Below are 57,671 nucleotides of genomic sequence, written 5' to 3' on the forward strand. Positions count from 1 at the left end.
TTTTTCCATCGTGCATATACACGATCCAATCCGCAACTTCTTTTGCAAAATCCATTTCATGGGTGACAATAACCATTGTCATTCCTTCATCTGCCAATTCTTTCATGGTGGTTAAAACCTCTCCCACAAGCTCTGGATCGAGTGCCGAAGTTGGCTCATCAAAAAGCATAATTTCAGGTTCCATCGCAAGTGCCCTAGCAATCGCCACCCGTTGCTTTTGACCGCCTGATAGTTTATTAGGATAGACATCTAACTTATCCTCCAAACCTACTTTACTCAGTAATTGTTTTGCTTTGGAGATAGCCTCCTCTTTCGCAACACCCTTTACCATGATAGGAGCTTCAATAATATTTTCCAAAACAGTTTTGTGTGGGAATAAGTTGAAATGCTGAAACACCATTCCTACCTTTTCTCTAATTTTATTGAGGTTATCGGTACTTGGGTCGACTTCTTTTCCTTTAATGATAATGTCGCCGTTATCCTTTTTTTCTAGAAAGTTCAAACAGCGAAGGAGCGTACTTTTCCCCGAGCCGCTCGCTCCTATTAAACAGACAACATCGCTCTCGTAAACGGTCATATCGATCCCTTTTAATACATGCAAGTCTCCAAATGATTTATTCAATTGATTTATTTTAATCATTTCTTTTGTGTCCAATGATTTCATCTCCTATCTGTCACTTACTGCTAATTTCGATTCAAATCGGTTCACTACGAATGTCAACAACGCCACTAGTACTAAATAGTAGATTGCTACAATGAGTAAATAAGTCATTTCGTCAAAATTATTGGATCCTAGTGTTGTCGCAACATTGAAAAGCTCATTCATGGAGATAAATGCGGCTAACGAAGAATCTTTTAACCCGATGATAAATTGGTTGCCTAGAGGCGGCAACGCTCGACGGAATGCCTGCGGAAGAATAATCCTTCTTAATGTCAGTACTTTTGTCATTCCCAACGAGCGGCCTGCCTCCATCTGTCCTTTATCGACGGCCTGAATCGATCCTCGAAGGATTTCCGAAATATATGCTCCATTATGTAAAGCCAAAGCTAAGGATGCGGCCCAGAAATCAGGGAGAAGGAAAATCCCACTAATTCCGAAGTAAAGGATAAATATTTGAACAATCAGAGGTGTCCCACGGACTAAATAGACATATGCATCTGAAATGAATTCTAATACTTTTATTTTAGAAATCTTTAATAAAGCAAAGAAAAGTCCAATAACTATCCCGATTAAGATAGAAACTACAGTCAGCTCTATTGTTAGAAGCATGGCTTTTAGGAATACACTTTTTGTTTCTATGAGTGTTTGTATAAAATGAGAAAAACTTGGCAATGTAGCTACTTCCTTTCTTTCCATAGTGATAGATTATTCCGGTTTTTTGGTAATGTCCTCACCAAAATATTTGATGCTAATCTCAGTTAGTGTTCCATTTTCTCGGAGTTTCTCCAGCGTTTCGTTTATTCGCTTCAATAGTTGTGGGTTATCCTGGGGCAGCACGATCGCTTGTTCACTACGCTCAATTAACTGCTGTCCTTTAATCTCAAACCCTTCTTTTGCAGCATTTTTTCCGGTAACAAAATCTGTGATTACCGCATCATGACGTCCGGTGTTTAACGCTTGTAAAGCTGTAATATCACTGTCATATGTTTTTATAACGTCTGTATACTTAGCCGCAGTATCGGCATAAGTCGAACCTTTTGCTACAGCCACTTCTTTTCCTGCTAAATCCTCGACAGTCTTAATTTGGCTGTCCGGTCTGGTAAAAATTTGCGGTCCAGAATAATAATAGGGAGTCGTGAAGGAAACATGTTTGCTCCGCTGCGGATTAATCGTGTGGCTCGCAACAGCTGCATCCGCACGACCTGTTTTTACCCCTTCTACAATTCCTTTGAATTTAATACGCTTCTGAACTGGCTTAAGACCCATTTCTTTTGCAATGGCTTCGCCAACTTCCACATCAAAACCTGACATGGTGAGATCATCATTCATATAACTAAATGGCTTAAACTCACCAGAAGCAGCAAAAACAAATTGATCATTATGTATCAGTTTGGATCCATCGGCAAGCTTTTCCTTCTCCGCACAAGCAGATAAAAAGCAGACCGCGATCAAACTAAAAACCAATATTAACTTTTTATTTACCCACATGCTGGCTATCAATCCCTTTCACTCTTATTTATTTCTACAATACTATTGCTAACTAAGTAGCTAACTTATATATGGTAAATACCCAATTACTCCCCGATTAAACAAAAGAGTATTAGGCACCTTTAATGGTGCCTAACACTCTTTGTATAACACCTATCATACATATTTGATTTATGTGAAAATGAAAAGGGACCCCATGATGGGATCCCTATACATCGATTTTATTTATTTTTAGTTGTTTACATTTGCGTTAACAGGCGATCCTTTTGACCAAGAAAATATGCCATCAGTTTCTTACATTGAGGAATAGAAAATCCTAAAATTGGCCCTAATCCAAACGCAATAAACACTGTTCCAATTCCAACTGGCCCCCCTAACATCCAACCAAGAAGAAAAACGAGTACTTCTATTCCATTTCTAACCAACGGAATACTCCAGCCCGTTCTTTCAATGATTAAAAACATAAAGCTATCTCTAGGACCTGCTCCAAAATCAGCGGAAACATATAATCCAATTCCGTACCCAATTAAAACAACACCTATGATAAAGGCAATCGTTGCTTCTGCTAAACTATCAGTGCTAGGTAAAATTGAATTAAAAAGATCAATAAATAATCCTAATAACAACATATTCAAAAAAGCCCCTATTTTTGGCCATGCCTTATTGAAAAGTGAACTGATCAGCAAAAGTAAAAATCCACTTATTATCGACCAAGTTCCAATAGTAAAGCCAAATTTAGTGAATAAACCATAATGAAAAACATCCCATGGTCCAATACCTAAATGCTTCCCTTCAATTGTTAAAGAAATCCCAAATGCTAACACCATTAATCCAAAAATAAAAAAAGACCAGCGTAGAATCCATTTCTTTTTCATAACCGCTCCTCTATCATATAAAATACTTTTTTATTAATATAACATTAAATTTGGACAGAATTTATAATCTATATTTTCCGAAATGTCCTCCACAATCATATTTTTATTCTCTTATTAAGAGAATCGCGGAGTCTTATTCGTTTTAATAATAGAGAAGCTGACGAAGGCAAAAAGAGGAGCATTTTTACTACCTGACCCATTACTTCCAACTTCCCATGAATTTCTGTTAGAATTAATATCTACTGGTAATAATAAAATATAGAAAAAATAGGATGATGCAAATGATTGGAATGGGATATCGGACAATTAAAACGGCAATAGGAGCAGGGTTAGCAATTTGGCTTACGAGTTTATTCGACTTGGAGTTTGGATCATTTGCCGCCATAATTGTAATAATGTGTATTGAGAAGACAAAGAGAAAGACATTACATTCTATCCAGAAAAAGTTTTTCGCATCTCTGTTATCGTTAATTCTTGGTTCCATATTTTTTGAAGTATTGGGATATCACCCAGTTGTCTTAACTCTATTTATCCTATTGTTTGTCCCAATCCTTATGAAGGTACGTATTCAAGAAGGTTTAGTTACAAGCATAGTTATCATTTTACATATTTATACAGTAAGGGAAGCCAACTTAGAAAACTTATTGAATGAACTCTATATTATTTTCATTGGAATAGGTATCGCCATACTCGTAAATAGTATTATGCCAAGCTTTAAGAAAGAAATTGAAAAATATAAAACGGAAATCGAAAATAAATTCAGCGTTATTCTGTACCAATTCTCTATTCTTTTAAAAGATAATGATCAAAAGTGGGACAGAAAAGAGTTAGTCGAAGTAGAAAATATTCTTAATCAAGCTAAAAATATTACTATTCAAGATGTAGAAAATCATCTGTTAAGAAAAGAAAACAAAGATTATTACTATCTCGAAATGCGAGAGGATCAACTGGAAATCCTAAAACAGATGGTAGACACCCTAAGCATAGTTTCTTCATCAGAATTAGATGTCAAACAAAAAGGAATGCTTGCGAATATCTTTCAGTACATCAGTGAACATGTGGATTCAGGAGATACCACCATCGCATTAGAGCTATTAGAGGAATACGAAGAATCAATTCGTGAAACAGAATTACCGAAGACAAGGGAAGAGTTTGAAATCAGAGCAAATCTATTTTATTTAAATTTCGAGATAAAGAATTACTTAATTATTAAACAGGATATATATAATAGAAGTAAACTTTAGATCCAGAGGCTAGCCATCATCTTTACAATGTCGTTATTTTAGAAGTAGATACCGAAGAAGAAGCAGTTGAACTGGTGAATAATGACCTTGCTGTAAAAGAAGGAATAATGGAAGCACACTATTTCCATACCGAGTTGCTTAATATGAAAAAAATCCTATTCAAGAAAAATTATTGAATAGGATTTTTATATTCAACTCTTTACAAGTGCTCTACCACCGGCGATACCAGGATGTGTCATTTCAAATGGATCTAATATTATATCTAATTGTTCTGCTGTTAAAACTCCGGATTGTAAACACAGTTCACGTACAGAAGCTCCAGTAGCGATAGCTTCTTTTGCAATTTGAGCTGCAAGTTCGTATCCGATATGAGGATTTACTGCAGTGATAATTCCTACACTTTTTTCAACGTATTCTCTTAATCGTTCTTTATTCGCAGTAATGCCTACTAAACATTTTTCAGTAAATGTTGTAAATACATTATTCATGATCGAAATGGATTGAATTAAATTATAAAATAAAACCGGTTCCATGACATTTAGTTCAAATTGGCCAGCTTCAGAAGCTGCCGAAATAGTTAAATCATTCCCCATAACTTGGAAAGCTACTTGGTTCACGACTTCAGCCATTACAGGATTTACTTTTCCAGGCATGATCGATGACCCTGGTTGACGAGCAGGTAATTGGATTTCAAATAAACCATCACGTGGTCCAGAAGCCATTAAGCGTAAGTCATTTGCGATTTTTGACATATTAATCATACAAACTTTTAAATTTGCAGATACTTCGGTATAACAATCTGTATTTTGAGTAGCGTCCACTAAATGTTCGGCACATTTTAATGGTAAGCCACTAATTTCACTAAGATTTCGTACGACTAATTCGATATATAAGGGATCCGCATTTAATCCTGTACCAACGGCAGTTGCACCCATATTGATGTCATATAAGTGTTGTCTGGAAAGTGAAATACGATCAATGTCACGTGAAATAACACGACTATATGATTCAAATTCTTGACTCAGTAAGATTGGCACGGCATCTTGAAGATGAGTACGCCCCATTTTAATAATACCTTCAAATTCTTTTGCTTTGGTAACAAATGCTTTTTGCATTGTCTTAGTAGCTTCGAGTAATTGATCCATTAAGCACAACACTGCAATATGTGTAGCCGTTGGAAAGGCATCATTTGTAGATTGAGACATATTAATATGACTATTTGGGCTAATGAGTGTATAATTCCCTTTTTCTTCTCCCATTAACTCAAGAGCACGATTAGCTATGACTTCGTTTGCATTCATATTAATAGATGTTCCTGCGCCACCTTGAATAGGATCGACTATAAATTGGCCATTCCATTTTCCAGCAATGACTTCATCACACGCTTGAATAATCGATTGTCCAATTTCCTTCTCCAACATACCAACTTCCATATTTGCTAATGCTGCAGCTTTTTTCACAATACCTAAAGATTTTATAAGTTCTGGGTGAATTCGATATCCCGTAATCGGAAAGTTTTCTACTGCTCTCATAGTTTGAACACCATAATAGGCATCTTTCGGAATTTCTTTTTCCCCTAAAAAATCTTTTTCCATACGAAACTCTGTGGTAACCATTATCATAATCTCCATTTCTAAGAAAACGTTTATTTCGAAATATTCTTCATCAGTTAATAGGTTAACACATCTAAAAAATAATACTATTATATTATTCATTAATCGACACAAAATCCTACTAAAAAGTTAAATTGTCGGCTATTTAGTAGGATTCTCTTTTCACATTTAATTCTCTTTTCTCACTAATAACATAAAAATCACCAAAGCAATACCACTACAAAAAACAATGATCATTCCCATCGGCCAAGCTGTTTGATCACCTGCTATTCCAACGAGCGGAGAAACAGTCGCTCCACCGATGAAAGGAAGTAAACCAAGGAACGCCGAAGCACTTCCTGCCGATTTACCTTGTCTTTGCATCCCTAGTGAAAATGCGGAAGTAGAAACCATACCCACACTGGATACGACTAAGAATAATGCAAGAGACATGAAGAACAAAGGCAATTTATAAATAATCACTATCAAAAGCAAAAGACTGCCTATAAATGATAAAAGGACGCCACTGAAAAGTAATCTCACTTCCCCAATGGTACTTGATAGTCTTCCTGTTACTTGCGCTGCGATTATAATTCCAATTCCGTTCAATGCAAACAACATAGAAAATTGTTGCGGAGTTACATTGTAGATGTTTTGCAAGACAAACGGAGATCCCGCGATATACGCAAACATACTCGCCATAATAAGTGCTTGTGTACATGCAATCCCCATAAAGAGACGATCCTTCAATAAAATTCGAAATGTCTTAACAACCGCCAACATACTACCTTCCGACCTTTTTTCTCTAGGTAATGTCTCCGGTAGAAAAAGGAGTACACCTAAAAACATGACCAGACCAATAATTCCTAAAATAATAAACACAGCATTCCATGAGGTAAAGTTTAATACCAACCCACCCGCGATTGGTGCTAGAATTGGTGCAGCACCATTTACAAGTGCAAGTAATGCGATAAATTTCGTTAAATCTTTACCCGAATACAAATCTCGAGCTGAGGCACGGGCAATAACGATTCCTGCCGCGCCTGTCACCCCTTGCACAAAACGCAAAACAATAAAGACCCAAATATGCGTACTAAGGGCACATAGTACAGAGGCAATTACGTAAACAATAAGTGTATACACAAGCGGTCTACGTCTTCCCCGAATATCACTTAAGGGGCCAAATATGAGCTGACCAACTGCAAGTCCTAACAAGCAAGCGGTAATACTTAATTGCGCAAGAGATGTTGTCGTTTCTAAGTCAATAGCAACAATCGGTAGTGCCGGCAGATACATATCCATCGATAATGGCCCGAATGCAGTGAGTGAACCTAATAGCAGGACAAGCCAAACTTTGGATGTGGATTTTGTAGCTTCCTTGTCATTTTCTAATCTATTCATAAATTAATATAATTCCTTTCAATAATAACTTATTATTTATCTGAGATAACTTTTGCAGTTTCATTCCAAAGTTGTATCATCGGTATTTCTAGCAGAAAAAATCGTCCCTGTAATAGAAATAATTCTACACTATTCTAAGATTTAAAAATACATATCTATTGAAGACGATAAAGAACCATTTCTGTTTTATTACCTACATAGGGGCTGAATTGAAAAAATTGTAAACACTTGAAACGCCAATATTTCACTTGTATATTAATGGTAATATTTAAATGCAATAAAAAGACCGCCTGATGTTCCTGCATCAAACGGTTAATAATAGCGGTTCCCCTCAAGTGGATTGGCTGGGTGATAGGATTAACCTATCTGAGCGCTAACTCAAGGATGGGGTATTTTTGGAGGTTAAATGGCAGAATCACTATGACTAATGTTGCAAATGCTACTGCGAATATCAATGCTTCGAATACAACCGGCATCACCCTCTTTCTTATGGGAGTGATCCAACCACCCTTGAGATAAAGTCCTCTAATTTGTAAAAATTTATTTTTTCAAATCAAAAATTTACTAATTAAAGTAGATAAATACAGTAATATGGACCCGAAACATCACTTTTTATGACAAAAATATTATAAATCAACAAAATTGTTTGACCTACATTAGATAAATGTATAGAATCTTTATATGTTTCTAAAAAGAATGGGTGTAAAGTATGAAAAGTGGATTATTTAGGAAAAAAGATGTCAAAGAATTATTAATAAAAAATGGTGATGTTCAACTCAAGCAATCATTAGGAGCATTTGATTTAGTGCTTCTTGGGGTAGGTGCCATTGTTGGAACAGGTATATTCATTCTCCCTGGGACAGTAGCAGCGGAACATTCTGGACCTGCTATTGTTTTTTCATTTATTATTGCTGCTATTGTTTGTGCGCTTGCAGGTCTCTGTTATTCAGAATTTTCTTCCTCTGTCCCTGTAACCGGTAGTGCATATACGTATGGATACATCGTGTTTGGAGAATTAGTTGCTTGGTTAGTAGGATGGGCTTTACTGTTAGAATACGGTTTAGCTGTTGCAGCAGTTGCAACTGGATGGTCTTCTTATTTCAGTTCTTTGCTAGAGGGATTTAATATTACCATACCAAAAGTGATCTCCGGTTCTTTTAATCCGACAGAGGGAACATATGTAAATGTTCCAGCCATAGCTATTATATTTATCATTGCATTTTTATTATCTCTTGGAATAAAAGAGTCTACGAAGTTTAATACAATTATGGTATTTATCAAGGTCAGTGTTATTCTTTTATTTATCGGAGTTGGTATTTTTTATGTGGAGCCTGCCAATTGGCAACCATTTATGCCGTTTGGAATGGAAGGCGTTTTGAGCGGAGCAGCACTTGTTTTCTTTGCTTATCTAGGGTTTGATGCAGTTTCTTCTGCAGCAGAAGAAGTAAAGAATCCACAACGTAACATGCCAATAGGAATTATTGGTTCGTTATTTCTTTGTACAATTCTTTATGTAGCTGTATCACTTGTTTTGACTGGCATTGTTTCCTATACAAATCTTAATGTAAGTGACCCTGTTAGCTTTGTTATGCAGATTGTTAACCAAGATTGGGTGGCTGGTGTTATTTCACTTGGTGCGGTTGTTGGGATGATGACAGTTATACTTGTTATGTTATATGGTGGAACAAGACTTCTTTACGCGCTTGGCCGTGATGGGTTGCTACCAAAAAGTATGTACGAGCTTAACAAAAAGTATCAAACACCAATTAAGAACACATGGGTATTTGCAACACTGGTAGCCTTTTGTGCAGGAGTCATTCCTTTGTCTAAGCTAGCAGAGCTAGTGAATATGGGTACATTAATTGCATTTACTGTAGTTTCTATCGGAGTTATTTACTTAAGAAAAAATAAGAACATACCATCCGGTGGTTTTAAAGTACCTTTCTTTCCAATTATACCGATATTATCATTTCTACTTTGCTTATTTTTAATTACTCAGCTTTCTGCTTTTACATGGATTGCCTGCGGTATTTGGTTCATCTTTGGATTGATCATTTATTTTACTTACGGTAGAAAGCACAGCTTATTGAATAGAGAATAAATGATACAAAAGTGAGCTTACGTCATTACTTAGACAATGTAAGTTCACTTTTCTTTTATGTTCTTCCTCTCCTCACCTGCTCGTAACAACTTCCTATGTCTTTAAATATTTGATAGATTACCATATGAACAATCTCTTAATGTTCTGATACAATTGGGTTAATATACGACTCTACCCTGTACTTATTAGGAGGACCATAATGGAAAAACTACAGTTTTTATATCAACTAAAACTCATTCCTGCTCTGTTAGACCAAACAAGTTGGACATATAAAGAAAATTCGATTGTCCAACATCATTTTGAGGTATTACAAAAATTGCAAGAAGAAGGAAAACTCCTTTTAGCGGGTAGGACTTTAAACACAGATCCAATGGGAATCGTTATTTTAGAAGTAGATACGGAGGAAGAAGCAGTTGAACTGATGAATAATAATCCAGCAGTAAAAGAAGGTATCATGGAAGCGCAACTATTTCCTTACCGCGTTGCTTTATACAAAAAGTAAGGCGGAGCTAAGCAAATATAAGCAGCCGAAGATATGAATTCGGCTGCGTTGTTAAAATAAGCGTTTAATTAATCGATTCCATTGAAATATAATTCACTAATAAATACTAAGTTCACACATAGTTTCCTTAACTGGAATAGTGTGAAGATCACTTTTATTTCAGAGCTATATAAGTATTCTAAAGATTATAGCATGACATGGAAGATTTACACTTCAAATTCTTTAATTTTAGCATTCGGGCCCAAGATTTCTTCTGGCTTAAACACTGCTAATGGTTCTCCATTTTTTACTTCGTTAACCCATTCATTGGATTTAAAGAAACTCTTCTGTTTTCGACCAATACATAACTTAAATTTACATTTCCAAATTCATTTAAAAATCACAAAGAACTAATCATCTTGAATAAGTCCATCTCTCCTGAGCACATTAAGTTTTAGGAGGTGACGATACCATGACAAAGAAAAACAAACCAAACTTTAAAAAGAAAGAACCTAATTCAAGAAAAGATACACGTGAAGAATTTGCTGAAGAACATAATTTAAATCAAGCGAAACGAAACGACAAACAACCAAATGAACAGCAGAATCGATAATTCAAGTATGCAAAAAACACGAAGGCTAAATTTTTGCCTCCGTGTTTTTACTAAACATTTTAATTACTACTATTAATAATTAATACTGGGACATAATCTACAGATTCACCGCCATAGAATTCGATAAAATTAGCGCTGAATCCTGCCGTAGTATCCGCCTTTAAACGGAATTGTGTAAGCCCGTTCAAGTTAATCCTAGACAAACTGTTTACTTGTATATCAATATCCATATACTCACCTTCCACAGGCGAGAAACTATTAATAGTAGATTGGGTAGCTAGATTGGCGTAATCTGTTTGTTCGATAGTAGAATTACTTCCAAATACCCCTGTTTTAATGTCTAGGTGGAGCAATGAAATCGTTCCTTGTCTTGCTTTAGGGTATAGACGAATTTTTGCAGATTCTATAGGTTCTGTTATTGAACTAGTATCGAAGGATAAGATGCCTCTATACGTATCTGTATTATACATTCCTTTATCCCCAACTTTAATTGTCGCATTACTCTTTCCATCTGCAGTATATTTTCCTACAAACCCATCTTCATTTCCAATGGACGGTATTATTGTTTCACCCGTAGGATCACCGTCTGTTTTGATAATATAGGTTTCTGTTTTGACCGATTCGACGTTGCCATCGTTATCTATACTAAAGAATTTTAGCGTTGTATTTTCCGTTAGTGTAAGCGGTTGGGAATAGTTTGTTGAGTGAATGGTTGGTTCAGATCCATCGGTTGTATAATAGGTAGTTCCTGTTTTATTCGATTTAAGCTCCACACTTACAGAATCTTTGTAACTTCCACCAACCGGAGTTGCAGTGGTTACTGGTATATCTCCAGGAGGTTCTACTTCAGATTGAAAAAATTCCCACATCATACGACTTGCATCTGGCCCTTGTGGATCTGTATAGCTTCCTTGTGAACTTCCTCCAGACCATGCATGTCCCATATTTAAGATATTTACTTTTTTCATCCAAACCTGATTATCTTGTGCCTTATAATCATAGATCGTATAGTTTTTTCCTGATGGTACTTGTAAATTCTGCGTGCTATCCGCTTGATCATCTATCCATCCTTCTGTTCCAGTTGCTGCCAGGCTATTGGTGACAGCCCATTGGGAAATGACTTGATCCCCATTTACTTTGTTCACTGTGTAGTCAGAAGTTCCGTGAAAAACGATTACTTTCAATGGTTTAGCTCTACTAGTCATTGCATTATAAGCATCTCTACCTCTTTGAATCGGATTTGCACCACCACTAGACATTGCAGTAAAAGCTTCCGTCATACTAGTTGCCGCTTTATATTCTAAGCCTTCGCCAACTCCTATACCTGAAAAAACATCTGGATAAGTCGCGCCCATAATAACGCTCATTGCCGCACCAGCTGAAAGACCTGCCACGTACACCTGATCATCCTGTATTGAATAATTTATTTTGATAGATTGAACCATACCAGCAATTACGCTTGGTTCTCCACTTCCACGAGATTGATGACCTGTTTCAAACCAATTCCAGCATTTATTTGCATTAGAGCTAGCGTTTTGTTCCGGATATAGCACTAGAAAACCTTTTTCTTCTGAAAGCGCATTCATTTTTGTCCCTGTTGAAAACTGAGTAGCATCTTGTGTACAACCATGTAGCATAACGTATAGAGGATAGCTTTTACTAGAGTCATATTGACTCGGCACATATAGCTTGTAGTTCTTCCCCCCATAGGATCCAGAGATGAAACTTCCCGAGGCATTTGTAATAGAAGGCAAACCAACCATAGAACCTATCAACACTAGGCATAAAACAATTAACCAAATTCGTTTGTGTCGTAACAATAAAACAACCCCTTCCCATTTTGGTTAAACAATTGTAAACGTTTGGAGTTACAAATTAGTTACAAACTATATAACCAAGAGATACTGTGCGGTAGCAAGTTAGAAGAAGTGTCTACTATAATCTGACTAATAAATGGTTAAACTCGACAAACGACCACTGAACACGACAATGTCGATCTAGCAAATGTTCTTTTAGAAAAAGCTTGAATACTGGCTACTATTTACTATACATTATCCCCCTAATTTGCAGTATCTCCTTTTATTATCCATTAAATGGTTAAAGGCAGTCAATCAGTCATGGAAGCAACTAATTCTTAAAATGGAAAGTTTACTTGGATTGAGACGCAGATAACTAACACACAGTATTCCTATACTGATCGACAAGCCACAAAAAGTAACCCATCTTTGCTCAGATGGGTTACTACTATTGGCAAGCATGCTTTTTCTAGTAATGAGTAGTCGATGATAATTTCTTGTTTCTTGCTTGTTGCTCTTTCATTGGATGATGAAAAAGAAAAGCATAAATCTAAATCCCTACAATTCTTCCGCCATAACTTTCACGATTTCATCAATCGCTGTGGTTGCTCCTGTTTTATTTTGTACTAACACACTAAAAATGTATGATTGCCCGCTGCTTGCTTCTAAATAACCGCTTAGTGTACTTACACCAGTTAATGAACCAGTTTTTGCATATACTTTTCCTGCAGTTAATGGATCTTTTAATCGAGTTCTTAAAGTACCTCCTACCATTCGGTCTGCATGTGCTGCTACTGGTAAGCTAGTAAAATAAGTATTAAACCAATCCTCGCCTTGTACTTTAAATAACAAATCACTCAACAATACGCTCGAAACGCTATTTTCATGAGACATTCCAGAGCCATCTTCAAAACGCCATTCTGCCATATTTAAGTTAATGGAGTTACCATATTCCTCTAAAACCTTCAATCCATCCTTTGTGCTACCACGATGATTGATGATTCTTCCCATGGTTTTGACTAAAATATCAGCAATTCCATTATTGCTTAGTTTCATATATGGGATTAACAGTTCCTCTAGTGGCATTGATTGCTTTGTTGCTATAAGTTGAGCAAACTTTGGTGTAGCAGCTTGAAATACTTTATCTTTTGTATATTCGATTCCTGCTTCTGTTAAAACTGCTTGGAACATTGTCATTGTATGTGTCGTTGGATGTTGAACAGTTACCCATTCTTTTTTCGTTTTATCGATAGGGAGATTCCCACTGACGACAATTTTGTTTGTTTTATATGATCTTTCAATCGTTAGTGTATTGGTTTCTCCAGCTTTCACTGTTTGTGCTTCATTTACTATTTGTAAATCACCAATTTGAGGTGTTACTTTAATGGACGGTGATTCTCCAACTGCTGACCCAAAAGCTTCTACGATGATTGTACCAGAATCGTAGTCTGTGTTTGGAGAAGTAGTTAACGCTGAGATAGGAGCCGCGTAATAATAAGATTCGTCTCCAGCCCAAATGCCAGGCGTTAATAAATCGTTATCAAACCATTTGTCATCCCCAACAATTCGTCCATCAATTTTTTGAATTCCCTTTGCTTTCAACTCTTGTGCGAATTGTTGCAGATCCTCGATAGATAAAGTTGGATCACCTTGTCCCTTTAAATAGACATCCCCTTTTAAAACTCCATTTGACAGCTTCCCATTAATATAGAGACTTGTATTAAAACGATAATCCTTGCCAAGTACCTCTATAGCAGTTGCGGTAGTGAACAACTTCATATTAGATGCTGGTTTTATAGCTGTTTGACCGTTATAGTCATAAATCATTTCTCCTGAATGCCGGTCTCTAACTGTAATACTAACATCTGCTCCAGCTAATTTTTCTTCTACGATCCTAGTAATAGAATCGCTTAATGTTATCTCTACTACTTCCTCCGCTTGAGCAACATGTTGAAAACTAAACATGCTCATTACCAACATCCACGCCATTACCATCACTGGCCATTTTTTCCTCACAAATCTTCCTCCTCTTTATTTGAATATTCAATTATTACAAAGCATAGATTCACCATAAATAATTTTTTTCCTTTATTGTTATTAAAAACAGGCTTATTGATGGAGATTAAAAGCATTATTGTAAACCTAAAGTTCTATTCTACCCCCTTTAAAATGCTCATATAACTAAAAAACCTTGAGAGGCTTTAGCCAATCAAGGTACATTATGTCTTCATGTAAAAAGCTTTTATGCTCAGCTTACTTTTCGAATGATAATTTTCATAAAGGGCTTATAATCTTCAACTGCACCGTGACCAAATTTTGTGCAGTATGATATAAAATCTATTGCTTCTTTCTCATCTATGTATGTTGAAGCAATAGAAGAAGCTTTATCAAAGTTTCAAGGCTACAAGTTCAAACCTTGAACGTTCTAATCGCTCAAGGTTTGAACTTATACTATATATAGATAACATTCGTTCTAAAATTATTATTTTGTCCAATAAGATGCATAAATAAAATAAATTCTCTTCCGTTAAATATTCATATAACCTCATCCTTCCCATCAACTACTCTAAGTAATGTTGCTCCTACCTCTAATTCAATAAACTTTTTAGATGTCCATTCTGGTATAACATGACCATTTCTAGAAGCGATAAACCTCTAGTAAACTATCCATAGTTATAATATTCCATTTATATAAATGAAGGTAAAGAGAGAAATAATAATATTCATAAAAATGAACCCTAAGCAACGATTTTATAACTCTTATCCTACTACATCATGACAATAGTGATTATTTAGATAGGAGTAGCATTTATTCAACTAGTATGTATCTATATGTTTTTGGAAAAAGGTGAGCATTTATACACTCACCTTTCATTTACCGACCTAATCTCTTTTTTTAGGTTTATTTTTATTCAATTCTTTGGTCACCTTGTTTTTAGATATCTCCACAAATTCTTCCCCAAATTCCTCGTCAGGATTATTCGTAGGATTTTTATACAGTTCGTAACTATTATGCGTTCGAACATTCATGGTCCTATTATTATTTTTACTCATTGATCATCACCTCCTAAATTCTAATTTGCTCTATATATTAGGTTTTTATTCTCCAGAAATCCATCTAGCAATAGATATGCCAAAGAAACTAAAGATAAATAGTATGTTAGAATACCTAATATTTTTTCTGTTTTTTTAGTAATTTTAAATTTATAAATTAATATACTAAATCTAGTAGCTAAACTAGTGCTAAAAAATAGGGAGGGTAAATATGCGTCTAAAAAAATCGGTTGTCTTGCTTTTAAGTAGTGTGCTGAGTATTGGAATGTTGGCAGCTTGTTCATCTAAATCTAAAGGAAATGAATCAGCAAGTGGATCAAATGTTATCAAAATTGCTACACAAACACCTTTATCTGGTGGATCAGCAATCATTGGTGAATCCATTCGACTAGGTGCACAAATGAAATTAGAAGAACAAGCAGAGAAATTTAAAGAATTAGGTTATACATTACAGCTTGAATCTTATGATGATCAATCAGATCCGAAAAAAGGTGTATCCAATGCCAACATAATCGGGGCTGATAAGTCGATTTATGCAGTTGTTGGTCACTATAATTCTGGTGTTGCCATCCCTTCTTCTGAAGTATATGAAAAATACAATGTGGCTATGGTGTCTCCAGGAACTACAGCTGTTACGGTAACTGACCGTAAGTTAAAAACAGTGAATCGAATCGTTGGAAGAGACGATGCTCAAGGACCAGCTGGAGCAAAATATGCCATTGAAACTTTAGGGGCGAAGAAAATCTTTATTATTCAAGACAAAACAGCATATGGTTCGGGTATTGCAGATGCATTCAAAGCAGCTGCTGAAGAAGCAGGTGCCGAAATTGTTGGATATGAAGGGATAACGGTTGGAGAAAAAGACTTTAATGGTGTGATCAATCAAGTATTAACGAAAAAACCTGATTTGATTTATTTCGGTGGAATTTACTCGGAAGCAGGAATCATTATCAAACAAGCTCGTGATAAAGGAATTGATGTACCAATCATGGGTGGAGATGGAATGGACGCTTCAGGTTTAGTTGATATTGCAGGTGATGCGGTGAAAAATACGTATATCACATCAGTTGCCGGCGATAGTACAGCAACAGAATCTGGTCGGAAGTTCGTAGCGGATTATAAAGCCAAATTCAATAAAGATGCAGAGGCTTTCTCTGTTTATGGTTACGATACAATGGGCGTAATCCTTCACGCTATCGAGAATGCCATTAATGATAATAACGGTAAGATTCCTTCTAAAGAAAAAGTAGCGGAAGCTGTTCGATCCGTGAAGGAATATGAAGGTGCATTAACAAACGTTACATTTGATGAAATAGGTGATAACACGAACGCTAAGATTTATTTATACAAATTTAGTGAAGCGAGTTATCCAGGTGTTCTAGAAGGCGAAGTTGGAAAATAGGATAGAGATTTTGATAGAGTGTTGGGACTTTTTTTCTCAACACTCTTTCTTTACTATTAAAATTTGGGAGGGTTAATATGCTTCTAGAAATGTTACAAAGTTTACCCCAGGTACTAATTGATGGACTTGCATTAGGTGCTGTGTATGCTGTTGTAGCCCTCGGTTATACAATGGTTTACGGAATATTACAGCTCATCAATTTTGCACATGGAGAAATATTTATGACGGGTGCATTTATCGGCACCGCATTTTTTATCTTGTTAATGGGAATGGGCTGGGTTTCTTCAGTTCCTCAAATTGTCGTGCTTATAGTAGTTTTAGTTGTCACTGCTTGTTTAACCGGACTTCTTGGGATGGGTATTGAAAGAGTGGCATATCGCCCTCTTCGAAATGCTCCGAGGCTCATACCGCTTATTACAGCAATAGGTATTTCTTTTATCTTGCAAGACGTCATTCGTTTTATCGCTGAACTATCTTCTGGAAACTATATTGTTACAGGGCCATCTTTATTTACAAATCAATTGACGATCAATTTCTCTTCTATATCCAGCATTTTCAATGATGCTAGCTTTAAAACTTCCTTTCTCATTGTATTAGTTACTGCTGTTATTTTAATGATTTCGCTAGATTACTTTATTAACAGAACAAAATGGGGAACGGCGATGCGCGCAGTAGCATTAGATCGTGAAACGGCATCCCTTATGTCCATTAATGTCAATAAAACAATCTCTATTACATTCTTTATAGGGTCTGCTTTAGGTGGTGCAACAGGCGTATTATTTGCTGTTCAATACGGCACAATCGATCCGTTTATCGGATTCATCTTAGGCATGAAGGCATTTATCGCTGCAGTTTTAGGTGGGATTGGTAATATTCGTGGAGCTATGCTTGGTGGGATTTTGTTGGGGCTATTAGAAATGTTTGCATCTGCAAATTTATCATTATTAACTGGTGGCGTATTTGGTGCAGAATATAAAGATGTTTTTGCGTTTTCTATATTAATATTAGTTCTTATTTTCAAGCCAGAAGGTTTATTGGGTAAACCTACTGCTGAGAAAGTGTAGGTGGATATCTTGAAAGAATCTTTAGCGAAGTTTTTACAATATAAATGGTCGCAAGTTATCTTATTTACCGTTTTCGTAGCGGTGTCATCCGCTGCATTATTTTTCTCCCAAAAATCTGTCACCGCCTTTTTACTATTATTATCTTCTTTGTTGGTCCTACATTATATGAAACTGAAGAACGTTACAAAATGGATCATCGCTCTCGGATTATTATTTATACTCATTCCGTTAGCATCGAGTGGAGGACCTGCTTTCCAATCGTATATGGATGTAGCTACGATGGTAGGAATCTATGTATCTATGGCATTAGGTCTTAATATTGTTGTGGGTATGGCTGGATTACTAGACTTAGGTTTCGTTGCTTTTTTTGCGGTCGGCGCCTATTCCTACAGTATTTTTGCAACACCCCAAGCCGCAAACTTTATGCCGTTTGGAACTTACCCGCTTGGTGGAGAAAGTTTCTGGATTTTCTTAATTATTGGTGGAGTTGTCGCTGCGATCGCTGGAGTTCTTATTGGGATCCCGGTCCTTAGAGTGAAAGGTGATTACTTAGCTATTGTTACATTAGGTTTTGGAGAAATTATCCGAATTTTATTTAACAATGCGGACAAGCCGGTCAATATTACAGGTGGTGCAATGGGTATAGCTTCTGTTACACCTCCTGAAATATTTGGTATTCCCCTTATCTTTCCGAATCAATTTTATTTTGTCACGCTTGTTATCTTAATTTTTACCATTTTTACCGTCTTACGATTGGAACGCTCTAAACTTGGGCGCTCATGGAAAGCTGTTCGGGAAAATGAAATAGCAGCGCAAGCGATGGGTATCCCTCTTGTCAAAACGAAATTGTTGGCTTTCGCTCTTGGTGCTTCGTTTTCTGGAATGATGGGCGTTGTGTTTGCAGCAAAGCAAGCGTTTATCGATCCTACAAGTTTTACTCTTTTAGAGTCATTCACGATTCTTGTAATGGTTGTACTAGGTGGAATGGGCAGTGTCCCTGGAGTTATTCTGGGTGCTGCAGTTATCACCATTTTAAATTTGCAAGTATTAACAGAATTAGCGACTTGGGTGAATCAGCTATCCTTTAGCGGAATCATTTCAATCCCAGAAGCCTTATCCCCCGCAAAAATGCAAAAATTCATATTCGGCGCTTTACTTGTAGCATTTGCTTTGTATAGACCAAAAGGGTTAATTCCTGCAAAAAATAAAATCTTTGATGAAAAGAGATTAAAAGAAACGCAGGCCCATTCAGACATGAACGCTACTGATCAGAAAAAGATGCAATCGTAGGAGGATATAAATGTCGATACTAGAAGTCACAAACTTAACTAAAAAATTTGGTGGGTTAACTGCCAATCAAGATGTAACGATGAATATTGAGGCTGGCTCTATTACTGCAGTAATCGGACCAAATGGAGCAGGTAAAACAACTTTTTTCAATATGATAACAGGCGTTTATCAACCTACTTCAGGTGACATAAAATTAGAAGGAAAATCATTGCTAGGGCTAAAACCTGATGAAGTAGCCAAAAGAGGTATCTCAAGGACTTTTCAAAATATAAGATTATTTGGTGAAATGTCCGTGATCGAAAATGTACTAGTGGGAATGCATATTGGATTGAAAACGGGTCTATTAGGTATCTTTTTAAATTTACCTACTACTAAAAAAGAGGAATTATTAGCAGAAAAGGAAGCATATCGTTTACTAGAACATTTCGAGCTTGCCCCCTTTTTAAACGAAAAAGCTTGTAATCTCAGTTACGGTGCCCAAAGAAAACTAGAGATTGCTCGTGCCCTTGCTACAAAGCCGAAGTTACTATTATTAGATGAGCCAGCAGCGGGGATGAATCCTGCAGAAACAAGAGAATTAACGGAAATCATTAAGAATATGGGCAAAGAATTCAATGTCTCTGTCCTATTGATTGAGCATGACATGAAATTAGTAATGGAAATTTCAGAGCATATCTTTGTTTTAGATCATGGAGAAAAAATTGCTGAAGGAAATCCAGAAGAAATAAGAACCAATACAAAAGTAATTGAAGCATACCTAGGCTCAGGTGCTGTTCAAACGGTCTAAAGGAGTGAAACGAGATGCCTATACTAGAAGTAAATAATATCGAAACGTTTTATGGTGGAATTCAAGCATTAAAAGGAATTAATGTTCATGTAAACGAAGGTGAAATCGTTACCCTAATAGGAAGTAATGGCGCTGGGAAATCTACCACATTGAAATCAATAAGTGGACTGGCAAAGGTAAAGACAGGTTCCATCCTTTTTAAAGGAAAAGAAACAATGAATAAACCGGTTCACGAAACAACCTTACTCGGTATGGCACATGTACCGGAAGGAAGAAAAATTTTTTCTACCTTGACGGTAAAAGAAAATCTATTAATGGGTGCTTTCTCTGTAAATAATAAGCAGTTAATAGAAGAAAGAATGGAAATCGTGTTTGGTCATTTTCCAATCCTTAAGAAAAGACTCGAGCAAAAAGGCGGAACAATGAGCGGCGGAGAACAACAAATGCTAGCTATTGGACGGGCTTTAATGATGGAGCCCGAATTATTAATGCTGGATGAACCATCAATGGGACTTGCTCCGATCATAGTGGAACAAATTTTTGACATCATCAAAAAGTTAAATGAAGACGGGATTACCATTCTATTAGTGGAACAAAATGCGTATCAAGCATTAAATATCGCGCATCGTGGTTATGTTATACGAAATGGCGAAATTGTACTAAGCGGAAAGGGTTCCGAACTCATTGAAAATAGCGAAATTCGAGATGCATATTTGACATAACCCGCCCCTGCCTCTTGTACAGTAGACAAACTAGTAGTGAGCTTGTCTACTGTCTTTTGTTGAGGTCGAGTTCAATCTATTAATAACAAGCTTGAAGCACACATATACTTTTATATTTGGAGTCTTCAATGACGAGGAGGAAGTACATGGAAGTTCATGTAAGACGTGGTGATTCCCTCTATTACTATAGCCAATTATTTATAATTCCGTTGCAATTAATTATTCATTCAAATCGTAATGTTAATGCACAAAAATTGTCAGTTGGTCAACTCATTCAAATTCCTGGATTTGTTACGGTCACTTATCAAATAACACCAGGTGACACCCTGTGGAGATTGGCTGGTAGTCGTGGACTTCCTTTGGATGCCATTTTACTTTTAAACCCCAATCTGAATCCGAACTTTTTGCAAATTGGGCAGACGATTCAGCTTCCACTAAGAGTTGACTGGCGAATTGTTAGCGGGAAACAAGATTATGATTACGATACGATGATATTCGATATTAGAAGGTTACAGGCTATCTATCCATTTTTGCGAGTTTCTTCTATAGGCAATACTGTTTTAGGTAAGGATATCCCGGAAATAGAAATTGGAAATGGAGAAAAACGAGTGCATTACAATGCCTCCTTTCATGCCAACGAATGGATTACAACTCCAATCCTATTAACCTTTTTAAATGATTATTTACTGTCCTTAACGAATCAACGTCCAATCCGCGGACTCGCTACTTCTCCGCTGTATATTCAAACAACTCTTTCCATTGTTCCGATGGTTAATCCGGATGGTGTGGACTTGGTATTAAACGGTCCTCCTACTGAAGAGCCTTCTAGAAGCAATGTGATTGAATGGAATAATGACAGCTTAGACTTTTCAGGATGGAAAGCAAATATTCGCGGAGTAGATCTGAATGATCAATTTCCAGCTGAGTGGGAACGTGAACGTGAACGAAATCCTAAAACACCCGGTCCAAGAGATTATGGTGGTGAAAGTCCTTTATCCGAACCAGAAGCGATTGCGATGGCAGATTTAACAAGAAATAAGGATTTTGCAAGAGTATTAGCTTTTCATACACAAGGAAGAGTTATTTATTGGGGATTCGAAAACCTCGAACCACCGGAGACCGAAGCGATGGTCACAGAATTTAGTAGAGTTAGCGGATACGAACCCGTTCAAACAATCGAAAGCTATGCCGGTTATAAAGACTGGTTTATACAAGACTGGCGAAGACCGGGTTTTACGGTGGAACTTGGATCAGGAACAAATCCACTACCACTTACCCAGTTTGATGAAATTTATGAAGAGGCGTTGGGGATATTCTTAGCGGGGTTATATTTATGAAAATTTAGTAAAAAACAGCTGCTTTCGGATTCTCCAAATCCTTTAGCAGCTGTTACTTTTTGCGTATATTATTTGATCTTTACATCCGTTACCGAGTGCAAAAGCCTCTAGCATCCATCGTTACTTGTCTCACCAAATATATACTAACTTCTAATCTTCCTGAGAATACCACTAGGCATTCTGAGCTTAAATATTTTCTTTACATTTTCTAATTTTATCGCTTTTCGTACTGCCTTATAGCTACTTCCAAAAAATCTGCTATTTTCAACCGCATCTATGATGATGGTTTCAAAAAGAGCAATACTACCTACAACAATAAGGATAATAAATACAATCATATCGTAGATACCATCGTATGAATTCGGTTTATAAGAAATAAAATGGAGTTTAATATAATAAAAAATAGCACCAGAAATAAAAGAAAAAACCGGAATATATTTCATTAAGCTATGGGCTAATTTTTTTCCTAAATAATAAGTAATACACGCCATAAAAACCATTATGATTAAACAAATCAGGATGCCAATCTTAAAGCTCATTTGTTCACCTCTTTCATTTTAAAAAGAATCATCAGTGGAAATCACTACCTTACTATATTCATGAGAGAATAGAATAAGCACTTTTTAATACGGGAAATATGATTTGGTAGGAACTCTAAAGTTTTCCACTAATAAAATCAGAATGCCCAATGGAAGAAAAATCTAATCCAACGCCTGATAATATAAAAGAGCACGACATACTAAATGTCGTACTCTTCGCTGTAAGTGTATGATACTTTTTAAAATGCTGGTATTGCTGTTTCTTCATAATTTTTTTCAAAAAACTCGCGAACCTCAGGACTCGTCATAGCTTCCGCTAATTTTTGAATCGGTTCCGAATCTACATTGTCTTTACGTGCGATTAGCGTAATCGCAAAATCATTTTCAGTTCCTTCAGTAAGGAGCGCATCACTTTTAGGTGTCAATCCAAGTGGTGCAGCATAAGCAGGGTACATAAATACTGCATCTGCATCATCATACATTCTCGCTAACATTAACAAATCAACTTCTTTAAATTGATAATTTTTTGGATTTTCTATAATATCAGCTATTGTATAATATGGGCCTGTCTTTTCTTTTAATTTAATAACATCATTTTGCGCTAACAAAGCTAACGAACGGTCTATATTAGAAACGTCATTCGCTATAGCAACAGCTGCTCCTTCTGGTAATTCGTCCATCGAATTATATTGTTTTGAATATACACCGTAATTCGCGAAATATATTGGTACAACTGGTACTAATTCTGAACCATTATTTCTATTAAATTGCTCCATAAACGGAACGTGCTGGAAGAAGTTTGCATCCACTTCTTTTGCTGCTAGTGCGCTGTTAGGCTGCACATTATCGCTTAATACAACAATTTCTAAATTAATTGACTGTTCTGCAAGTATTGGTTTCACAAGCTCAAGCACATCCGTCATTGGAGGTATTAACGAAGCTACTTTTAACGTTACTTCTTCGTTTTCCTTATTTTGCGTATTTTCCTTATTTGTTTCTTTTTTTTCTTGTCCGCAACCAGCCAATATAAGTAGTATAACAGCTATTAGAAAAAATATTTTTTTCATCGTATTTTCCTCCATTTATCTTTTATCTATTTTTCTTGATACAGTAGTTCCGATAAACTGAATGAGCTGCACGAGAATGACCATAATAATGATCATATACATCATTAAGTCTGTTTTAAATTGTTGATAGCCATACCGTATTGCAAAGTCTCCTATTCCGCCGCCTCCTACCACGCCCATTATAGTCGAATAGGAAATAAAACTAATGATAGAAGTTGTCAAACCTAGAACGAGACCAGACCGAGCCTCTACATAAAGGAATTTATAAATTATTTCTTTTACAGACGCACCCATTGAAATCGCTGCTTCCAGTACCCCTTTTGGCACGTCCAGTAAAGATTGTTCGACCAATCGAGAATAATGCGCAATAGCTATTATCGCTAATGGAATGGTAGCTGCCGCTGTACCAATCGCAGTCCCAATGATAAATCTTGTGAATGGGATTAAAAACACAACTAACAATAGGAAAGGAAAAGACCGTATTATATTTACCAATAAATTCAAGGATGAGAAAATCACTTTATTCTCCAGTATTTGTCCCTTCCTACTAAGGAAAAGTAATGTTCCAACTGGGAGTCCCAATATAATCGCAGCTAAAATAGAAACACCAACCATTACAAAAGTTTCTCCAATAGACGACCAAATTTCGGCTTCATATTGAACTAATATTTCAGGCATGCTCCACCCCTCCATCCTTTGTCAGTTGTTCCACAAAGTACTTTGGATTATTGTCTGTACCTAGCATCCTTGTTGGTTCAATTGAGATTGTTTCATATATTTCTCCATCCGCCATTACCGTTACGCGATTACATATACTCTTAATCACGTCCATCTCATGACTCACGAGCACAATGGTCACACCAAAACGTTTGTTCACTTTTTCTAATACATCTAATATTTCCGAGGTTGTATGAGGATCAAGTGAAGAGGTTGGTTCATCACATAACAAAACCTGCGGGTTATTCGCTAGTGCCCTTGCAATTGCGACACGCTGCTTTTGGCCACCACTTAATTGCGCTGGATATTTGGAAATAAAATTTTCTAGCCCAACAAATTGAAGACATTCCATTACGCGATTTCGAAGATCTTTTTTCGGAAACCTTGCCAGTTCTAAAGACACGGCTACATTTTCAAAAACGGTTTTATTTGCAACTAGATTAAAATGTTGAAAGATCATTCCAATCGATTTTCGTGCTTCCCGTAGATGTTTGTTTGTCAAATTAGTTAAGACTTGACCATTTACTTCCACTTCCCCTTCATCGGGAGTTTCCAGCAAATTCATTAGTCGCAGTATGGTGGACTTTCCCGCTCCACTTGCTCCGATAATTCCATAAATTTCTCCTTTATTAATCTTCAGAGTCACGGAGTTAACAGCCCGAAAATGTGCAAAATTTTTCGTTACCTTATGTAAATTAATCATAAAAAAATCCCCTTTCTATTATTTGAAGGGCGATTGCGACGTTACTTATTATAGCTTAAAATACTGAGGCTGTCATGGTTGTTGTTCCCTGTATGATGGACAATTTAGACATTACTTCATCTAAATTGTCCGGTACACAAGGAAAGTATTTAATACAATAACTGGTCAATCCATTCCTGCACCTTTAATCCTTCTTCAAACGAAACGATGAATGATTCTTGACCGTTTACTGTTTGGTGACATGCATCTAACAGACTATTAGGTTGGAGCTCGTGTTGATCCGAAAAGCTTCTTGATCTTTTTCACTAACCCAAAGTTCTGACCAATTTCGGATAGTCATTACTTTCTTTGTTCCGAAAATTTTAAACTCGAGACGTTCCTCCTGCCCGATTCCTGACAAACCATTTAGAACAATTGGTATTCCATTTTCTGTTTTAGCTAATGCTGATACACCCGTCTCACACAGCTCTACCTCTGCCGGATAAGTCGTCGTATGAGAAGAAATTGTAAAGCTTCCGAAAAGATGATACATAAGTTGAACATAATGTGGAAATATCTCTCTTATAAAACCACCTTGTTCCCTTGTACCAATCCAAGGATTTTGTTGCCATTTTCTAGGCCAGTTTGGTAAGTATGTATGTAATTCAATACGAACTATATCACCGAGTTCTTCCGCAGCCAATGCATTCTTGAGACTATGTACAACCGGACTATACATTAACGGAAAATGCATTGCTGTTTGAACTTTTGTCTCTGCTGCTACTTTTACCATCCGTATACCATCCAACACATCATGAGCGAGTGGCTTTTCAGAAAGAATATTTAATCCGTGTGCTGCTATTTGTTCTGTTAGTGGCGCGTGACTGACAGGTGGAGTACCCACATAAACCCAATCTGGACGTGTTTGTAAAAGGTCTTCTAACGATTCTGCAACCGAAAGCTGATACTTAGTGGAGATTTCCTCTAGCCTTATTTTATTTTCATCAAATACCGATACAATTTCGCAATTAGGATGAGCTAAAATTTGATTGATAATACGTTCTCCCACAACTCCTGTGCCGATTATTGCAAATGTCGTTTTCGTCATTTTTTGCACTCCTTAAACAATCTATTTTTCACGCTATGTAACTAGTTAATCATAATCATCTGTAGAATGAAAGATTATTCACTCCCTGATAAAAATACGCGTAACCATTCATTTTTCGGAAATACTAACAGACAAAGGAGTGAATAAAATGGCAAACAGAAATAAAATATTAGTTCCATCTGCTCGAGAAGAATTAGACAAACTTAAAGCCCGAGTGATGAAAGAACAAGGCTATGCTGTAAATATGGACAAACCGAATGATGTTAAATATGAAATTGCAGAAGAACTAAGTATTCCATTAAAAAAGGGATATAACGGCAAGCTTACATCTGAACAGGCTGGAAAAATCGGCGGACCAATTGGCGGTAGCATGGTAAAAGAAATGATTAGAATGGCACAAGAGCAGATGCTGAAAAAATAATTGACCTCATTATTCATAAAGTGAAAACACATAATTTATTTAGGATGGGGGATTCTAAAGTTGAAACGGAAAAGGATAAAACATTGTTAAACTACAGATTGGAGGATTTACACAGATGACAAAAAGTCAACAAAACCTGAGTCCTAGTGCTGCCTTTGCCCGTTTCATGTTGGGCTCTGTCCTAACCGCTTATGGTACGGTTAGAATGTTACGTGAACCAAAGAGCAGAAGCGGAAAAATGCTTGTTCTATTTGGTTCCATGAAAGTAGCAGAAGGTGCCACTAAATTTTGCCCTACTAAAGCGATGAGTAATGTGATGGACAAAATGATGAGTGAGAACACTTCGCAAGCATCTTCTACAGGTACCAGTGCATCTATGAGTAGTGAATCAGGGTCTCAACAAAATGCTTCCAGTAACAGTTCGAGTCAAATGGGTGGAAACCTTATGCAGATGGTTGGTAGTCTTGCTCAAAAGCTAACCGGTGCAAGTGCGACTCAACAAATGGCTAGCGGGACAAACGCTCAAACTATTGGCAACATCGCTCAAACGGTAGCACCTAAAGTTGGTCAATTCGTGAACGATGTAGCATCCACCATGGCGGGATCACAAAACGCTGCTGGAGGAAATAGCAACGGAAAACAAGCTACTGCGACAAGCGGAACACCTAGCAAAGCAACAACTTCTAATGCGAATGCGAATACCCAGAATGCTACAAACGGATCCGCAAACGGGAATAAAAACGCTTCTGCAAATGCAGACAATACGAAAACGGCTTCGGCTACAAACAGCACGAAGAAGCAAACCACCTCAACAAATAGCAAAAGCACACAAAAAACTGACACTGCAACAGTTGATGCTTCTGTAATTAACGCTACGTCCAAATCAGCTGCCAATAACCCAAATATCCCCAATATTCTTCAGTAAGCAAAAACATGTCACCGTAATTGCGGTGGCATGTTTTTTTATTCTTAGAATATCAAGGGAGCCCCTTCTATCGATATTAGCTATACTACTGAAAAAATTAACTTAATCATATGTAAGTGACTGAAAATACTAAATTATTTTTCTAGTAAGTGTATTCTTAAAAACCTTAAGCTATAATTATTAGTTGAAGGGGGAAAAAATATGATTAAACAATCCATTATTGAAAATGTGTTAGAAGCCGCACTCTCGAATGGCGGTGATTTTTCAGAAGTGTTCATTGAAGATAAATATGTAAACAGATTGGAATTACAAAGCGGAAAGATAGAGAAAAGTATATCCGGTCGCGATTTTGGTATTGGTATCCGTATTTTTTCAGGTTTGCAAAGTATTTATACTTACACGACTGATTTTTCTGAAGAAGGCTTGTTGCGAGCTGCAAAACGAGCAGCGCATGCTATTAAAAATGGAACAAATGGAACTATCCATCCACTTCGAAAAGAAATGGTCCTTCCTATTCATCAAATTGGACAAATGCCAAAAAATGTGGAGCATGCTCGAAAAGTAGCCGTTATGAGAAAGGCAAATGAGATTGCTAGAAATTATGATGAACGAATCCGACAAGTCGGACTACGTTATATCGACGAAGAACAGCATGTGCTAATCGCCAATTCAGAAGGCAAATTTGTGGAAGATACTCGCGTCCATAGTAGGCTATCCATACAAGCGACCGCTTCTGACGGTTTGGAAATGCAAACTGGATTTTATGGACCGGGAGCGCATGCAGGATTTGAATTTATTGAGAATTTAAATTTGGAGCATTATGCAGGTGAAGCTGCACGTATTGCTATAACAATGCTTGGTGCGGATGAATGTCCTAGTGGTAAATTCCCTGTCATTATTGATAATGAATTTGGCGGCGTTATTTTTCATGAAGCATGTGGACACGGACTGGAAGCCACTTCTGTCGCCAAAAATAATTCTGTTTTCGCAAATCGAATAGGCGAAAAAGTTGCACCTGATATTGTGACATATATCGATGACGGTACTCTGCCAAATGAATGGGGTTCCTTAAATATCGATGATGAAGGCGAAAAAACACGCAAGAATGTCTTAATAGAAAACGGGATTTTAAAAGGTTATCTGATCGATAAATTTAATGCCCGTCGTATGAATGCAGAAGCAACAGGATCTTCTCGACGTGAGTCTTACCGATTCAATCCAACTTCTCGTATGACAAATACGTATATTGCTCCTGGGACGTCGACACCAGAAGAAATTATTGCATCGACTGAAAATGGCCTATATGCAAAATATATGGGTGGTGGTTCTGTTAATCCAGCTACTGGCGATTATAATTTCGCTGTTTCGGAAGCTTACCTCGTGAAAAACGGAAAAATTGACCGACCTGTTCGTGGTGCAACCCTTATTGGAAATGGGGCAAAAACATTGCAGCTTGTAGATAAGGTCGGCAATAACTTAGCCCATGGAGCAGGAATGTGCGGCTCTATAAGTGGGAGCTTACCAGTTAATGTCGGGCAGCCGATGATCCGTATCAGTGAAATTACAGTCGGTGGGACAAAGGGGGAATAAAACATGCAAATCACTGAGTTTCAAGAAGAACTACTTAGTAAGGCAATAGATGCTGGTTTCCAGGAAGCGGAAGTGTATTATGAACGTTCGGAATCATTCCAATGTATGATTTTTGAAGGAGAAATTGATAGCTACGAAACGTCTGAAGAAGGCGGTCTTGGACTTAGAGGTCTTTACAACGGAAAAATGGGCTACGCCTATACAGAAAAAATCGATGAAGATTCCATCCCTTTTTTAATTAAAAGTGCAAAAGCAAATGCAGATGTCCTTGATGAAGACGATGGTTCGGATATTTTCGGTGGGAGTAAAGATTATCCTAATCATACGTTTTTTAGCGAAGAGCTTGCAAATATTCAAATCACCGAAAAGATTGAACTCATTAAATCTATTGAAAAGAAAGTGCTCGCATACGATCCACGGATTGTATCGCTTAACTACTGCGTTCTCCAAGATTTTTCTGGTGACCGTATCCTAGCTAATAGTAAAGGCCTTTCATTGAAAGAAAAAAAGAATGGTATAGTTATCTTCATTTCCGCAGTCGTCAAAGATGGGGAAGAAATGAAAACAGGTAGTTTTATTAAGTTAACTCGTGATTTCGGTTCTCTCGAAGCCGATAAAATTGCAAAAGAAGCAGCAGAAGAAGCATTGTCTTATCTCGGTGAACAGTCCATTCCAACTAGAAGGTACCCGATTATTATGCGACATGATGCAGCAGCGTCGTTACTTGCGACATTTACACCCATTTTCTCAGCTGAAAATACACAAAAGGATCAGTCGCTCTTGAAAGGTAAAGTCGGGAAAAAGGTCGCATCGGATATCTTTACTTTGCTGGATGATCCCTTCCACCCTGACGCCGTTGCGGGATCTAATTTCGATGGTGAAGGTGTTGCAACTAAAACAAGAAGCATCGTTTCAAACGGGACTCTAGAAACATTACTTCATAACCGAAAAACGGCAAAAATCGATGGTGTAGAGACAACAGGTCATGCACATAAAACATCTTATAAAAGCACACTTACTATAGCACCACTAAATATGTTCATCGCACCAGGTGAAAAAAGTCAGGATGACCTAATTGCTTCTTTAGATAACGGGGTCCTCATTACGAACCTTGCCGGACTTCATTCCGGGACAAATACGATTTCCGGAGATTTTTCGGTTGCGGCTACGGGCTTTCATATAAAAGACGGAAAGATTTCCTCTCCCGTTAAACAGATGACGATTGCTGGTAACTTCTTCGATCTTATAAATGATATTGAAGAGATTGGATCCGATTTACATTTCCGTCCAGGCGGTTACGGTTCTCCTTCATTACGAGTAAAAGAACTCTCCGTTACAGTTGATTAAGTAAAATACGGGACACCCTCCACTTTCGAGGATGTCCCGTATTATAAAGGATTGATTAACCTTTCCTTTAATCTACTAGTCTTTTAACAATCTACTTTAGTTTTGCTATTCTTGCGACAAGTCCCATTAACTTCCTTCCGATCTTTTATTCGCTTAATCTTTCTACTGCGCAATCAAACATAATTCGCGCAGCAAAAGTTGTAGTAATATCCTGAAAGTCATACAGTGGATTTACTTCAGCTATGTCGAATACATCTATTTCTGAGTAGAGAAGATCTAGCATTGTCATACATTGTACAGGAGTTAAACCTCCAGGCTCATTAGCACCAGTTCCCGGAGCGTAAGCAGGATCTAATACGTCAATATCGAAAGTTAAATAAATTTTATCTACATCCTCTAGAGCCCTCATCGTCTCTCTAACTACTTCTTCCGGTGTACTTTGATGAACCTCTCTTGCTGTAATTTGTTTAATACCGCTTTCTTTTAAGTAAGATTCATACCAAGGATAATTAATACTGCGAACCCCAATCTGTACAATATGCTCTGGGTTCACTCGTGGAAGTTCCAGTGCTCTACGCATTTGACTACTTTGTGAAAACCTTCCTTGTATTGGAGATTCGTCAACCAAATCCAGGTGAGCATCAAATTGGATAATACCAATCTTTCCTTCCGTGCTATCATGTAAAGCTTTTATCACTGGATATGAAATAGAATGATCTCCTCCTAAAACAAATGGAAATACATCATTATTTAATAATTCGTTAACTTTCCTTTCTGCATTTTGAAATGTAATCTCTGTACTGTAAGCAGCAATATCGATATCTCCATAATCTTGTATACCATTTTCTTGTAGCAGATATGTTTTTCTCTTTTCAACATTGTATACTTTATTATCTTCTATTCGATTCATAAACCACGAAAATGCTTCACGTATTTTCCCAGGACCAAAACGAGCACCAGGTCTTCCTAAAGAGGCTCCTCCATCCCATGGAAATCCGACGATACCAAATTTTTGTTTACTCAATTGCTCCATCCTCTTTTCTTATAATTGTTGTATGCAATACGACTTCTTTTTTCTGACGAAATGTATATAATAAAACTCCTAAAAACATCCATGAGATAAATAATATATACTCAATTTTCCCCATAGAAATCGGGGTACCGGGAATAATCATCAAAACTAAAAACAAACCCGAAAATAAAGTAGCAATGTAAGCCATTCTAGTACCACCAGGGATCTTATATGGGCGATCCATGTTTGGATGTGTTTTTCGAAGTTTCACGCTACTCAAAGCCATACAAAACCAAGCAATTAGAAAAGATATCCCTCCCATTATAATGAATGGAAGAAGAACACCACTTCCTAATAAAATACCTAGAATAGTGACGATAGTCATAAATAATAAAGTCACATGTGGAGTTTTATACTTTGGATGACTCTTTGAAAAAATATCAGGCAAAAATCCTGCTTTTGAAAATGAAGAAATCAATCGACTTCCAGCTAATAAAAATCCATTAAATGTTGTTATTACCCCCATCAACGCGCCAAAGGATACAATGTAAGGTAAAATTTTTGAGCCAGTCGTTACTTCGAGAGCATTAATTAGTGGGAGAGTTCCTAATCCCCCTATTTGATTGGCTGGCATAATAAAACTCGATGCAATAATGATTAATATATAAAGAACTCCTCCAAGAAGAATTGTTCCAACTATAGCCTTTCCTAAATTGGAATAATTGATTTTGCTTTTTGCTTCATCTACTGTTTTTGGAATTGTATCAAATCCATTCATAAAGAAAAGAATAGCAGACATTGCTAAAACTATACTGCTCACTTCGCCCTTTGAAGCAAATAAAGGACTAATATTGTTTGCATCCCCAATAAAAATTCCACCTACAATAAAGACAATAAACGTCAAAATCATCATTAATGTCGCGGTATTTTGAAAAATGGTAGATTGCTTTGTTCCTTTCCAGTTCATGTACACTATCGTTCCTACCACAATCAGGCTAACAATCAACTGTGGCAAATAAACCTGATAGGTGAAAACTGTATATAGTGGAATAGAATTTAGAGCTGGAAATACATAGCTAGCTAAAAGGGAAATTGAAATAGCCACCCACGGTAATATTATTAGGTAACCAAGAATTAAGAACCATCCACAAATAAATGCTGGTAATTTTCCCAAAGCCTTAAACGTATATGCAAATTCTCCGCCCGATACTTTTAGACTTGCCGTCAATTCGCCGTAGACAAATCCAATTGGAATAATCATACACATCGTAAGAGCTACTGCAATAATTGCTCCAACACTACCAGCTGTCGACATCCAAGCTGGAATAGAAATAACCCATCCAATTCCAATCATACTTCCAAATGCTAATCCAAAAAAATCCTTCGTAGACATGCCCTTATCTTTCACCTAGAAACCTCCTTTTTAATTACAGTTTTTTAAACCTGTAAAAGTAATATGCAATTTTCATGCCAAAATTTATTTATACTCAAATATTTGTATTAAAAAGAGGGATACTAATAGTTAACTAGTTCATATAATATTTATTTTTATCTTCTTTACCCCTTATAATTTATCTAAGGTGTAAGAAAATTCTACATTTCTATTTCATTCTTTGTTATTTCATACTTATTTATTTTGTAATAAACTGTTTGTCTTGGAACTTTCAGCAATCTTGCAGTCTTCGAAATATTATAGTTTGTCATAGTTAATGTATCTTTAATTATTTTTCTTTCGAATTCATCCATCATTTCAATTAACGAATGACTCTTCGTCGAATTGTTTGTAGGCAATACTTTTTCTGAGGTAATTATATATTTCGGAAGGTCTTTAACCATAATAATATTGCCGCTAACATTATTAAAAGATGCCTCAATACAGTTCCTTAATTCTCTAACATTCCCTGGCCAATCATATGTATTTAAAATCAGTTGAGCATCTGGATGAATAGACTTTATATTCTCTTTAAATGCTTGATTAAAGTAGTTAATAAAAAAATCGCTTAGATAGTTAATATCCTCTTTTCGCTCTCTTAAAGGAGGGATATTGATACTAATTACATTCAAGCGATAAAATAAATCCATTCTAAATTTGTTTTCTGCAATTAACCTTTCGGGATGTTCGTTTGTTGAGGCTATAATTCTTACATCTAACGGAATATTGGTATGACTTCCTATCCGTCTAACACATTTCTCTTCAATTACTCTTAATAGCTTAACTTGCATATCGATAGGCATCGAATTAATTTCATCCAAAAAAATAGTACCTCCATCAGCAATTTCAAAAATTCCTTTCTTCTCTTCAGCTCCAGTAAAGCTTCCTTTTGTTGAACCAAACAAAATACTTTCAATCAATGTACTGGGTATGGCAGCACAATTTTGAGCAACAAAAGCTTTCTCACTCCTATTGCTTCCATTATGAATAGAATGTGCAAACAATTCTTTCCCTGTACCCGATTCTCCGTATATAAGAATATTGGAATCTCTTGAAGAAGCTCTTTCTAATATTTTTTTAGTGTTTTCTAACTCTTTATTTGTTGTAATAATGTCATCATAGGTATATTTTGCTTGAAGTGATGAATAATCAGCATTATTAGTTCTATTTTTATTGTTCTTTTTGTCAGGCTCTTTATCCACATTAGTCGAGACAATCACGGCGCCTATTAAAGCGGATTTATTTTTTAGTGGAAAAGCGGAATTTACAGCATTTACTGTAAAGTTTTGGTCAACTTCAACCGTTTGAAATTCATTAACTATTGGTTCACCCTTTTCCAATACTCTTAGTAGTGTACTAGTCTCATGCGTTAACCATGGGTATAATTCTAAAAATGGTTTACCTAAAACATCGTTACTCCCAAATTTATTACAAACATCATTATAATTGTTGTAATACAATACGTTTCCATTGATATCCACGATGCAAATTACATCAGTCTGTTTAAAATTCTTTTTCATTTGATTAAGTTGGTTAGTATACATTTTAAATCCTCCTATTATAAAGTGTAGAATTATCTTACACTTTTTCTTTATATTTTGACAATTTAAAATTTAAATTTATCTATTATGTATTTTAATAGTTTTAAATGCAACAATCACAAACCTTTATTCATTTTTATTCATTGAATTTAAGTTACTACTATTGATTAATATAATTTTCATTCCTAATAAAAAACCTACCCTTCTCTCACATAAATGTAGAGTTAAGGATAGGTTTTTCAAATCAGTTTTTATTAGAGTTATCAAAATCCTGCTCCAGCCGTTTCACGAATTCTTCAGCTGCACTATAGCCTTGCTGCTTCAAATACCAGTTATTTGCCGCGGCTTCTATTAAACCAGCAACATCTCGACCTGGCTGTAATTGGATTTGGATATGTGGAATTTGTACCCCCATATATTCCGTAAATTTCATTGCTAATTCAAGCTCGTTATTGAGTGTGTTATCCTCCCATTTGGTTAACTCGATATCTAGTGCAATTCTTGTTTCATCTTGAAATGCGGCTCTTCCGTATAACCGCACGACATTTAATAAGCCAATACTTCGTAAAGCAAGAAATTCTTTGTTTTTTTCATTATGCGAGCCTAGCAATGTTTGGGGGCTCAGCTTTTTCAAAACGACAATATCATCTGCTACTAAACGATGTCCGCGCCCGATTAAAATATGGGCAGTTTCGCTTTTTCCGACACCTGATTTACCGCGCAACAAAATCCCGATTCCAGCTACATTCACACAAACACCGTGGATTGCGATTTCTTCTGCCATCGCCTTTACCACATAAGCATCTAACTTTGCGCTTACCTCACTTGTTGAGTCTTGGGTACGCAATACTGGAATCTTTTTTTCCACGCAATATTGGATTAATCCAAGTGGCTCATCTTGGTTGGATGTGATGATAATACATGGTGGATCATATTGAACAATGTTACCGATACGTAATTTGCACTCTTGATCTGAAAGGGTATGTAAGTAATTTATTTCATTTTTCCCTAAGATTTGGACATGCTCAGTCGCAATAAAATCAAACTTATCCATAAATTCTAGTCCAGGTCGACGAACTTTCGATTTTTTCAGTACACGATGTAACTGATCCTGCCCTGTTAACACATCAAATGAAAATGTACGGACGATATTTTCAACTGTTATGATTTTCATATTATCTCTCTCGCCTTCTAAATTCCCCGTTAAATATTAGTAATAATACCTTATTAAAGTATACTTCACAAGTGTACAAAACATGAATATTAAACAAGTGCTTACTTAGAAGAGAAAGAGGGTATACCATTGTATACTATCCGAATGGAGGAGATCTTAAGTGTATTTAGATACATTAGTGAAACTTACAGTCGGACTTGCCGCATTAATGATTGTTATCCGCCTTCTTGGTAAAAAAGAGCTTGCTCAACTGACACCGTACGATTTTATATACACACTCGTGCTTGGTGGAATACTAGAAGAAAGTTTATTTGACGAGAAAATAAAAATCACTCATTTTCTGTTTGCAATCGCTTTGTGGGCAGTCCTTATATTTCTTATTGAAAAAGCAGCCAAACAATGGAACCCTGTTCGGATACTACTAAAAGGAGAACCCGCTCAGCTGATAAGTAATGGTGAGTTAGACATGAAGAAATTTAATAAGCATAATCTCGAAATGGAACAGCTTCGTTCTGCGCTAAGAAAACAAGGTGTCTTCTCTCTTCGTGAAGTACGCGATCTGTTTCTGGAGCCCGGAGGAGATGTAACGATTAATAAATATGCGGATTATGAAGCAGTAAAAAATGGAGATATCCAAACAGAAGCAAGCGATCAGGAACCGACTTCACTATTGATCGATGAAGGGGAAGTGAAAGATGATATATTAACTACAGTCGGAAAAGATCGTACTTGGTTAATAACCAATCTATCTGAGCAAGGGTATACAAATCTTAAAAACATCGCTTATTGCGATTGGTCCGAAACAGAAGGATTTTTTGTAAGGCTTTATGAATAGAGGCTATCAAACAATTAAGTTTGATAGCCCATTCTCTTCCCTAACTTTATTAATCTTGCCCATTTTCAATAATCTCTACAAACTTTTTGGACGCTTGAGATAAGGATACACTCTTTAAAAAACATACCCCAACACTTCTCTTTGGTATTTCTTCTACTAAAGGCACTTCATATAATAACCCTTTTTTTATATATTCTTGCGAGAATTCCTTTGTAACACATGCAATACCTAAATTTATTTTAGCGAATTCTAATAACAAATCATGAGATCCTAATTCAAACTCAGGAGCTATCTTTATCCCTTTAGAAAATATATAATCCTCTACGTACTTTCTAGAAATCGAACTGGGTTCCAATAATATGAGTGGGAGTTTCACCACTTCTTCTAGGTTTGTTGGCTGAGAGAATAGATTTTTATATTTTTCACCACAAACAAATACATCGTGTATATCCATACATGGAATTTGTTCTAATGTTGGATCATCGATTGGAAAATTACAAATCGCAATATCAATTACACCTGATTTTAACATCGAACAAAGCTCTAGTGTTGTACCGTTCTCAATCTTGAATTTTATATTCGGATACTTCATATGAAAGGCTTCTAAATAGGGAAGTAAATAATATCGCGAGATCGTATCTCCTACCCCTATTGTCAATTGCCCAGCTGTTAAATGCTTAAATTCAAGCATCTTCTCTTCCCCAACATCGATTAAATTCAAAGCTGAGCTCACATATTCAAAAAGGAGACTCCCTTCATTTGTTAAAGAAACTCCTCTTGGTGTTCTATTAAAAAGACGGATGTCTAACTCTCTTTCTAGCTGCATGATAGACTGGCTAACAGCCGGTTGTGTCATATAAAGTTCCTTTGCAGCCTTTGAAAAACTTTTACTAAGGGCAACCCTCCAAAACACTTTGTATAAATCTAATTTACTAACCATATAAGCACCTCTTATACCAGCTATTTGATATATTCATTTTACTTATACCATTAATAACCTGTATAGTACAAGTAGGTACGATTTTAAAATAAATTTTTTGTGCTTATTAAGGAGCGATCATTTTGGAAAGAGTTGTAGGAACAGTTGTAAGAGGACTTCGTTGCCCTATCATCAATCAAGGAGATAACATCGAAGAAATCGTTGTAGATAGCGTATTAAATGCTGCAGAGGTAGAAGGATTTACAATTCAAGACAAAGATATCGTTACGTTAACAGAATCCATCGTTGCACGTGCGCAAGGAAATTATGCAACGATTGAACATATCGCAAAAGATGTGGAAGCAAAATTTGGAGAGGAAACTGTTGGCGTTATCTTCCCAATATTAAGTCGTAATCGCTTTGCAAACATTCTTCGCGGTATAGCAAAAGGTGCTAAAAAAGTTGTATTAATGCTAAGCTATCCATCGGACGAAGTTGGCAATCACTTGGTAGACATAGATTTACTTGACGAAAAAGGAGTAAATCCTTGGACAGATGTTCTAACAGAAAAACAATTCCGTGATCATTTTGGCTATATTAAACATACGTTTACTGGAGTCGATTATATTGAGTACTACAAATCATTAATCGAAGAATTTGGTGTGGAATGTGAAGTAATTTTCTCTAATAATGCAAAAACTATTTTAGATTACACGAAAAATGTTCTTACTTGTGATATCCATACAAGATTTAGAACGAAAAGAATTTTGAAAGCAAATGGCGGAGAGAAAATTTACGGCCTGGATGATATCTTATCTACATCTATTGATGGTAGTGGATTTAATGATGCATATGGTCTACTTGGATCAAACAAATCAACAGAAGATAGCGTGAAACTTTTCCCACGTAATTGTCAGCCTCTTGTTGATAAAATCCAACAGATGCTAAACGAAAAAACAGGTAAAAATGTAGAAGTTATGGTATACGGAGATGGAGCTTTCAAAGACCCAGTCGGTAAGATTTGGGAACTTGCAGATCCAGTTGTATCTCCTGCTTATACAGCCGGACTTGATGGCACACCAAATGAAGTGAAGTTAAAATACCTTGCGGATAATAACTTTGCTGATTTAAGAGGCGAAGAACTGAAACAAGCTATTTCAGAATTTATCACAAATAAAAATGAAGATCTTGTCGGTGCAATGGAAGCACAAGGGACAACTCCGAGAAAACTGACAGATCTAATCGGCTCTTTATCTGATTTAACTTCTGGAAGTGGCGACAAAGGAACACCAATTATCTTCATTCAAGGTTATTTTGATAACTATACAAAATAAAACATACTGCTTATAAGATGAGATATTCGACAAGTTAATTGTCGGATATCTCATTTTTTAATCCTAGAACAATAAAACTGGCCCTTAAGTTTTGTCCTAAACTGACGCTTTTACAAGTGCCATAATTTTGATAAAGTTATCGACAAATACATAAAGAAAGACAGGTATAAAATTATGAACTCAATTAATAGTTATTCGAGAACGAATACGACCGATTTAATCATCACTTCGATGTTAATTGCGCTCGTGTTTGTTGCAACAGTTCTTCTAAATATTAAACTACCTATCTCAGCAAACGGCGGTTTAGTTCATCTTGGTACAGCTATGCTCTTTATCGCTTCTATTTTATTTGGTCCTAAAAAAGGGGCAATTGCCGGAGCTGTTGGTATGGGGTTATTCGATTTAATGATGGGATGGACTTTGTGGGCGCCATTCACAATTGTTGCTCGAGGTCTACAAGGATATATTGTTGGAAAAATTGCTTGGTCAAATGGTCGTAAAGGAAACAGTTATGTCTTCAATCTAGTTGGGACAATCTGTTCAGTTCCTGTTATGTTAGCTGTGTATTATATTTGTGAACGGGTTATATTTGGTAGCTGGATTATTCCATTAGCTTCTATTCCCGGCAATCTCGTTCAGATTGTTGTAGGTATGGTTATAGCTCTTCCAGTTTGTGTTGTGTTGAAAAAAGTGCCTATTTTTAAATAATCATTTTAAATCCCTCTTCAAAATAGGAAGAGGGATTAACCTATTGTATTAACCATAAAATTCTTTGATTGCTTCTAATTGAAGTAACCAAAGAATTTTCCCGCCGTAGTCTATCGGAAAATGACTAGAATAATCACACCAAATCGCTTGAACGCTGCTTTAAAGGCATTATTGTAATAAATTCTGTGCTTTCCGCAAGCTTACTTTGAACCGTTATACTTCCGTCATGCATATCTACTATTCTTTTCACTATGGAAAGCCCTAAGCCGCTCCCGCCATTTACCGCTGTTCTCGATTTATCCGATTTAAAAAACCGTTCAAAAACATGCTTCTGATCTTCTTCTGTCATTCCTATTCCATTGTCTTTGACAGAAATAATCGCTGTTTCGTTTTGTTTCCTCATATGAATGCGAATGGTTCCTCCATTGGGCGTAAACTTAATACTATTATTAAGTAAATTCATCCATACCTGATTCATCAAATCTTCATCCGCTACTATAGTCACTTCATCTAGCTGAATATCCATTTCAATATTTTTACTTAACCAGCTTGGCTCACAAGCTAACACAGCGCTTTTCAATTGTTTATCTAGCCTATATGATTTCGGTTCGAATGGATGATGCTGTGATTCTAATGACGTTAGTTTCAATAAATTATCACTAATCTTTGATAATCTACTACTTTCCATTTCGATGATTGTTAAATAATGAAGTCGTTTTTCATCGGTCATATCAATATTTTTCAGCGCTTTCGCAAAACCATTAATAGATGTTAACGGAGACTGAATTTCATGCGAAACATTGGAAATAAATTCTTGACGCATCTTCTCCATCTCTCCTAGTTCAACCGCCATATTATTTATCCCACTAATGAGCTGGCCAAACTGATCCCGTTCATTTGCTTTAAAATCTAATTTTACATTAAAATCACCAGTGGCCATTTGTCGCAAAGCCCCTACAATCGAATCCCAATAAACCCGCTGTCTTTTAGAACCGAACAGAAAAGTAATGATGGCTGTACACCAAAAGAAAATTATTACCCCTATTACAGTGATGAGTTGCTGCCAGTACCCTTGAGGATACTTTCCAATCCAATCATAAAGAAAAGAGGTTAAATGAAAAGAAAAGAACGAAAAAACAGTAGTAGCGACAAGAAATAGTACAATCACCGCTAGAATCTTGCCTATAAACTTCCAATCACTCATAATTCAAGCTCCAATCGATACCCAAGTCCGCGAATCGTACGTATCGTAAACCCACTTTCTTCTTCTGGGAATCTTTCACGGAGCCTTTTAATGTGCACATCTACTGTTCGCTCATCCCCTTCATAATCGAATCCCCAGATTTCTTCTATTAATTGCTCACGTGAAAATGTTTTTCCAGGATAACTTGCTAATGTAAATAAAAGCTCAAATTCCTTTAATCGTAGCGTAATATTTTCATCCAAATATACCAGTTCGTACGTATTGCGGTTCATCTGAAGATGGCCAACTTCAACTGTTTGAGATAAAGAAATACGGTAACGCTTTAAAATGGATTTTACCCGTACGATTAACTCCGCTGGTTCAAAAGGTTTCACCATGTAATCATCTGTACCAAGATTAAATCCTTTTACTTTTTGAGTCGTTTCTCCTTTTGCCGTCAGCATAAGAATCGGTAAATCCTCCTGATACATTCGTATTTCCTTACACAACTCCCATCCGTCCATGTTCGGCATCATAATATCCATAATAACCATATCAATCTTTTCCGACTCAAGCTTGGACAGTGCATCCACACCATCCACCGCTCCTAGTACGCTAAATCCCTCATTTTGCAAAAACACTTTTATCAGCTCTCTAATATGTTCCTCATCATCTACAACTAATAGCTTTGTCATAGCAACAAATCCCTTCGCACTTATTCCTCAATTCGCAATTGTTGTTTGGCAAACTCTCGGTACATGGCATGTGTTTGAAATAGTGTATAATGTGTACCACTTCCCGTAATATGCCCGTTCTCCATAAATAAGATATTATCTGCATCCACAACCGTAGAAAGACGATGAGCAATTACTAGTGTCGTTCTGCCTTTCATTAAATTATCGAGTGCTTTTTGCACATAAATTTCTGATTTACTATCCAGGCTTGAAGTCGCTTCATCTAGCATTAAAATTTGAGGATCACGTAATAATGCTCTGGCAATTGCAATCCGTTGTCGTTGGCCGCCGGAAAGTTTAATCCCTCTTTCCCCTACTTCTGTATCAAATTTATCTGGAAGTGCTTCTATAAATTGATCGGCATATGCCATTTTCGCTACTCTTTCAAGCTCGGTATCATCCACATTCTTTTCAATTCCATAACAAATATTTTCGCGTATCGTCCCAGATAATAGTGCACTTTCCTGTGCAACATATCCAATTTTACTTCTCCAAGAATGTAAGGAAAACATATCAATTGGAGTATCCCCCAGTTTAATATTTCCTTTTGTTGGTTGATAATACCGCTCTAAAAGAGAAAATGTTGTCGTTTTCCCACCACCACTTGGTCCTACTATAGCCGTTACTTTACCCGGTTCAATCGTAAAACCGATATCCGATAAAATGTTCTCTTCTCTGTATGCAAAGTCTACATGATGCACATGGATTGGTTCATTAACTACTTCTAGCTTCTTACCTGCATGTACATTTTCTTCATCATGTTCTAGTACTGTACTAATGCGTTCCGTTGCCCCCATTGCTTTTTGAAGCTGCGTAAAGAACATCGTTAACTGTGTCATCGGAATAATAATTTGAATTAAATATAAAATAAACGCGACCATATCACCAGCAGTTAGCTCTCCTGAAGAGACACGTACACCGCCATATCCAATTATTGCAACGAGTACAATCATTAGAACGAAGGAAATTAAAGGACTGATCAGCGCATGTATTTTCGCTTCTTTTAATCCAAATTGAAATAGATTGGTAATCCCTTTTTTTCCTCGCTTATATTCCAAATCCTCTGCATTGGAAGCTTTCACTAAGCGTGTTTCCGGTAAAACTTGATTCAACACAGCAGTAAATTTTGCTGTTTCGTCTTGCATCCCTTTTGAAATTACATACATCCGTTTACCGAGTAGCATTAAAATAACCATCGCAATCGGGACTGCGATCAGCATTACTAATGTCATTTTCCAATCCAAAAATAGTAAAATCGTAACAGAACCGATAATTGCAATAATTCCTGTTAAACAATTCGCAAGATGTTCTGTAATAAGCTCTTTCACAACAGAAGTGTCATTGGTCACACGACTTAGCGTCTCACCGGTATCATTCTCGTCATAATAAGGTATCGGTAAATGGAGTAATTTTCTCCATAATCGATCTCTTAAATTGGCAACTACATGATGACCAACACGATTTAATAAATAAATCGAAAGCCCACTTGCGATCGCTTGCGCAACAAAAGCAATCACTAACAAAATAATTTGCCAATAGTTTAGAGAATCAATCGAAAATCCGTCTACTAATTGCTTGGTGAATAATGGGACGATAAATCCTACCCCCGTTGTTGCAAAGCTCATACAAAGTGCAATAATTAATAGAAGCTTAGGTGGTTCCGTTTCTTTTATTAATTGAAAAATTGTCGCCAATTTTTTAATTTGTTTTCACTTTTTTCTTCTTTCATTGTTTTCTTCCTCCTAACAAACTCTTTTACAAAAGTTACTTTAACATCTCTTTATGAACTGAATATGAAATATAAAAAAGAAGAGACATCTTCGTTGCATGATGTCTCTTCTTGTAGTTGTTTCTATTAAAGAATATTACAGTTGAGTTCATATCCTAACTACAGCCAATGTACTTCCAGTTTCAACAACGAGTGAACGTCTTTTCTTTTTGTTTCCACAATCTTTCTTTTAATTAGTATAACATAATGAAAGTTTTATAAACCTCCTTCTACAATAGTTCCTACTACTCTTTTAAAAATACGTTTTTAAAAGTACCTCTCGCTTCAGAAGTTCCATTATAAAACAGTAATATTATTTAATCCTTCACTTTTTTAAAATATCGATATATCTTATTTAATTTTTTAATTTGCTTTCCATTGACATTTTCCATGTTACCGAATTACAAAAAACTTCACTTTTTTTATTCCAACAAAACTGAATAGGGCCCGTTTCATTAATATTTTATGTGCATTATTCAACCAAACAAATATGTAGTTTGTAGGTCCCTTCATAGTGGATACACATACTACTGATTTTCCTTTTAATAGCCCCTCGGGTATGAGACCCTTCTTATCCCTATAGGCAAAATTTGCAGCGAATAATTGATCAATATATCCCAGTAGCATCGCTGGAGGTCTACCCCACCAAATCGGATAAATAAAAACTATCTTGTCGGCCCAAGTAATTTGGTTTCTATATTTTTCAAGTTTCGGATCACAGTACATGTCACGTCTACGTTTATGCTCATTAAATTTGAGAAGTGGATCAAAGCCCTCTTCATACAAATCTAATAATTGTAACTCTTTTATATTAGGATTTTCATTACTACCTTCCATTACTTTCTGTAAGAATGCATAATTTAAACTTTTATGATTGGGGTATGTGTAAATCACAAGGGTATTCATCATTACACTCCTTTTACTTATCATTTGATAATTAATGATAGCACGAATTTTTTAGTTGTCAATTGATAATTGTTTTAGATAACCTTTTTGTTATGTTAGCAATAAGAGGTGAAAACTATGGACAAAAAAATTCTTTTTAATAAATGCATAACATTATTAACTTCTGTACATCGTGTGACCCATGAGTTAACACAAAACGCCAAATCGGAGTCCATCACACCAGTTCAATATAAAATTCTTGAATATATAACCGTTAGTCAGCCTGTTACTCCTAGCGATATTAGCGATTGTCAGCATATGTCTATGTCAAATACAAGTCGTGAGTTGAAAAAGTTAAGTGAAAAAAACTTAATCAAAAAAATAAGCGATACGGAAGATCGTCGAAAACAATATATTTGTCTTTCAAAAGATGGGGAGGCGCTGATGAACGAAGCCTTTGCAAAAGTTGAGTTACGTTTTCTAGATCGAATACGAAATGCTTCCAAAGAAGATTTACAAGAAATTGATCGCGCTCTCGATATACTTCAAACAAAATTATTTTATTAACCGAATATAAAAAAGTCCATCAGAAATCGATGGACTTTTCTTTATTTATAAGATTCTTTTTTCTATCACTAAGTTATGCAAAATCAGTTTTGTTAATTTCCGGTTTCGCAGCATCAATCATTAGAAAAATTGCTGAAATGATATGCATAATCATCCCGACAAATGGGATCCAAGCAATGCAAGAGGTAACAATCCCTAATACACTGCCAGTAATTGAACCCCCTTCGTTTTTAGTAAGAACAAGTGTAGTAATATGTAGTATCAGCATTACAAGTAAAGGCAACCATAAGAAACTAATCACTATAGTGGCTCCTAATATTGGTACACCTAAAATCGCCTCTAAACCACCAGTTACCCACTTTAACACTCTGGATGACGACATCCTCATACATCCCCTTTTAGATAATATTTTTAATCGGATATAATTTCCATTAAACATACCATATATTAACCAGTATGTCTGTAAACTTTCATAATTTTAGCGTTCAAAAAGTGTTTATGAACAGATACAGAAAATGGATAAGGGCTATCAAACTGTCAAGCAAAGCAACCAGTATTAGACGGAAAGCAATCAGTTTAGCGTAAGAGCAACCAAATCTTAAAATAACAAGCTTTCTTGGCGTGAGACGCCTATCACTGTGACTCATTTTTTTATGTTTGGTGTTTTGGCGAGAATTTGCTGCGCTCTCCTAACCATAAAAAAACACAAGCAAGTAAATTTATCGTTTACCTGCTTGCGTATTCACTTTTATTTCAACAATCCTTCTTTTAAATCATTATGCCATTTGGAAAGCATTGGCAAGTCTGATTCTGCAATAGTGCCCGCTTCTTTTGCTGCGTTTGTCAGTGCATCATAATTCGTTAAACTTACAAAGGAAATGCCTGCTTCTTTAAATGCTTGCTCCGCTTTCGGGAGACCATATGTGAATATGCTTACTACTCCGAGTACTTCAAAGCCTTCATTTTGCAATGCTTCTACAGCGACTAAGCTGCTTCCACCTGTGGAGATTAAATCTTCGATAACTACTACTTTTTGTCCCTCGACAATTTTACCTTCGATTTGATTGCCACGACCATGTTCTTTTGCTTTTGAACGAACATACATCATTGGAAGTTCAAGGACGTCACTTACCCATGCAGCATGTGGGATACCTGCTGTTGCTGTTCCAGCTATTGCTTCTGTTCCTGGGAAGTTTTTTTCGATTGCTTCTGCTAGTCCTCTTGCAATTTCTTTTCGAATTGCTGGTGATGACATCGTAATGCGGTTATCACAGTAGATTGGTGATTTAATGCCGGATGCCCATGTGAAAGGATCATTTGGTTTTAATTCGACTGCTCCTACTTCGAACAATGCTTTTGCGATTGTATTTTCTAATGTCATGCTTGTTCCTCCCACATTTTGAATATGTTTTTATAAGATTCTACTGGGTTTTCTGCTTTTGTAATTGCTCGTCCTACTACGATATGTGATGAACCTAGCAATCTTGCATTAGAGGGAGTTGCTACACGAATTTGATCGTGGGCCTCTCCTTCTGCTAAGCGAATGCCTGGTGTTACTCGCAAAAATTCATTACCGCATGCTTCTACGATTTGCTTAGCTTCAAGCACTGAGCAAACAACTCCGTCTAAGCCAGCACTTTTTGCTAGTTTTGCATAATGGACAACAGATGCATCGATAGACGTTTGGATCAGCTGCTCTTCCTGCATTTGTTTTTCTGACGTAGAGGTTAGCTGTGTTACAGCGAGTATAGAAGGTCTTTTATTGCCAGCAGATGTTCCTGCTTCTAATCCTTCACGTGCGGCAACCATCATTGCCGCACCTCCTGCAGCGTGGACATTAACTAAATCTGCTCCTAATCTTGCTAGTCCTTTCATCGCTTGACCGACTGTATTAGGAATATCGTGCAATTTCAAATCCAGAAATACATCATGTCCCATTTCTTTCAATCTATAAACAATAGCAGGTCCTTCTTGTAAATAAAGCTCCATTCCTACTTTCACAAATAGAGATTGTTCAAAAGGTGATAAAAAGCTGTAAGCATCATTTGCTGAAGCAAAATCTAACGCTATAATTGGGCTATTTTTCATAATCGATGACTCCTTCCAACTAGTTCTGAAACGGTTTTAAATCCAAGCTCATCCAACTTTTCTGGCAGCTGCTCGATTAAATTTGGGCAAATAAATGGATCCACGAAGTTTGCCGTACCTACAGCAACTGCACTAGCTCCAGCAGATAAAAAGTCAATGACATCATCAATCGTTGAAACACCGCCCATTCCTATAATCGGAATCGACACTTGTTTTGCTACCTCATAGACCATACGCAGGGCAACGGGTTTAATCGCTGGACCAGATAATCCGCCTGTTACGTTTGCGATGACAGGTCGACCTGTTTTCGTATCAAAACGCATACCAAGTAATGTATTAATCATCGTGATTCCATCTGCACCGCCTGCTTCAACTGCTTTTGCGATTTCATTTACATTTGTGACATTCGGAGAAAGTTTAACGTATATAGGTACAGAAGAAACTTCTTTTACAGCACGAGTTAACTCTTCTGCAACTACTGGATCTGTTCCAAATGTAATGCCACCTTGCTTAACATTTGGACAAGAGATGTTTAATTCTAGTGCATGCACATTTGGTGCTTGTGAAATGCTTTTGGCAACTCCCACATAATCTTCCATTAATGTTCCAGCAACATTTGCGATAATTGGCACATCATATTGCTCTAACCAAGGAAGTTCATTTTCCATTACTTTCGTTAAACCGGGATTTTGTAGCCCTATGGCATTTAACATACCTGCAGGTGTTTCCGCTACACGAGGAGTCGGGTTTCCTAATCTTGTTTCTAATGTTGTAGCTTTAATCATAATTGCTCCAAGTTGCGATAGATTATACAATTTCGCATATTCTTTCCCAAAACCGAAGCAACCAGAAGCCGGCATGATGGGATTTTTCAATGAAAGTCCTGGTAATTCAACCGCTAATCTATTCATACACGAACCACTCCTGACTCGAACACTGGACCATCTGAACATACCTTCACATAATCAGCTTCCGTTTTTTCTGTCGTTTCACATACGCATGCAAAACAAGCGCCAATTCCGCAGCCCATTCGCTCTTCGAATGATAAGTATCCTTCTTTTTCTGGATACATTTTTTCTAAAGCAGAAAGCATTGGCGTTGGTCCACAGCTATAGTAAACAGCAAAATCTTCCTCTAAGTTTTCTAGCACATTTGTAACAAAGCCTTTATATCCATGCGATCCATCTACCGTGACAATATATGTATTTCCCAGCTGCCCAAATTCCCTTTCGTAAAATACAACATCCTTTGATTGGAATCCAAGCACATGAATTGGTTTTACTCCTTTTTCTACAAGTCGTTTTGATAACTCATAAAGTGGTGGTACACCAATTCCTCCTCCAACAAGTAACGCAGTTTGACCTGCTTCTATCTTATCTATCGGAAATCCATTTCCAAGAGGACCAAGTACATCGACTTGGTCTCCTGGTCTCTTTTTTGAAAGAAGTGTAGTTCCTCTTCCGTCTGCACGATAAATCATTTTAAACTCCAACGTTTCTTTATCTATTGACGAAATACTAATCGGTCTTCTAAGTAATGGCTCCATTTGATCAGACACACGTAGATGGACAAATTGACCTGGTTGCTTCATATCTAATACTTGTTTTCCAATTAATGTTAGCTCGAAAATGTTCGTCGCGATTTGTTGTTGATTTACTACTTGCATTTGTTCCTGTCTAATCATGAACGAACCTCCTCACGTTTCATCGTATTTGTTGAAAAAGCCATTGATTCAATAACTCGTAACATTGCTTCTGCAGTATCTAAGGATGTAAAACATGCAATACCATTTTCAACGGATTCTCTTCGGATACGGAAGCCGTCGCGTTCTGGCTGCATCCCTTTTGTTAGTGTGTTGATAACAAATTGTGCGTCGCCTTTTTGTATCACATCTACTATTGTCGTGCCTTTTGATCCAATTTTATCTACGATATCTACTGGAATTCCTGCTGTTTGAAATGCTGCTGCAGTTCCGGCTGTCGCAATTATGCGGAAGCCAATATTATAGAATCGTTTAGCAATTTCCGTTCCTTCTGCTTTATCTTTATCCGAAATAGTCATTAATACAGAGCCATGATCTTTTATTTCCATTCCAGCAGCCACTAAGCCTTTGTATAATGCTTTCTCTAAAGTGATATCTTTCCCCATCACTTCCCCAGTCGATTTCATCTCTGGTCCAAGTGTAATATCTACACGACGAAGCTTCGCAAAACTGAATACTGGCACTTTTACGTATACACCTTGACTATTCGGAGCAAGTCCTGGTTTGTAGCCTTGCTCTATAATAGATTGACCTAAAATTGCTTTGGTTGCGATATTTGCCATTGGAATAGAAGTGATTTTACTTAAAAACGGTACTGTTCGGCTGGAGCGTGGATTCACTTCAATCACATATACTTCATCTTTTGAAATGACGTATTGGATATTCATCAATCCTATAATTTTCAATCCTTTTGCAAGTCTAGTTGTATAGTCCACAAGTGTATCAATATGCTGTTGCGAAAGTTTTTGTGGTGGATAAACTGCAATCGAGTCACCAGAGTGCACTCCTGCGCGTTCAATATGCTCCATAATTCCTGGTATTAATACGTTTTCTCCATCACAAATGGCGTCTACTTCAACTTCCGTTCCAGTTAAGTAACGGTCGACTAACACTGGTTTTTCTGGACTTGCCTCTACCGCATGCTCCATATAATGTTGAATCTCTTCTTCGTTATAGACGATCTGCATTGCTCGACCACCTAGCACATATGAAGGTCTAACAAGTACTGGATAGCCGATTTCGTTTGCAATTGCTACTGCTTCTTCTATAGAAACTGCCGTTTTACCAAGTGGTTGTGGAATATCAATTTCATGTAGAGCAGCCTCAAATTCGTTACGATTTTCTGCACGGTCGATATCCTCTAGTTTAGTACCTAGAATTTTAACGCCTCTTTCTTCTAAAGCAGCCGCTAAGTTGATCGCTGTTTGACCGCCAAATTGTACGACTACCCCTTTTGGTTGTTCTAGGTCTACGATATGCATTACATCTTCCACCGTTAAAGGTTCAAAGTATAATTTATCGGAGATAGAGAAATCAGTCGAAACCGTTTCTGGGTTGTTATTTATAATAATCGCTTCGTACCCAGCTTCTTTAATTGCCCAAACTGAGTGAACCGTTGCGTAGTCGAATTCCACCCCCTGACCGATACGAATAGGACCTGATCCAAGCACGATAACACTTTCTTTGTCTGTACGAATGGATTCGTTTTCTTCTTCATACGTTCCGTAGAAGTATGGCGTTTCTGATTCAAATTCTCCTGCACAAGTATCAACCATTTTATAAACTGGAACGATGCCATTTTCTTTCTTAAAGTTGTATACTTCTATCTCCTGTACATTCCAATATTTCGCGATTGTTTTATCGGCAAAGCCCATACGTTTTGCTTTGTATAGCACTTCTTGATCAAATGGATTTGCTTGAATCACTTTTTCGAACTGTACAATATTTTGTAGTTTATTTAAGAAAAATAAATCGATTTGACTCCACTCATGAATTTGCTCTACTGATACTCCTCTGCGTAGCGCTTCTCCGATGAAGAATAATCGCTCGTCACCAGCTCGACGAATACGTTTTTCCATCCACTCATCTGTAATAGATTCTGCATTTTTCATTTCGATATGGAAATGACCAGTTTCAAGGGAACGAACTGATTTTAAAATTGCTTCTTCAAACGTGCGCCCTAGCGACATTACTTCTCCAGTAGCTTTCATTTGCGTTCCTAGATTACGTTTAGCTAACTCGAATTTATCGAATGGCCATCTTGGAATTTTCGCTACAATATAATCTAGCGCAGGTTCAAAGCAAGCATAAGTCTTTTCTGTTACTGGGTTCATCATTTCGTCTAATGTTAATCCAACAGCAATTTTTGCAGCAAGTTTTGCAATTGGATATCCCGTCGCTTTAGAAGCAAGTGCAGATGAACGACTTACACGAGGGTTCACTTCGATAATATAGTAATTGAAGCTGTGCGGATCAAGGGCTAATTGTACATTACATCCGCCTTCTATTTTTAATGCTCGAATAATTTTAAGTGAAACGTTACGGAGCATTTGGTTTTCACGGTCTGAAAGTGTTTGTGTTGGGGCAACAACAATCGAATCTCCTGTATGAATTCCAACTGCGTCTACATTTTCCATATTACATACCACAATTGCGTTATCCGCAGAGTCGCGCATTACTTCGTATTCAATCTCTTTGTAACCGGCAATCGATTTTTCCAATAAACACTGCGTTACGGGGCTATATTTTAAACCGCTTGTCACAATTTCTTGCAAGTCCGCATCATTATGACATATACCGCCTCCCGTTCCACCTAGCGTGAAAGCAGGGCGCACGATTACAGGATATCCGATTTTTTCTACGAATGCTTTTGCTTCATCCAAATTATGAATAATGTCACTTTCTGGTACAGGCTCCCCTAGTTCATTCATTAAAGTACGGAACAAATCACGGTCTTCCGCTTTGTGAATTGCTTCAAGCTTCGTACCTAAAATTTCAATTCCTAGTTCGTCTAAAATACCTGATTCATCTAGTGCAATGGCCATATTCAATCCTGTTTGACCACCAAGTGTTGGTAGAATCGCATCGGGACGTTCTTTACGAATTATTTTGCTTACAAAAGGTAAAGTGAGTGGTTCGATATATACTTTATCTGCTATTTCCGTATCTGTCATAATCGTTGCAGGGTTTGAGTTTACTAGAATTACTCGATATCCTTCTTCTTTCAATGAAATACAAGCTTGTGTTCCAGCGTAGTCAAATTCAGCTGCTTGACCAATGACAATTGGACCTGAACCAATTACTAATATTGTTTCAATATCTTGACGTTTAGGCATGTGAACTCTCCTTTTGCTCGTTAGCATTCATTAACTCGATGAATTGGTCAAATAAATGAGCGGAATCCTCTGGACCCGATGAGCCTTCTGGGTGGAACTGCACAGAAAATACTGGATACTTAGTATGTTTGACACCTTCCACAGTACCGTCATTTAAAGCGATATGTGTTATTTGCAAATCAGTACGTGCAATCGAATCTGCATTAATTGCGTACCCATGGTTTTGAGAGGTAAGTTCTGTTCTACCAGTAGTTAAATCTTTTACTGGATGATTCCCCCCGCGATGTCCAAATTTCAATTTGAAAGAGGTAGCACCACTTGCAAGAGAAATAAGTTGATGTCCTAGACATACGCCAAAAATAGGTACTTGCCCGATAATCTCTTTTACCATTTCGATTGCTTTTGGAATATCAGTCGGATCTCCAGGACCGTTTGAAAGCATAACTCCGTCAGGAGACATGCCTAAAATTTCTTTTGCAGATGTGTTGTACGGCACGACTATAATGTCACAATCCCGTTTATTTAACTCTCTTAAAATGCCATGTTTCATGCCAAAGTCAACTAATACAACTCTTTTGCCACGACCTGGGCTTGGATATGGACGGGTAATAGAGACTTGTTCTACTACATTTTTGAGGATAATAGTAGCCTTAAGTTTTTCTATTTCCTGTTCGATATTCACTTCTTCTCCGGCTTTTGTAAGCTTCCCTTTTAAAGATCCATGATTGCGGATGATACGCGTTAATTTTCGTGTATCGATCCCTTCAATACCCGGCACATTTTTTGTCTTCAAAAATTCGTCTAATGTACGTTGGCTTCTAAAATTGGATGGCTGTTCTGCAAGCTCTCTAATTACTACTCCTGAAAGAGCAAGCTCGATTGATTCAAAATCATCTGGGTTAATCCCGTAGTTTCCAACCATCGGATACGTAAATGTCAAGATTTGACCACAGTTCGATGGGTCTGAAATGGATTCTTGATAGCCTGTCATTGCAGTAGTGAATATTACTTCTCCAATTGATCCTTCTTCGCTTCCAAATGCATTTCCTTTAAATACAGTCCCGTCTTCCAGCAGCAAATATCTTGTTTTCATCAGTTCTCCTCCTGCCAAACGATTTCTCCATTATAAATAGTTACTTGCGGCCATCCCGCACAATTCCATCCGTCAAATGGTGTGTTTTTCCCTTTGGATAAAAATGCTTCCTTATCAATTGCTTGCTCTTTTTCTAAATCTATTAAAACTAAATCTGCAGGTGCTCCGACTTCTAGCTTCCCAAATTCAAAGCCGAAAACTTCAGATGGTTTAGTCGTTAAAGAGTCAAGTAATTGCTTTAAAGTCCACTCACCTGTTTTTACGAAATGTGTATATAAAAGTGGGAAAGCTGTTTCAAGTCCGACAATACCGAACGGAGCTTTTTCAAAGCCAGCTGCTTTTTCTTCCTCTGAGTGTGGTGCATGATCTGTTGCTACAAAATCGAGTGTGCCATCTAGCAAGCCTTCACGCAGAGCAAGCATATCCTCTTTCGCTCGGAGCGGAGGATTCATTTTCCAAATTGCCTCATTGGATGGAATATCGTCTTCACAAAGCAATAAATGGTGAGGACTTACTTCTGCTGTGACATGAACTCCTGCTCTTTTAGCATCTCTTATTACACGCACAGATTCTTTTGTGCTTACGTGACACACATGATAGTGTGCTCCTGCAGCTTCAGCGAGTAGAATATCTCGCGCAATATGTACTGATTCCGAAACGGATGGAATTCCTTTTAACCCTAATTCCTCGTTACGTTTTCCTTTATGCATCACACCACCGTAAATAAGTGTATTGTCTTCACAATGTGCTACAACCGGGATATTAAATTTCGCAGCTTCCTCCATTGCTTCTAGCATAGTTCCTGCCGCTTGTATTCCAACTCCGTCATCCGTTAAAGCAAATGCTCCAAGATTTTTCAACTCTTCAATATTAGTTCTTTCTTTTCCAGCTTGGCATATCGTAATCGATGCATATGGTAGTACTCGCACTAGTGCATTTGTTTCTATTAAATCTAGTACATGTGAGAAGTTTTCCGCGGTATCAGGTACAGGTCTTGTATTCGGCATTGCACAAATCGTTGTGTATCCACCTCTAGCAGCAGATTTCGTCCCTGTTTCAATCGTTTCTTTATGCTCACCGCCTGGCTCACGTAAATGGACATGGACATCGATTAATCCAGGAGAGAGAAGCATTCCTTTTCCGTCTATAACAGTTGCATGTTCCGCCGTTACACTTGCTCCGATTTCTGCTATTTTTCCTTCTTTGATGATAACCGAAGTTTTTTCGAAGTCTCCTGCATTGTTAACTATTTGAACGTTTTGTATAATTTTTGTCATGTTATTCTCTCCCTTTCAATATCATTTCAGTGATCGCCATTCGGACATACACGCCATTTTCCATTTGCTTAAAAATTCTAGAGCGGTCACATTCTACTAATTCACTCGCGATTTCCACATCTCGATTAAATGGAGCTGGATGCATAATGATGGCTCCATCTTTCATTTTTCGTTCTCTTTCCACTGTTAAACCGTATGTTTGGTGATAGTCTTCTTTAGAGAATATCCCACTTACTTCATGTCTTTCATGTTGAACTCGAAGCAACATTACCACATCACTGGATTCAATTACTTCATCGAAATCGTGGATACAGTTGAAATCTCCTTGCCATTCAGGCGGACAAACAAACTGTACTTTAGCTCCAAGCCTTGAAAGGGCATCTGCGTTCGATTTTGCAACTCGGCTATGTGCTATATCTCCAACTATAGTGATAGTTTTGTTCTGCACGGTCCCAAACTCTTCCCAAATCGTGAAGATGTCGAGAAGACTTTGTGTTGGATGATTACCCGTTCCATCCCCGCCGTTGATAATAGCAACTTTCGTTTTTCCTACTAACTCTTCAAAAAAATTGTTTTGTTCATGTCTTACTACTACAGCATCTATCCCGATTGCTTCTAAAACTTTTACTGTATCGTAAAGCGTCTCTCCTTTTAATGTACTGGAAAAGCCTGATTCAAAAGGAATTACAGTTAACCCTAACTTTCGTTCTGCCACTTCGAAACTCATTTTCGTACGAGTACTTGGTTCAAAAAATAAATTAGACATTGTATATTTATTTTTCAATGACGAGGCAGCACCTTCTCGAAAAGCTTTTGCCTGTTCTAATATTGCTGTTATTTGTTCAACCGATAAATCTTTCATTGATACTAAATTTTCAATCGATAAATCTTTCATTGATAGTAAGTTTTCCAACTTAATCCCCCTCTTTCCTATAAAAAAAACTTCTTGAAAAGTCTCAAGAAGGTCCGTTTAAGCATAGGCAAGTAAAGGAATCTCTTAACGAAGTTCCAACTAGTCTATCCGAACCTTTTGCTGACTCTCTGTTCAACTTATTAAAAGGTTATTTATTCAGTTTTCTAAATCCTGTGTTTCTGCTGCTTTTCTACCTGGTAATACTAAGTTTAGTATAACCCCGATGATTGCTGCTAGAGCCATCCCTTCTATGCTTAAAGATTCAGTCACGACGAATTTTGCTCCACCGATTCCGATTACCAAAATCACAGACGCGATAACTAAGTTTCTACTATTCCCAAAGTCTACGTTTGCTTCTACTAACATTCTTAAACCACTTGCAGCTATTATTCCGAATAATAGAATCGATACTCCACCAAGAACTGCTGTAGGGATTGTTGCTATAACAGCCATTGCTTTACCGAAGAATGATAATAGGATAGCGATTACTGCTGCTCCCATAATGACATACACACTATACACTCTTGTTATAGCTAGGACTCCGATATTTTCACCATATGTCGTCTTCGGTGGGCCACCGATTAATGCGCTGACAAATGTACCAAAACCATCTCCGAGCAAAGATCTATGTAATCCCGGCTCTTTAATATAATCACGATTTACTACTTTTCCTAGTACAAGCTGGTGACCGATATGTTCGGATATTGTGACGATCACTATTGGCACCATGATTAATATCAAATGAGGAGTAATGACAAAATCATAATCTACTCCAGGTATTAAAAAGGCTGGAACTTCAAACCAAGCTGCTTCCTTCACTGCAGAATAATCAATTATTCCAATGGCTGCCGAGTATATATATCCTACTATTAAACCAATTAATATCGGCATTGTACTTAAAATATTTTTAAAATAAACTGTACAAAAAACTGCTGTTAGTAATGTTACTAATGCTGCTGTGAAATGGATGAAGCTATACTCCTTTAAATCCGTATCCGGAATGGGAATATTCATCGCCATATCAACTGCTACGCCTGCAAGTCCTAAACCGATAACCATAATAACTGGACCTACTACAATTGGTGGTAATAGTTTCATAATCCATTTGTATCCACTCTTCCAAATGATCAGCGACACTATGCCGTAAGTAATACCGACTAGCATACCACCTATCATTGCACTTCCTACTCCACCTATCTGGGTCGCAAGTATGATTGGTGCAATAAAAGCAAAGGATGATCCCAAATAAGCGGGTACTTGAAATTTGGTTATTAATAAGAAGAATATTGTCGCTATACCACTCGTAAGTAACGCGATTGCAGGACTTAAACCTACTAGCTGTGGTACTAAGATAGTAGAACCGAACATGGCGAACATATGCTGGAAGCTTAATGTGATTAGTTGTCCTCCAGATGGTTTTTCATTTACATCTAATACGGTATTTGACATGAAATATTCCTACCCTTTTCTATAAAATTATTACTCGAAAATAGTAACAGCATCTACACCATCTTTTTCTGATACTTTCACAACAATTCGTTCGCTGCTTGAAGTCGGTATGTTCTTCCCAACATAATCAGCTCGTATAGGAAGCTCTCGGTGTCCGCGGTCTATTAAAACTGCAAGTTGTATTTGTGCAGGTCTTCCTAAATCCATTACTGCATCCATTGCAGCTCGAACCGTTCTTCCTGTGTATAGTACATCATCGACAAGGATTACTTTTTTATCTGACACATCATGTGTTATATCTACTTCCTGTACTAATGGTTCGTCTGTTCCATTTTTTAAGGATAAGTCATCTCTATATAGCGTTATATCAAGTTCCCCTGTTTTAATAGCTTTGCCTTCTATTTCCTCGATTCGCTTCGCGAGTCGTTTCGCTAAGAAAGCACCTCTCGTTTTTATACCGACGAGTATACACTGCTCTATTCCTTTGTTCCGTTCAATAATTTCATGTGCAATTCGTGTAAGTGCACGTTTAATCGATTGTTCATCTAAAATGCTCGCTTTTTCTGGCATCTTTCTTCATTTCCCCTTTCCAAAATATAAAAAACCTCCTGAGCTAGAGAAGCCCAAGAGGTTGTATGCGCATGATTAAATAGGGTGAGACACACTTAAAAAGTCCGCAGACTAATAGTGAGTCACTTTCACATATACCTTCTCAGCCTCTCTGGACTGTTATTAAAGGTGAAGCTATTCGATTTTCTTTTTACAGTATAAGCTACTAGTCTTCTTTTAGCAAGGATTGTTTTCTCAAATCTTGCAATAAATTTTCGAAATCCTCCGGAAGTGGGGAAGAAAACTCTAAATACTCACCTGTTTTTGGTTGAACAAATCCTAAAACACCTGCGTGTAATACTTGACCGTTAAAATCAATTGTTTTCTTCGGACCGTATTTTGGATCTCCCGCTAGTGGATGCCCAATATATTTCATATGCACACGAATTTGATGCGTTCTTCCTGTTTCCAATTGACACTCTACTAACGTATATTTATTGAAGCGTTCTAATACACGGAAATGCGTCACTGCATGCTTTCCGTTATCTACAACAGCCATGCTTTGTCTCTCTTTTTTATCTCGCCCAATTGGAGCATCGATCGTTCCTTTATCATGAGGAATATGTCCATGCACTAGTGCCGTATATTTACGCGTTACTGTTTTCTTCACTAATTGGTCTACCAATGATTCATGTGCGACATCATTTTTGGCAACCATTAATAACCCAGTCGTATCTTTATCAATACGGTGAACTATTCCTGGACGTAATACTCCATTAATGCCGGATAAATCATTTACTTGGTACATCAGCCCATTAACAAGCGTACCACTAGTATGTCCTGGAGCTGGATGAACGACCATTCCACGTGGTTTATACACCACTACAACATCTTCGTCCTCATAGACAATGTGTAAATTCAAGTTTTCTGCAACTATATCGAGTGGTATTGCTTCAGGAGGCGTGATTACAATAACGTCGCCTTCTTTTACTTTATAATTCGATTTTGCAGCTTCGTTATTAACTAAC

51 protein-coding genes and 2 pseudogenes (2 of these 53 only partly in view) are annotated in these 57,671 nt (G+C 36.9%); 18 read left to right on the forward strand and 35 right to left on the reverse strand.

The window, feature by feature from the left end; genetic code table 11:
- The 4 genes from OR571_RS20060 to OR571_RS20075 all read right to left on the reverse strand — a co-directional run.
- On the reverse strand, positions 1-640 hold the 5' portion of the coding sequence (locus tag OR571_RS20060) for an amino acid ABC transporter ATP-binding protein (RefSeq protein ID WP_481900426.1). 89 nt of this gene lie to the left of the window's left edge; only the first 640 of its 729 coding nucleotides appear in the window; the start codon lies at positions 638-640; the stop codon falls past the left edge of the window.
- Positions 641-667: 27 nt separating this feature from the next.
- A complete protein-coding gene (locus OR571_RS20065) occupies positions 668-1,333 on the reverse strand; it encodes an amino acid ABC transporter permease (RefSeq protein ID WP_282246313.1) in 666 nt (221 codons plus the stop codon).
- Between the two features lie 33 nt (positions 1,334-1,366).
- Positions 1,367-2,149 carry a transporter substrate-binding domain-containing protein gene (locus OR571_RS20070; RefSeq protein WP_282246315.1) on the reverse strand — a complete coding sequence of 261 codons (783 nt, stop codon included), beginning with the start codon at positions 2,147-2,149 and terminating at the stop codon, positions 1,367-1,369.
- A 239-nt stretch (positions 2,150-2,388) separates the two neighbouring features.
- Entirely contained in the window at positions 2,389-3,024 is a 636-nt protein-coding gene (locus OR571_RS20075; protein ID WP_282245480.1) for a YczE/YyaS/YitT family protein, read from the reverse strand.
- A 272-nt stretch (positions 3,025-3,296) separates the two neighbouring features.
- Between OR571_RS20075 and OR571_RS20080 the strand changes: the two genes are divergently transcribed.
- Positions 3,297-4,268 (forward strand): aromatic acid exporter family protein, encoded by a 972-nt coding sequence (locus OR571_RS20080; protein ID WP_282245481.1) that lies wholly within the window; start codon positions 3,297-3,299, stop codon positions 4,266-4,268.
- Between the two features lie 191 nt (positions 4,269-4,459).
- Here the strand turns inward: OR571_RS20080 and aspA are convergent, their stop codons facing one another.
- Together aspA and OR571_RS20090 are read right to left on the reverse strand one after the other, a co-directional pair.
- Positions 4,460-5,884 carry an aspartate ammonia-lyase gene (aspA, locus tag OR571_RS20085; protein WP_481900417.1) on the reverse strand — a complete coding sequence of 475 codons (1,425 nt, stop codon included), beginning with the start codon at positions 5,882-5,884 and terminating at the stop codon, positions 4,460-4,462.
- Positions 5,885-6,049: 165 nt separating this feature from the next.
- Positions 6,050-7,261 (reverse strand): multidrug effflux MFS transporter, encoded by a 1,212-nt coding sequence (locus OR571_RS20090; RefSeq protein WP_282245482.1) that lies wholly within the window; start codon positions 7,259-7,261, stop codon positions 6,050-6,052.
- Between the two features lie 709 nt (positions 7,262-7,970).
- Between OR571_RS20090 and bcaP the strand changes: the two genes are divergently transcribed.
- The 3 genes from bcaP (at position 7,971) to OR571_RS20105 (ending at position 10,456) form a co-directional block, all read left to right on the forward strand.
- The gene (gene bcaP, locus OR571_RS20095) at positions 7,971-9,362 is read left to right on the forward strand and encodes a branched-chain amino acid transporter BcaP (RefSeq protein ID WP_282245483.1); all 1,392 of its coding nucleotides are present in this window, start codon (positions 7,971-7,973) and stop codon (positions 9,360-9,362) included.
- A 199-nt stretch (positions 9,363-9,561) separates the two neighbouring features.
- Positions 9,562-9,864 carry a YciI family protein gene (locus OR571_RS20100; protein WP_282245484.1) on the forward strand — a complete coding sequence of 101 codons (303 nt, stop codon included), beginning with the start codon at positions 9,562-9,564 and terminating at the stop codon, positions 9,862-9,864.
- A gap of 451 nt (positions 9,865-10,315) precedes the next feature.
- Positions 10,316-10,456, forward strand: a complete 141-nt coding sequence (locus tag OR571_RS20105; RefSeq protein ID WP_282245485.1) for a hypothetical protein — start codon at positions 10,316-10,318, stop codon at positions 10,454-10,456.
- A 59-nt stretch (positions 10,457-10,515) separates the two neighbouring features.
- Here the strand turns inward: OR571_RS20105 and OR571_RS20110 are convergent, their stop codons facing one another.
- The 3 genes from OR571_RS20110 to OR571_RS20120 all read right to left on the reverse strand — a co-directional run bounded on the left by OR571_RS20110 (position 10,516) and on the right by OR571_RS20120 (position 15,306).
- Complete coding sequence (locus tag OR571_RS20110) at positions 10,516-12,276, reverse strand: extracellular catalytic domain type 1 short-chain-length polyhydroxyalkanoate depolymerase (RefSeq protein ID WP_348775068.1); 1,761 nt, start codon at positions 12,274-12,276, stop codon at positions 10,516-10,518.
- A gap of 534 nt (positions 12,277-12,810) precedes the next feature.
- Complete coding sequence (gene dacB, locus OR571_RS20115) at positions 12,811-14,268, reverse strand: D-alanyl-D-alanine carboxypeptidase/D-alanyl-D-alanine endopeptidase (protein WP_282245486.1); 1,458 nt, start codon at positions 14,266-14,268, stop codon at positions 12,811-12,813.
- An 867-nt stretch (positions 14,269-15,135) separates the two neighbouring features.
- On the reverse strand, positions 15,136-15,306 hold the full coding sequence (locus OR571_RS20120; protein ID WP_282245487.1) for a hypothetical protein: 171 nt from the start codon (positions 15,304-15,306) through the stop codon (positions 15,136-15,138).
- Between the two features lie 211 nt (positions 15,307-15,517).
- Between OR571_RS20120 and OR571_RS20125 the strand changes: the two genes are divergently transcribed.
- The 6 genes from OR571_RS20125 to OR571_RS20150 all read left to right on the forward strand — a co-directional run bounded on the left by OR571_RS20125 (position 15,518) and on the right by OR571_RS20150 (position 21,908).
- The gene (locus OR571_RS20125; protein ID WP_282245488.1) at positions 15,518-16,708 is read left to right on the forward strand and encodes a branched-chain amino acid ABC transporter substrate-binding protein; all 1,191 of its coding nucleotides are present in this window, start codon (positions 15,518-15,520) and stop codon (positions 16,706-16,708) included.
- Positions 16,709-16,785: 77 nt separating this feature from the next.
- A complete protein-coding gene (locus OR571_RS20130; protein ID WP_282245489.1) occupies positions 16,786-17,772 on the forward strand; it encodes a branched-chain amino acid ABC transporter permease in 987 nt (328 codons plus the stop codon).
- A 9-nt stretch (positions 17,773-17,781) separates the two neighbouring features.
- Positions 17,782-19,062, forward strand: coding sequence for a branched-chain amino acid ABC transporter permease (locus OR571_RS20135; protein WP_282245490.1), 1,281 nt, complete (start codon positions 17,782-17,784; stop codon positions 19,060-19,062).
- Positions 19,063-19,072: 10 nt separating this feature from the next.
- Positions 19,073-19,849: an ABC transporter ATP-binding protein gene (locus tag OR571_RS20140; RefSeq protein WP_282245492.1), complete on the forward strand. Its 777-nt coding sequence runs from the start codon at positions 19,073-19,075 to the stop codon at positions 19,847-19,849.
- A 14-nt stretch (positions 19,850-19,863) separates the two neighbouring features.
- A complete protein-coding gene (locus OR571_RS20145) occupies positions 19,864-20,571 on the forward strand; it encodes an ABC transporter ATP-binding protein (RefSeq protein ID WP_282245494.1) in 708 nt (235 codons plus the stop codon).
- 146 nt (positions 20,572-20,717) lie between these two features.
- Positions 20,718-21,908 (forward strand): M14 family metallopeptidase, encoded by a 1,191-nt coding sequence (locus OR571_RS20150; RefSeq protein ID WP_282245496.1) that lies wholly within the window; start codon positions 20,718-20,720, stop codon positions 21,906-21,908.
- A 143-nt stretch (positions 21,909-22,051) separates the two neighbouring features.
- Here the strand turns inward: OR571_RS20150 and OR571_RS20155 are convergent, their stop codons facing one another.
- The 5 genes from OR571_RS20155 to OR571_RS20175 form a co-directional block, all read right to left on the reverse strand.
- The gene (locus OR571_RS20155) at positions 22,052-22,447 is read right to left on the reverse strand and encodes a hypothetical protein (protein ID WP_282245498.1); all 396 of its coding nucleotides are present in this window, start codon (positions 22,445-22,447) and stop codon (positions 22,052-22,054) included.
- 239 nt (positions 22,448-22,686) lie between these two features.
- Positions 22,687-23,514 (reverse strand): MetQ/NlpA family ABC transporter substrate-binding protein, encoded by an 828-nt coding sequence (locus OR571_RS20160; protein ID WP_282245500.1) that lies wholly within the window; start codon positions 23,512-23,514, stop codon positions 22,687-22,689.
- A gap of 15 nt (positions 23,515-23,529) precedes the next feature.
- Positions 23,530-24,192 (reverse strand): methionine ABC transporter permease, encoded by a 663-nt coding sequence (locus OR571_RS20165; protein ID WP_282245502.1) that lies wholly within the window; start codon positions 24,190-24,192, stop codon positions 23,530-23,532.
- Positions 24,185-24,934: a methionine ABC transporter ATP-binding protein gene (locus tag OR571_RS20170; RefSeq protein ID WP_282245504.1), complete on the reverse strand. Its 750-nt coding sequence runs from the start codon at positions 24,932-24,934 to the stop codon at positions 24,185-24,187. The genes OR571_RS20165 and OR571_RS20170 overlap by 8 nt, the downstream gene beginning before the upstream one ends.
- Positions 24,935-25,181: 247 nt before the next feature.
- The gene (locus tag OR571_RS20175; protein WP_282245506.1) at positions 25,182-26,021 is read right to left on the reverse strand and encodes a Gfo/Idh/MocA family protein; all 840 of its coding nucleotides are present in this window, start codon (positions 26,019-26,021) and stop codon (positions 25,182-25,184) included.
- Between the two features lie 148 nt (positions 26,022-26,169).
- Between OR571_RS20175 and OR571_RS20180 the strand changes: the two genes are divergently transcribed.
- From OR571_RS20180 to OR571_RS20195, 4 genes are all read left to right on the forward strand, one after another.
- Complete coding sequence (locus OR571_RS20180) at positions 26,170-26,442, forward strand: alpha/beta-type small acid-soluble spore protein (RefSeq protein ID WP_282245508.1); 273 nt, start codon at positions 26,170-26,172, stop codon at positions 26,440-26,442.
- Between the two features lie 115 nt (positions 26,443-26,557).
- Positions 26,558-27,367, forward strand: a complete 810-nt coding sequence (locus OR571_RS20185; protein ID WP_282245510.1) for a YgaP-like transmembrane domain — start codon at positions 26,558-26,560, stop codon at positions 27,365-27,367.
- Positions 27,368-27,568: 201 nt separating this feature from the next.
- Positions 27,569-28,957, forward strand: a complete 1,389-nt coding sequence (locus OR571_RS20190; RefSeq protein ID WP_282245512.1) for a TldD/PmbA family protein — start codon at positions 27,569-27,571, stop codon at positions 28,955-28,957.
- A 3-nt stretch (positions 28,958-28,960) separates the two neighbouring features.
- On the forward strand, positions 28,961-30,304 hold the full coding sequence (locus tag OR571_RS20195) for a TldD/PmbA family protein (RefSeq protein ID WP_282245514.1): 1,344 nt from the start codon (positions 28,961-28,963) through the stop codon (positions 30,302-30,304).
- Between the two features lie 145 nt (positions 30,305-30,449).
- On the opposite strand, the gene OR571_RS20200 is transcribed toward OR571_RS20195, so the two are convergent.
- The 4 genes from OR571_RS20200 to hprK all read right to left on the reverse strand — a co-directional run bounded on the left by OR571_RS20200 (position 30,450) and on the right by hprK (position 35,463).
- The gene (locus OR571_RS20200) at positions 30,450-31,337 is read right to left on the reverse strand and encodes an agmatinase family protein (protein WP_282245516.1); all 888 of its coding nucleotides are present in this window, start codon (positions 31,335-31,337) and stop codon (positions 30,450-30,452) included.
- Positions 31,321-32,724, reverse strand: a complete 1,404-nt coding sequence (locus OR571_RS20205) for an APC family permease (protein ID WP_282245517.1) — start codon at positions 32,722-32,724, stop codon at positions 31,321-31,323. The genes OR571_RS20200 and OR571_RS20205 overlap by 17 nt, the downstream gene beginning before the upstream one ends.
- A gap of 185 nt (positions 32,725-32,909) precedes the next feature.
- Entirely contained in the window at positions 32,910-34,292 is a 1,383-nt protein-coding gene (locus tag OR571_RS20210; RefSeq protein ID WP_282245519.1) for a sigma-54 interaction domain-containing protein, read from the reverse strand.
- Between the two features lie 241 nt (positions 34,293-34,533).
- Complete coding sequence (hprK, locus tag OR571_RS20215) at positions 34,534-35,463, reverse strand: HPr(Ser) kinase/phosphatase (protein WP_282245522.1); 930 nt, start codon at positions 35,461-35,463, stop codon at positions 34,534-34,536.
- A 160-nt stretch (positions 35,464-35,623) separates the two neighbouring features.
- On the opposite strand from hprK, the gene OR571_RS20220 reads away from it, so the two are divergent.
- Positions 35,624-36,298: a DUF421 domain-containing protein gene (locus tag OR571_RS20220; RefSeq protein ID WP_282245524.1), complete on the forward strand. Its 675-nt coding sequence runs from the start codon at positions 35,624-35,626 to the stop codon at positions 36,296-36,298.
- A 49-nt stretch (positions 36,299-36,347) separates the two neighbouring features.
- Here the strand turns inward: OR571_RS20220 and OR571_RS20225 are convergent, their stop codons facing one another.
- Complete coding sequence (locus tag OR571_RS20225; RefSeq protein ID WP_282245526.1) at positions 36,348-37,238, reverse strand: LysR family transcriptional regulator; 891 nt, start codon at positions 37,236-37,238, stop codon at positions 36,348-36,350.
- 122 nt (positions 37,239-37,360) lie between these two features.
- Here OR571_RS20225 and OR571_RS20230 point away from each other — a divergent pair, with 122 nt between their 5' ends.
- Together OR571_RS20230 and OR571_RS20235 are read left to right on the forward strand one after the other, a co-directional pair.
- Positions 37,361-38,551, forward strand: coding sequence for a coenzyme F420-0:L-glutamate ligase (locus OR571_RS20230; protein WP_282245528.1), 1,191 nt, complete (start codon positions 37,361-37,363; stop codon positions 38,549-38,551).
- A 174-nt stretch (positions 38,552-38,725) separates the two neighbouring features.
- On the forward strand, positions 38,726-39,259 hold the full coding sequence (locus tag OR571_RS20235; protein ID WP_282245529.1) for an ECF transporter S component: 534 nt from the start codon (positions 38,726-38,728) through the stop codon (positions 39,257-39,259).
- Between the two features lie 133 nt (positions 39,260-39,392).
- Here OR571_RS20235 and OR571_RS20240 read toward each other — a convergent pair whose 3' ends face one another.
- The 4 genes and pseudogenes from OR571_RS20240 to OR571_RS20255 all read right to left on the reverse strand — a co-directional run bounded on the left by OR571_RS20240 (position 39,393) and on the right by OR571_RS20255 (position 43,850).
- A complete protein-coding gene (locus OR571_RS20240; protein ID WP_282245531.1) occupies positions 39,393-40,463 on the reverse strand; it encodes a sensor histidine kinase in 1,071 nt (356 codons plus the stop codon).
- Positions 40,460-41,137 (reverse strand): response regulator transcription factor, encoded by a 678-nt coding sequence (locus OR571_RS20245; protein WP_282245533.1) that lies wholly within the window; start codon positions 41,135-41,137, stop codon positions 40,460-40,462. Before OR571_RS20245 ends, OR571_RS20240 begins: the two co-directional genes overlap by 4 nt.
- Positions 41,138-41,157: 20 nt before the next feature.
- Positions 41,158-42,905: pseudogene (locus OR571_RS20250) on the reverse strand (ABC transporter ATP-binding protein).
- A 356-nt stretch (positions 42,906-43,261) separates the two neighbouring features.
- A pseudogene (locus OR571_RS20255) lies at positions 43,262-43,850 on the reverse strand (NAD(P)H-dependent oxidoreductase).
- 117 nt (positions 43,851-43,967) lie between these two features.
- Between OR571_RS20255 and OR571_RS20260 the strand changes: the two are divergent.
- Positions 43,968-44,396 (forward strand): MarR family winged helix-turn-helix transcriptional regulator, encoded by a 429-nt coding sequence (locus tag OR571_RS20260; protein WP_282245535.1) that lies wholly within the window; start codon positions 43,968-43,970, stop codon positions 44,394-44,396.
- A 73-nt stretch (positions 44,397-44,469) separates the two neighbouring features.
- Here the strand turns inward: OR571_RS20260 and OR571_RS20265 are convergent, their stop codons facing one another.
- The 12 genes from OR571_RS20265 to OR571_RS20320 all read right to left on the reverse strand — a co-directional run.
- Positions 44,470-44,778: a hypothetical protein gene (locus OR571_RS20265; protein ID WP_142537677.1), complete on the reverse strand. Its 309-nt coding sequence runs from the start codon at positions 44,776-44,778 to the stop codon at positions 44,470-44,472.
- 366 nt (positions 44,779-45,144) lie between these two features.
- Positions 45,145-45,777, reverse strand: coding sequence for an orotate phosphoribosyltransferase (gene pyrE, locus OR571_RS20270; RefSeq protein ID WP_282245538.1), 633 nt, complete (start codon positions 45,775-45,777; stop codon positions 45,145-45,147).
- Positions 45,774-46,484 (reverse strand): orotidine-5'-phosphate decarboxylase, encoded by a 711-nt coding sequence (gene pyrF, locus OR571_RS20275; protein WP_282245540.1) that lies wholly within the window; start codon positions 46,482-46,484, stop codon positions 45,774-45,776. The genes pyrE and pyrF overlap by 4 nt, the downstream gene beginning before the upstream one ends.
- Complete coding sequence (locus OR571_RS20280; protein WP_282245542.1) at positions 46,481-47,395, reverse strand: dihydroorotate dehydrogenase; 915 nt, start codon at positions 47,393-47,395, stop codon at positions 46,481-46,483. Before OR571_RS20280 ends, pyrF begins: the two co-directional genes overlap by 4 nt.
- On the reverse strand, positions 47,392-48,168 hold the full coding sequence (locus OR571_RS20285) for a dihydroorotate dehydrogenase electron transfer subunit (protein WP_282245543.1): 777 nt from the start codon (positions 48,166-48,168) through the stop codon (positions 47,392-47,394). The genes OR571_RS20280 and OR571_RS20285 overlap by 4 nt, the downstream gene beginning before the upstream one ends.
- A complete protein-coding gene (gene carB / locus OR571_RS20290) occupies positions 48,165-51,362 on the reverse strand; it encodes a carbamoyl-phosphate synthase large subunit (RefSeq protein ID WP_282245545.1) in 3,198 nt (1,065 codons plus the stop codon). The genes OR571_RS20285 and carB overlap by 4 nt, the downstream gene beginning before the upstream one ends.
- Positions 51,355-52,455: a carbamoyl phosphate synthase small subunit gene (locus OR571_RS20295; protein ID WP_282245547.1), complete on the reverse strand. Its 1,101-nt coding sequence runs from the start codon at positions 52,453-52,455 to the stop codon at positions 51,355-51,357. The genes carB and OR571_RS20295 overlap by 8 nt, the downstream gene beginning before the upstream one ends.
- Positions 52,455-53,732: a dihydroorotase gene (locus OR571_RS20300; protein ID WP_282245549.1), complete on the reverse strand. Its 1,278-nt coding sequence runs from the start codon at positions 53,730-53,732 to the stop codon at positions 52,455-52,457. The genes OR571_RS20295 and OR571_RS20300 overlap by 1 nt, the downstream gene beginning before the upstream one ends.
- A gap of 1 nt (position 53,733) precedes the next feature.
- The gene (locus tag OR571_RS20305) at positions 53,734-54,612 is read right to left on the reverse strand and encodes an aspartate carbamoyltransferase catalytic subunit (protein WP_282246321.1); all 879 of its coding nucleotides are present in this window, start codon (positions 54,610-54,612) and stop codon (positions 53,734-53,736) included.
- Positions 54,613-54,801: 189 nt separating this feature from the next.
- Entirely contained in the window at positions 54,802-56,094 is a 1,293-nt protein-coding gene (locus OR571_RS20310) for a uracil-xanthine permease family protein (RefSeq protein ID WP_282245551.1), read from the reverse strand.
- Between the two features lie 30 nt (positions 56,095-56,124).
- A complete protein-coding gene (gene pyrR, locus OR571_RS20315; RefSeq protein ID WP_282245553.1) occupies positions 56,125-56,664 on the reverse strand; it encodes a bifunctional pyr operon transcriptional regulator/uracil phosphoribosyltransferase PyrR in 540 nt (179 codons plus the stop codon).
- A 205-nt stretch (positions 56,665-56,869) separates the two neighbouring features.
- Positions 56,870-57,671, reverse strand: the 3' portion of a protein-coding gene (locus OR571_RS20320) for an RluA family pseudouridine synthase (RefSeq protein WP_282245555.1). The gene runs 125 nt beyond the window's last position; the window shows 802 of its 927 coding nt (coding positions 126-927); its start codon lies off the right edge, out of view — the gene reads right to left on this strand; the stop codon is at positions 56,870-56,872.

This window comes from Psychrobacillus sp. NEAU-3TGS (genome assembly GCF_029955155.1).
Classification (GTDB): Bacteria; Bacillota; Bacilli; order Bacillales_A; family Planococcaceae; genus Psychrobacillus.

What these genes read in the sequence shown, in the direction of transcription:
- bcaP (WP_282245483.1), top strand. Translation starts at nt 7,971, where the DNA reads ATGAAAAGTGGATTATTTAGGAAAAAAGATGTCAAAGAATTATTAATA.
- OR571_RS20200 (WP_282245516.1), bottom strand. Translation starts at nt 31,337, where the DNA reads ATGGAGCAATTGAGTAAACAAAAATTTGGTATCGTCGGATTTCCATGG.
- OR571_RS20090 (WP_282245482.1), bottom strand. Translation starts at nt 7,261, where the DNA reads ATGAATAGATTAGAAAATGACAAGGAAGCTACAAAATCCACATCCAAA.
- OR571_RS20185 (WP_282245510.1), top strand. Translation starts at nt 26,558, where the DNA reads ATGACAAAAAGTCAACAAAACCTGAGTCCTAGTGCTGCCTTTGCCCGT.
- OR571_RS20140 (WP_282245492.1), top strand. Translation starts at nt 19,073, where the DNA reads ATGTCGATACTAGAAGTCACAAACTTAACTAAAAAATTTGGTGGGTTA.
- pyrF (WP_282245540.1), bottom strand. Translation starts at nt 46,484, where the DNA reads ATGAAAAATAGCCCAATTATAGCGTTAGATTTTGCTTCAGCAAATGAT.
- OR571_RS20100 (WP_282245484.1), top strand. Translation starts at nt 9,562, where the DNA reads ATGGAAAAACTACAGTTTTTATATCAACTAAAACTCATTCCTGCTCTG.
- OR571_RS20300 (WP_282245549.1), bottom strand. Translation starts at nt 53,732, where the DNA reads ATGACAAAAATTATACAAAACGTTCAAATAGTTAACAATGCAGGAGAC.
- pyrR (WP_282245553.1), bottom strand. Translation starts at nt 56,664, where the DNA reads ATGCCAGAAAAAGCGAGCATTTTAGATGAACAATCGATTAAACGTGCA.
- OR571_RS20125 (WP_282245488.1), top strand. Translation starts at nt 15,518, where the DNA reads ATGCGTCTAAAAAAATCGGTTGTCTTGCTTTTAAGTAGTGTGCTGAGT.
- OR571_RS20265 (WP_142537677.1), bottom strand. Translation starts at nt 44,778, where the DNA reads ATGTCGTCATCCAGAGTGTTAAAGTGGGTAACTGGTGGTTTAGAGGCG.
- OR571_RS20310 (WP_282245551.1), bottom strand. Translation starts at nt 56,094, where the DNA reads ATGTCAAATACCGTATTAGATGTAAATGAAAAACCATCTGGAGGACAA.
- OR571_RS20235 (WP_282245529.1), top strand. Translation starts at nt 38,726, where the DNA reads ATGAACTCAATTAATAGTTATTCGAGAACGAATACGACCGATTTAATC.
- OR571_RS20225 (WP_282245526.1), bottom strand. Translation starts at nt 37,238, where the DNA reads ATGGTTAGTAAATTAGATTTATACAAAGTGTTTTGGAGGGTTGCCCTT.
- OR571_RS20075 (WP_282245480.1), bottom strand. Translation starts at nt 3,024, where the DNA reads ATGAAAAAGAAATGGATTCTACGCTGGTCTTTTTTTATTTTTGGATTA.
- OR571_RS20170 (WP_282245504.1), bottom strand. Translation starts at nt 24,934, where the DNA reads ATGATTAATTTACATAAGGTAACGAAAAATTTTGCACATTTTCGGGCT.
- OR571_RS20245 (WP_282245533.1), bottom strand. Translation starts at nt 41,137, where the DNA reads ATGACAAAGCTATTAGTTGTAGATGATGAGGAACATATTAGAGAGCTG.
- OR571_RS20195 (WP_282245514.1), top strand. Translation starts at nt 28,961, where the DNA reads ATGCAAATCACTGAGTTTCAAGAAGAACTACTTAGTAAGGCAATAGAT.
- OR571_RS20210 (WP_282245519.1), bottom strand. Translation starts at nt 34,292, where the DNA reads ATGTATACTAACCAACTTAATCAAATGAAAAAGAATTTTAAACAGACT.
- OR571_RS20130 (WP_282245489.1), top strand. Translation starts at nt 16,786, where the DNA reads ATGCTTCTAGAAATGTTACAAAGTTTACCCCAGGTACTAATTGATGGA.
- OR571_RS20160 (WP_282245500.1), bottom strand. Translation starts at nt 23,514, where the DNA reads ATGAAAAAAATATTTTTTCTAATAGCTGTTATACTACTTATATTGGCT.
- hprK (WP_282245522.1), bottom strand. Translation starts at nt 35,463, where the DNA reads ATGAAAATCATAACAGTTGAAAATATCGTCCGTACATTTTCATTTGAT.
- OR571_RS20150 (WP_282245496.1), top strand. Translation starts at nt 20,718, where the DNA reads ATGGAAGTTCATGTAAGACGTGGTGATTCCCTCTATTACTATAGCCAA.
- OR571_RS20190 (WP_282245512.1), top strand. Translation starts at nt 27,569, where the DNA reads ATGATTAAACAATCCATTATTGAAAATGTGTTAGAAGCCGCACTCTCG.
- carB (WP_282245545.1), bottom strand. Translation starts at nt 51,362, where the DNA reads ATGCCTAAACGTCAAGATATTGAAACAATATTAGTAATTGGTTCAGGT.
- aspA (WP_481900417.1), bottom strand. Translation starts at nt 5,884, where the DNA reads ATGGTTACCACAGAGTTTCGTATGGAAAAAGATTTTTTAGGGGAAAAA.
- OR571_RS20285 (WP_282245543.1), bottom strand. Translation starts at nt 48,168, where the DNA reads ATGATTAGACAGGAACAAATGCAAGTAGTAAATCAACAACAAATCGCG.
- OR571_RS20105 (WP_282245485.1), top strand. Translation starts at nt 10,316, where the DNA reads ATGACAAAGAAAAACAAACCAAACTTTAAAAAGAAAGAACCTAATTCA.
- OR571_RS20180 (WP_282245508.1), top strand. Translation starts at nt 26,170, where the DNA reads ATGGCAAACAGAAATAAAATATTAGTTCCATCTGCTCGAGAAGAATTA.
- OR571_RS20155 (WP_282245498.1), bottom strand. Translation starts at nt 22,447, where the DNA reads ATGAGCTTTAAGATTGGCATCCTGATTTGTTTAATCATAATGGTTTTT.
- OR571_RS20175 (WP_282245506.1), bottom strand. Translation starts at nt 26,021, where the DNA reads ATGACGAAAACGACATTTGCAATAATCGGCACAGGAGTTGTGGGAGAA.
- OR571_RS20120 (WP_282245487.1), bottom strand. Translation starts at nt 15,306, where the DNA reads ATGAGTAAAAATAATAATAGGACCATGAATGTTCGAACGCATAATAGT.
- OR571_RS20145 (WP_282245494.1), top strand. Translation starts at nt 19,864, where the DNA reads ATGCCTATACTAGAAGTAAATAATATCGAAACGTTTTATGGTGGAATT.
- OR571_RS20295 (WP_282245547.1), bottom strand. Translation starts at nt 52,455, where the DNA reads ATGAAAACAAGATATTTGCTGCTGGAAGACGGGACTGTATTTAAAGGA.
- pyrE (WP_282245538.1), bottom strand. Translation starts at nt 45,777, where the DNA reads ATGACATTAGAAAATACAATCGCAAAAGCATTGTTCGAAGTAGGAGCA.
- OR571_RS20070 (WP_282246315.1), bottom strand. Translation starts at nt 2,149, where the DNA reads ATGTGGGTAAATAAAAAGTTAATATTGGTTTTTAGTTTGATCGCGGTC.
- OR571_RS20240 (WP_282245531.1), bottom strand. Translation starts at nt 40,463, where the DNA reads ATGAGTGATTGGAAGTTTATAGGCAAGATTCTAGCGGTGATTGTACTA.
- OR571_RS20260 (WP_282245535.1), top strand. Translation starts at nt 43,968, where the DNA reads ATGGACAAAAAAATTCTTTTTAATAAATGCATAACATTATTAACTTCT.
- OR571_RS20165 (WP_282245502.1), bottom strand. Translation starts at nt 24,192, where the DNA reads ATGCCTGAAATATTAGTTCAATATGAAGCCGAAATTTGGTCGTCTATT.
- OR571_RS20080 (WP_282245481.1), top strand. Translation starts at nt 3,297, where the DNA reads ATGATGCAAATGATTGGAATGGGATATCGGACAATTAAAACGGCAATA.
- OR571_RS20280 (WP_282245542.1), bottom strand. Translation starts at nt 47,395, where the DNA reads ATGAATAGATTAGCGGTTGAATTACCAGGACTTTCATTGAAAAATCCC.